51 protein-coding genes, 1 tRNA gene and 2 pseudogenes (1 of these 54 only partly in view) are annotated in these 57,671 nt (G+C 54.6%); 37 read left to right on the top strand and 17 right to left on the bottom strand.

Features of this window, described 5'->3' with window-relative positions:
• From pheT to ADG881_RS05265, 4 genes are all read left to right on the top strand, one after another.
• Positions 1-230, top strand: partial view of a phenylalanine--tRNA ligase subunit beta gene (gene pheT, locus ADG881_RS05280; protein WP_007151498.1) — the 3' end only. Its footprint begins 2,161 nt before the window's first position; only the last 230 of its 2,391 coding nucleotides appear in the window; its start codon lies beyond the left edge, outside the window; the stop codon is at positions 228-230.
• A gap of 25 nt (positions 231-255) precedes the next feature.
• A complete protein-coding gene (gene ihfA / locus ADG881_RS05275; RefSeq protein WP_007151347.1) occupies positions 256-558 on the top strand; it encodes an integration host factor subunit alpha in 303 nt (100 codons plus the stop codon).
• Positions 539-898 (top strand): MerR family transcriptional regulator, encoded by a 360-nt coding sequence (locus ADG881_RS05270; protein ID WP_007149838.1) that lies wholly within the window; start codon positions 539-541, stop codon positions 896-898. Before ihfA ends, ADG881_RS05270 begins: the two co-directional genes overlap by 20 nt.
• Positions 899-1,226: 328 nt before the next feature.
• Positions 1,227-1,303 (top strand) — tRNA-Pro (locus ADG881_RS05265).
• A gap of 346 nt (positions 1,304-1,649) precedes the next feature.
• On the opposite strand, the gene ADG881_RS05260 is transcribed toward ADG881_RS05265, so the two are convergent.
• Positions 1,650-2,348 carry a hypothetical protein gene (locus ADG881_RS05260; protein WP_035249049.1) on the bottom strand — a complete coding sequence of 233 codons (699 nt, stop codon included), beginning with the start codon at positions 2,346-2,348 and terminating at the stop codon, positions 1,650-1,652.
• Between the two features lie 113 nt (positions 2,349-2,461).
• Between ADG881_RS05260 and ADG881_RS05255 the strand changes: the two genes are divergently transcribed.
• The 3 genes from ADG881_RS05255 to ADG881_RS05245 all read left to right on the top strand — a co-directional run bounded on the left by ADG881_RS05255 (position 2,462) and on the right by ADG881_RS05245 (position 5,220).
• Positions 2,462-3,886, top strand: coding sequence for a winged helix-turn-helix domain-containing protein (locus ADG881_RS05255; RefSeq protein ID WP_007150858.1), 1,425 nt, complete (start codon positions 2,462-2,464; stop codon positions 3,884-3,886).
• Positions 3,887-4,262: 376 nt separating this feature from the next.
• Positions 4,263-4,973, top strand: a complete 711-nt coding sequence (locus tag ADG881_RS17870; RefSeq protein ID WP_083787459.1) for an inovirus Gp2 family protein — start codon at positions 4,263-4,265, stop codon at positions 4,971-4,973.
• Positions 4,974-5,022: 49 nt separating this feature from the next.
• Positions 5,023-5,220, top strand: a complete 198-nt coding sequence (locus tag ADG881_RS05245; protein WP_035249040.1) for an AlpA family transcriptional regulator — start codon at positions 5,023-5,025, stop codon at positions 5,218-5,220.
• 232 nt (positions 5,221-5,452) lie between these two features.
• Here ADG881_RS05245 and ADG881_RS05240 read toward each other — a convergent pair whose 3' ends face one another.
• The 3 genes from ADG881_RS05240 to ADG881_RS05230 form a co-directional block, all read right to left on the bottom strand.
• A complete protein-coding gene (locus ADG881_RS05240) occupies positions 5,453-5,809 on the bottom strand; it encodes a hypothetical protein (protein WP_007150100.1) in 357 nt (118 codons plus the stop codon).
• An 84-nt stretch (positions 5,810-5,893) separates the two neighbouring features.
• A complete protein-coding gene (locus tag ADG881_RS05235; protein WP_007150918.1) occupies positions 5,894-6,682 on the bottom strand; it encodes a hypothetical protein in 789 nt (262 codons plus the stop codon).
• 39 nt (positions 6,683-6,721) lie between these two features.
• On the bottom strand, positions 6,722-7,282 hold the full coding sequence (locus tag ADG881_RS05230; RefSeq protein ID WP_007150011.1) for a DUF4339 domain-containing protein: 561 nt from the start codon (positions 7,280-7,282) through the stop codon (positions 6,722-6,724).
• Positions 7,283-7,532: 250 nt separating this feature from the next.
• Between ADG881_RS05230 and ADG881_RS05225 the strand changes: the two genes are divergently transcribed.
• Positions 7,533-7,862 (top strand): helix-turn-helix domain-containing protein, encoded by a 330-nt coding sequence (locus ADG881_RS05225; RefSeq protein ID WP_232211689.1) that lies wholly within the window; start codon positions 7,533-7,535, stop codon positions 7,860-7,862.
• Here ADG881_RS05225 and ADG881_RS05220 read toward each other — a convergent pair.
• From ADG881_RS05220 to ADG881_RS05185, 8 genes are all read right to left on the bottom strand, one after another.
• Positions 7,859-8,740, bottom strand: coding sequence for a hypothetical protein (locus tag ADG881_RS05220; RefSeq protein WP_039926262.1), 882 nt, complete (start codon positions 8,738-8,740; stop codon positions 7,859-7,861). The genes ADG881_RS05225 and ADG881_RS05220 overlap by 4 nt on opposite strands.
• 98 nt (positions 8,741-8,838) lie before the next feature.
• The gene (locus ADG881_RS05215) at positions 8,839-9,846 is read right to left on the bottom strand and encodes a YqaJ viral recombinase family protein (RefSeq protein ID WP_007151632.1); all 1,008 of its coding nucleotides are present in this window, start codon (positions 9,844-9,846) and stop codon (positions 8,839-8,841) included.
• Positions 9,843-10,343: a hypothetical protein gene (locus tag ADG881_RS05210; protein ID WP_232211688.1), complete on the bottom strand. Its 501-nt coding sequence runs from the start codon at positions 10,341-10,343 to the stop codon at positions 9,843-9,845. Before ADG881_RS05210 ends, ADG881_RS05215 begins: the two co-directional genes overlap by 4 nt.
• Before the next feature lie 84 nt (positions 10,344-10,427).
• A complete protein-coding gene (locus ADG881_RS05205; protein WP_039926261.1) occupies positions 10,428-11,396 on the bottom strand; it encodes a DUF932 domain-containing protein in 969 nt (322 codons plus the stop codon).
• 100 nt (positions 11,397-11,496) lie between these two features.
• Positions 11,497-11,991, bottom strand: a complete 495-nt coding sequence (gene radC / locus ADG881_RS05200) for a DNA repair protein RadC (protein WP_007150682.1) — start codon at positions 11,989-11,991, stop codon at positions 11,497-11,499.
• An 80-nt stretch (positions 11,992-12,071) separates the two neighbouring features.
• Positions 12,072-12,266 (bottom strand): hypothetical protein, encoded by a 195-nt coding sequence (locus ADG881_RS17740; RefSeq protein WP_231504753.1) that lies wholly within the window; start codon positions 12,264-12,266, stop codon positions 12,072-12,074.
• 674 nt (positions 12,267-12,940) lie between these two features.
• Positions 12,941-14,188: an ATP-binding protein gene (locus tag ADG881_RS05190; RefSeq protein ID WP_231483467.1), complete on the bottom strand. Its 1,248-nt coding sequence runs from the start codon at positions 14,186-14,188 to the stop codon at positions 12,941-12,943.
• A 106-nt stretch (positions 14,189-14,294) separates the two neighbouring features.
• A complete protein-coding gene (locus tag ADG881_RS05185; RefSeq protein WP_007151491.1) occupies positions 14,295-14,963 on the bottom strand; it encodes a response regulator transcription factor in 669 nt (222 codons plus the stop codon).
• A gap of 203 nt (positions 14,964-15,166) precedes the next feature.
• Here ADG881_RS05185 and ADG881_RS05180 point away from each other — a divergent pair, with 203 nt between their 5' ends.
• From ADG881_RS05180 to ADG881_RS17495, 6 genes and pseudogenes are all read left to right on the top strand, one after another.
• Complete coding sequence (locus ADG881_RS05180) at positions 15,167-15,700, top strand: plastocyanin/azurin family copper-binding protein (RefSeq protein WP_039926258.1); 534 nt, start codon at positions 15,167-15,169, stop codon at positions 15,698-15,700.
• Between the two features lie 88 nt (positions 15,701-15,788).
• On the top strand, positions 15,789-17,546 hold the full coding sequence (locus ADG881_RS05175; RefSeq protein ID WP_007150118.1) for a copper resistance system multicopper oxidase: 1,758 nt from the start codon (positions 15,789-15,791) through the stop codon (positions 17,544-17,546).
• Entirely contained in the window at positions 17,543-18,292 is a 750-nt protein-coding gene (locus tag ADG881_RS05170) for a copper resistance protein B (protein ID WP_039926256.1), read from the top strand. The genes ADG881_RS05175 and ADG881_RS05170 overlap by 4 nt, the downstream gene beginning before the upstream one ends.
• Before the next feature lie 129 nt (positions 18,293-18,421).
• Entirely contained in the window at positions 18,422-19,774 is a 1,353-nt protein-coding gene (locus ADG881_RS05165) for an APC family permease (protein WP_081737601.1), read from the top strand.
• Positions 19,775-19,804: 30 nt separating this feature from the next.
• On the top strand, positions 19,805-22,114 hold the full coding sequence (locus ADG881_RS05160) for a heavy metal translocating P-type ATPase (protein WP_007151136.1): 2,310 nt from the start codon (positions 19,805-19,807) through the stop codon (positions 22,112-22,114).
• A 390-nt stretch (positions 22,115-22,504) separates the two neighbouring features.
• Positions 22,505-22,639 (top strand): annotated as a pseudogene (locus tag ADG881_RS17495) (Cd(II)/Pb(II)-responsive transcriptional regulator); the annotation flags it as partial.
• An 83-nt stretch (positions 22,640-22,722) separates the two neighbouring features.
• Here ADG881_RS17495 and ADG881_RS05150 read toward each other — a convergent pair.
• The 3 genes and pseudogenes from ADG881_RS05150 to ADG881_RS05135 all read right to left on the bottom strand — a co-directional run bounded on the left by ADG881_RS05150 (position 22,723) and on the right by ADG881_RS05135 (position 25,446).
• A pseudogene (locus ADG881_RS05150) lies at positions 22,723-24,012 on the bottom strand (ISL3-like element ISPpu12 family transposase).
• Between the two features lie 21 nt (positions 24,013-24,033).
• A complete protein-coding gene (gene lspA / locus ADG881_RS05140; protein WP_035246372.1) occupies positions 24,034-24,546 on the bottom strand; it encodes a signal peptidase II in 513 nt (170 codons plus the stop codon).
• A 3-nt stretch (positions 24,547-24,549) separates the two neighbouring features.
• On the bottom strand, positions 24,550-25,446 hold the full coding sequence (locus tag ADG881_RS05135) for a cation transporter (protein ID WP_007150338.1): 897 nt from the start codon (positions 25,444-25,446) through the stop codon (positions 24,550-24,552).
• 95 nt (positions 25,447-25,541) lie between these two features.
• Between ADG881_RS05135 and cadR the strand changes: the two genes are divergently transcribed.
• The 12 genes from cadR (at position 25,542) to ADG881_RS05075 (ending at position 41,860) form a co-directional block, all read left to right on the top strand.
• On the top strand, positions 25,542-25,949 hold the full coding sequence (cadR, locus tag ADG881_RS05130) for a Cd(II)/Pb(II)-responsive transcriptional regulator (RefSeq protein WP_007148576.1): 408 nt from the start codon (positions 25,542-25,544) through the stop codon (positions 25,947-25,949).
• Positions 25,950-26,744: 795 nt separating this feature from the next.
• Positions 26,745-28,040 (top strand): TolC family protein, encoded by a 1,296-nt coding sequence (locus ADG881_RS05125; RefSeq protein WP_007150315.1) that lies wholly within the window; start codon positions 26,745-26,747, stop codon positions 28,038-28,040.
• Positions 28,030-29,769: an efflux RND transporter periplasmic adaptor subunit gene (locus ADG881_RS05120; protein WP_035246376.1), complete on the top strand. Its 1,740-nt coding sequence runs from the start codon at positions 28,030-28,032 to the stop codon at positions 29,767-29,769. The genes ADG881_RS05125 and ADG881_RS05120 overlap by 11 nt, the downstream gene beginning before the upstream one ends.
• A complete protein-coding gene (locus tag ADG881_RS05115; protein WP_007150465.1) occupies positions 29,766-32,894 on the top strand; it encodes an efflux RND transporter permease subunit in 3,129 nt (1,042 codons plus the stop codon). The genes ADG881_RS05120 and ADG881_RS05115 overlap by 4 nt, the downstream gene beginning before the upstream one ends.
• A 265-nt stretch (positions 32,895-33,159) precedes the next feature.
• On the top strand, positions 33,160-33,546 hold the full coding sequence (locus tag ADG881_RS05110) for a BlaI/MecI/CopY family transcriptional regulator (protein ID WP_007149039.1): 387 nt from the start codon (positions 33,160-33,162) through the stop codon (positions 33,544-33,546).
• Entirely contained in the window at positions 33,546-34,508 is a 963-nt protein-coding gene (locus ADG881_RS05105; RefSeq protein WP_035246380.1) for a M56 family metallopeptidase, read from the top strand. Before ADG881_RS05110 ends, ADG881_RS05105 begins: the two co-directional genes overlap by 1 nt.
• 10 nt (positions 34,509-34,518) lie before the next feature.
• Positions 34,519-35,829: a TolC family protein gene (locus ADG881_RS05100; RefSeq protein ID WP_039926254.1), complete on the top strand. Its 1,311-nt coding sequence runs from the start codon at positions 34,519-34,521 to the stop codon at positions 35,827-35,829.
• Entirely contained in the window at positions 35,829-37,061 is a 1,233-nt protein-coding gene (locus ADG881_RS05095; RefSeq protein WP_007148997.1) for an efflux RND transporter periplasmic adaptor subunit, read from the top strand. The genes ADG881_RS05100 and ADG881_RS05095 overlap by 1 nt, the downstream gene beginning before the upstream one ends.
• A 12-nt stretch (positions 37,062-37,073) precedes the next feature.
• Positions 37,074-40,202 carry an efflux RND transporter permease subunit gene (locus tag ADG881_RS05090; protein WP_007149917.1) on the top strand — a complete coding sequence of 1,043 codons (3,129 nt, stop codon included), beginning with the start codon at positions 37,074-37,076 and terminating at the stop codon, positions 40,200-40,202.
• 3 nt (positions 40,203-40,205) lie between these two features.
• Positions 40,206-41,099 carry a HupE/UreJ family protein gene (locus tag ADG881_RS05085; protein WP_007148867.1) on the top strand — a complete coding sequence of 298 codons (894 nt, stop codon included), beginning with the start codon at positions 40,206-40,208 and terminating at the stop codon, positions 41,097-41,099.
• Positions 41,100-41,131: 32 nt separating this feature from the next.
• Entirely contained in the window at positions 41,132-41,479 is a 348-nt protein-coding gene (locus tag ADG881_RS05080; protein ID WP_035246386.1) for a DUF6488 family protein, read from the top strand.
• A 30-nt stretch (positions 41,480-41,509) separates the two neighbouring features.
• Positions 41,510-41,860 (top strand): DUF3147 family protein, encoded by a 351-nt coding sequence (locus ADG881_RS05075; RefSeq protein ID WP_035246388.1) that lies wholly within the window; start codon positions 41,510-41,512, stop codon positions 41,858-41,860.
• Positions 41,861-42,065: 205 nt separating this feature from the next.
• Here ADG881_RS05075 and ADG881_RS05070 read toward each other — a convergent pair whose 3' ends face one another.
• Both ADG881_RS05070 and ylqF read right to left on the bottom strand, forming a co-directional pair.
• Complete coding sequence (locus ADG881_RS05070; RefSeq protein WP_007150272.1) at positions 42,066-43,406, bottom strand: site-specific integrase; 1,341 nt, start codon at positions 43,404-43,406, stop codon at positions 42,066-42,068.
• A 326-nt stretch (positions 43,407-43,732) separates the two neighbouring features.
• Entirely contained in the window at positions 43,733-44,671 is a 939-nt protein-coding gene (ylqF, locus tag ADG881_RS05065; protein WP_007149531.1) for a ribosome biogenesis GTPase YlqF, read from the bottom strand.
• Between the two features lie 205 nt (positions 44,672-44,876).
• On the opposite strand from ylqF, the gene ADG881_RS05060 reads away from it, so the two are divergent.
• The 11 genes from ADG881_RS05060 (at position 44,877) to ADG881_RS05010 (ending at position 57,561) form a co-directional block, all read left to right on the top strand.
• Entirely contained in the window at positions 44,877-46,079 is a 1,203-nt protein-coding gene (locus ADG881_RS05060; RefSeq protein WP_007149736.1) for an acyl-CoA dehydrogenase family protein, read from the top strand.
• Between the two features lie 27 nt (positions 46,080-46,106).
• Entirely contained in the window at positions 46,107-47,231 is a 1,125-nt protein-coding gene (locus tag ADG881_RS05055; RefSeq protein ID WP_007151350.1) for an acyl-CoA dehydrogenase family protein, read from the top strand.
• Positions 47,232-47,368: 137 nt separating this feature from the next.
• Entirely contained in the window at positions 47,369-47,995 is a 627-nt protein-coding gene (locus tag ADG881_RS05050) for a TetR/AcrR family transcriptional regulator (RefSeq protein WP_007149012.1), read from the top strand.
• Positions 47,996-48,161: 166 nt separating this feature from the next.
• Positions 48,162-49,052 (top strand): oxygenase MpaB family protein, encoded by an 891-nt coding sequence (locus tag ADG881_RS05045; RefSeq protein WP_039926249.1) that lies wholly within the window; start codon positions 48,162-48,164, stop codon positions 49,050-49,052.
• A gap of 11 nt (positions 49,053-49,063) precedes the next feature.
• Positions 49,064-50,734, top strand: a complete 1,671-nt coding sequence (locus tag ADG881_RS05040) for a class I adenylate-forming enzyme family protein (RefSeq protein ID WP_039926246.1) — start codon at positions 49,064-49,066, stop codon at positions 50,732-50,734.
• A 32-nt stretch (positions 50,735-50,766) separates the two neighbouring features.
• On the top strand, positions 50,767-52,431 hold the full coding sequence (locus tag ADG881_RS05035; RefSeq protein WP_007148523.1) for a lipoprotein insertase outer membrane protein LolB: 1,665 nt from the start codon (positions 50,767-50,769) through the stop codon (positions 52,429-52,431).
• Complete coding sequence (locus ADG881_RS05030; RefSeq protein ID WP_007148386.1) at positions 52,428-52,988, top strand: FMN-binding protein; 561 nt, start codon at positions 52,428-52,430, stop codon at positions 52,986-52,988. Before ADG881_RS05035 ends, ADG881_RS05030 begins: the two co-directional genes overlap by 4 nt.
• 92 nt (positions 52,989-53,080) lie before the next feature.
• On the top strand, positions 53,081-55,726 hold the full coding sequence (locus ADG881_RS05025) for a YdbH domain-containing protein (protein ID WP_007149737.1): 2,646 nt from the start codon (positions 53,081-53,083) through the stop codon (positions 55,724-55,726).
• Complete coding sequence (locus ADG881_RS05020) at positions 55,723-55,917, top strand: YnbE family lipoprotein (RefSeq protein WP_007150851.1); 195 nt, start codon at positions 55,723-55,725, stop codon at positions 55,915-55,917. The genes ADG881_RS05025 and ADG881_RS05020 overlap by 4 nt, the downstream gene beginning before the upstream one ends.
• Positions 55,918-55,926: 9 nt before the next feature.
• Positions 55,927-56,250, top strand: coding sequence for a YdbL family protein (locus ADG881_RS05015; RefSeq protein ID WP_007150870.1), 324 nt, complete (start codon positions 55,927-55,929; stop codon positions 56,248-56,250).
• A 204-nt stretch (positions 56,251-56,454) separates the two neighbouring features.
• The gene (locus tag ADG881_RS05010; protein ID WP_007151236.1) at positions 56,455-57,561 is read left to right on the top strand and encodes an OmpA family protein; all 1,107 of its coding nucleotides are present in this window, start codon (positions 56,455-56,457) and stop codon (positions 57,559-57,561) included.
• Positions 57,562-57,671: the final 110 nt, after the last annotated feature.

Genomic DNA, 57,671 nt, shown 5'->3' with positions numbered 1-57,671 from the left:
CAGGGGATCTGATCGCTGCGGTTCGCTCTGCCTGTGACGACCGTCTCACCGGGGTCAAGATTTTCGATATATATCAAGGCGATAGCATTGGTGAAAATCGTAAAAGCCTTGCTTTGGGCTTGACCTTCCAGGACCGTTCACGCACTCTTAAGGATCAAGAGGTGAATGACCTGGTGGATGCCGTAGTATCCCAGTTAAAACAACAGTTTAACGCCGCCTTAAGGGACTGAATTAAGGAAGGGTAGGGAGCTATTAATGGGAGCGCTGACCAAAGCGGATATGGCCGAGCGTTTGTTCGAAGAGTTAGGCCTGAACAAACGTGAAGCAAAAGAAATGGTGGAAATGTTCTTTGAAGAGATCCGCCATTCACTGGAAAACAATATCCCGGTGAAGCTCTCCGGCTTCGGCAATTTCGATCTCAGGGACAAGAGCGAACGACCAGGACGCAACCCGAAAACCGGTGAGGAAATCCCCATCACCGCCCGTCGGGTTGTTACCTTTCGTCCAGGACAAAAATTAAAACAACGGGTTGAGGCCTATGCTGGAACCAAGTCATAACGACGAATTGCCGGCGATTCCAGGAAAACGCTATTTCACCATTGGTGAAGTCAGCGACCTGTGTGACGTAAAACCGCACGTGCTGCGCTATTGGGAGCAGGAATTTCCCCAGCTCAAGCCCGTGAAACGCCGTGGTAACCGTCGTTACTATCAGCGCCAGGACGTGCTGATGATCCGCCAGATCCGCAGCCTGCTGTACGATCAGGGCTTCACCATCGGCGGTGCCCGTCAGCAGCTATCCGGCGGTGCCAACGCGGAGCAGGCCACCCAGTACCATCAGCTCATCAAGCAGATGATCGTGGAGATGGAAGAGGTGCTCGACGTACTCAAAGCCTCCTGATCCAGCACCAATCGTTCCCCGCCATCTCCAATGGCCAAAAAGCCCCGGCAGCCTCGCTCCCGGGGCTTTTTCATGCCCTGCCTGACCAGCCAATAATCCTGGCCCCTGTGGGAAATCATGCTTGCATGATGAAGAGCCTCTCTACAAAGCAGCCATCCTCTGTAGGAACGCAGCGAGTACGCCTCTCGAGGCGCGAACCTGCCAGCGGCAAACCCGACCATCCCCCATCGCTTAAACCCTGAGCAACCAACACGTTACTGGTTCCATCCCCCAATCAAATCCGCTATTATGCTCGCCGCTTTGGTCGCTCTGTCTGCCAAGCACATCTCGGGGCGTAGCGCAGCCTGGTAGCGCACTTGCATGGGGTGCAAGGGGTCGGAGGTTCGAATCCTCCCGTCCCGACCAAATTAAGGTCGGAAAAACAAAGAGATAGGCCAGTCATGGATGACTGGCCTTTTTGGTTTTTAGGCGTCGCTTATGCTTTTCTGTGTTTCGTCACCGTTCCGTCACCGTTTCTCAATAGCTAATCCCTGTGGCTGGCCTGTCTCCTTTACTTTACGCGCCACTGACCTTTAGTTTTCCCTGATTGGTCAGGCGGTCCGTTTACAAAGGCCTGGCGCGTATTGGATGCCCGGCAAGATGGCTGAAGCTGTGCCGGATCACTCTAGAAAAGGGGTTGAGGGTACTCCATAGCTATGAGGCTGGGTGACGCTTGTAGTTGCAGCGTTGGGTGGATCACTTGGAGGTGGTGTCAGGGCGCTGAGTAGTTAGAAGTGCGAGACGCGTCAATTCGAGCATCCTCAAGGTGTCTTGCTGCCAGCTTTTTGGCTTGAGAGTCCAGGTCGTCCCTTTTGTTCGCATCGAGTTGTATGGGGTCCTGCAATCCCTGCCTTTCTAATTCCTGCCTTACAAGGTCTTTCTCTACTAGCTTTCTTATAAGTTCTTCATATTGCTTGAGAATGCCCGCATGCCTCGTATTTTCTTTCCGCAGGCGACCTAGCTCTTTGGTTTTTCTGTCCTCTACCAGTGAATTGCGCGTTTTTCTGGCGCCTTCGAGTCTTTGTTGATGCTCATTTCTCAGTTTCTCGATATGTGTTCTATCCTGGCAAATCAGAGCTGTCAGGTGGGCGCTTTGTGACACCTTTAGATATTTGGACGTACGTTTCAAAAACAGAGCTTCTTCTACGGGTAGCACAAAACTGAAAGTCCGCTTGTTTTTGTTCTTCCGGTAGCTGTAAGCATTCCATGCTCGTTTGATGCGTGCAAAAGCATCTGCCCCCAATCCGTTATTCCAAATTCTTTCCAGTGTCATCAAGGTCGGCTCGTTCTCTTCGTGGGGAGCTTTTACTGAAAGGGCTGATGGGGGGTTGTTTCGCAAATAGTGCCTGGCCCAATCTGACTTGTCCTTGTCGGAGCCAAGCCACTCTTTCGGTGGGATTGGTTTCTTCACTTTCAATGCTCCTAATGCTTGAGATTTTCATGACAAGTAAATCATACCGTATGAATTGACGTAAATATGATCATAATTGATAATGGGCAAAAATAGATATCATTTGTGCAAATATGTACCTTGGCAATGCTCTAGTATCCAGCTTTAACTGCTTGTCGTCTGAAGAGCTGCAGGCCGCTGAGCGATATTTTTTGACTGCCTTTATCTATCAATTTGGTATAGGCGAATGGGCTCAAACGTCTCTGGACCGTTTGGCGGGGAAGTTGGGAGTTAGTGAGAGATTAGCCCGTCATTCGATAGGGGTACTGGTTGACCAAGGTCTTCTTGATGCCCGGCGCGTTGAAGGTAGGACCGGAAGGCCGTCTTACGATTATCGACTTTCAAAGCTCGTTGCCGATCGGTTGAATCTCCAGGTTGGGCCAGTGAGTGTGGGACATGAGGGGCTGGTAAAGTCACTGCTCAGTATTCCCTCACCTGGAGGGTTGGAGGTCACGAGAAAGAAAGGTCGTACTTTTGGCCCTCCCAACCCTGATGCCCTGAGTGTCGGTAGCAAGCTGGTTCTTATAGTGTTGCTGACTGAGGCGGATTCCTGCGGTGTAGTCAGAAATTGTTCGACTTTTGGCTTGGCCAAGCAGGTGGGGATGTCAGTTCAAAGAGTACGCCGGCATTTGAGGAAGCTTTGGCGCTTAGGGTACATGCGAGATGTGGTTGCTGGGATTGTGAGTGATATAGGAATCGGCAAGTGCCCGAGCATCTATTTTCTCAACCTGGCTCACCCTATTTTTGAGGCTAGCTGGTGTGGTCGGGCGTTTGTCCTTCATATACAAAAAAAAGATCAGTACCACCCGGGCCGAGAGATTCCTCAGTTGATAAGGATTCTCAGTAATGGTTGTGAGGATGATTCCTACGTTGCCATTGAATATGACCGTAGAAACTATTTGTTGCCGGTGAAGTGTGAAGATGACGTTGCTAAAAGACTCAAAGATGCTGTGCTCGATGGGCTTGAAGAATATCTGCAGGCTGTTTTAGACGATTATGTAGGTCAAATATTGACCGATAGATACTTATTCATTGGCAGTCAATTTCTACCAGAACCAAGCATCAATCTGCGCTTAGAAATGGAGGCATTGCTATGTGTAAAGGAGAGAAAGGGTAGCGATGAGGCGGCCTCTAGAGCGGCGATGTTCCTATCTGGCTGGATATGGAGGGCTGCGTGCATGAAATCTGAAGTGCTAAGCAAAAAACTAGGGGTGATGCGTTTGCTTATGCCACCAGATGGTAGGATATCGATATTGCGATCAACAGAGAATGGTAAGTTGTTGATTTTAAAGGCTGTGGTTGCGCCGCCGCCAGGCAGAAATGTTACTCCGGGGATTTACCAAGGGGCTTCAATCGATTATGTAAAATCAACTAAGGAAATCAACCGTGTAGACTTGTCTACAAAAGAGCAGTATGAAATTGGCCTGCTTGTTAAGCCAAGTGTAAAGACCAAAAAGGAGGTTGTAGACACGGAAGTTGGTATTGAGGATGAGGGGTAGTTACATACCGTGGATAGCACTGATTTAAGCTGTGAATTGATGTCAGCCTTCAAGCTCAATAGTGTTATTGGTTTGTGGGCCTTCTGGGTACGATAACCCCGTTCCAGAACTCGTAATCGATTGTTTTAACTGGATAGCGCTATTTGGGCTCCCGTCTGTGGGGTAAAGGCCCTGTTGTGGGCTTTCAGTACTTGATAACCCGCTCTGAGTGTCGGTAATAGATATATATAGTCATAAAGTCACTTAGCCAGCCCACTTGTGAAGGCTGGTAAGTGCAGTTGGTTGAGTAACAGGCAGGCTGGACCAAACCAGCCTGCTCATGAGTAAATTTCAACCAGTGCGCTGGTACCTATGAAGAAACCATAGGTGCCAGACAATGAGAAAACGACATTCAAGCAACACCAACCTCAAACTCCACTATGAACCCGTCTGGGAAGGCTTGCCGGTACTGGCAAGGCCTGACCGTCCACTCGCGGTGAATTACCTCAAATCTATCCGGTCTACTTTGGACCGGGCCTTAAATGAGCATCCACGAACCTGTGTCATCCATTTCGTTGCTAGGCTGCCGTACGGTTGGTCAGGTCCCAAAGGGGGGCAGGCAAGCGGCTTCATCAACTCTCTTCGTTCGCAGATCAGGTGCGATTCGAAGCGTAAGCGCGGCCAGGGAAAACGGGTTCATGACTGCCATGTTCGTATGATCTGGTGTCGCGAGTTCGGTGGGGAAGGGCAGCCCCATTATCATATTGCCATTATGGTCAATAGGGATGCTTACTCCGCGTTGGGGCGTATCTTAGGTCAGCAAGAGCCGGACTTCCCCTGGTGGTTGGCGGAAGAACAAGCAGTTAGCAACATGGCAGAGCGTATTCAGCGAGCTTGGGGTCGCACTCTTGGTCTGACTGGGAGTCAAGGAATCGGTTTAGTCCATTTCCCAGATAGCGCTGTCCAGCTGATTTCAAAAGGGTCTTCTATGTATACCACGCAATATCAGGGGGTGTTCAGGCGCATGAGCTACTTGGCAAAGGTGGATACCAAGCTTTATGACGATGGGTTTAGGAACTTTGGCTGTAGCCAGAGAGGAGGTGAGTAAGTTTTTACGTTGCTGCGCTATCGCATGAACGAATGACGAGGAGAATTTCATGCGATTCATGAGGCTAACAGAAGTGATCAAGGATACCGGTCTTGGCCGTTCTTCTATCTACAAGCGTATTGCTGAGGGGGAATTCCCCAAACCCGTGCCGCTTGGGGGAAGAACGGTTGGCTGGGTATCTGATGAAATCGAGGCCTGGATTCTGGAGAGGATTGAGGAGAGGGATTGCCAGGAAGTGCCTCATTGACCGGCTATTGGACTTTCGTTGTTCATGGATGGCTGCGAGGTTTTGTATCAGATGAAAGCAGGAGGGGGCTCCAATTTGTAATGGTAGACCCCGGTACCAATAGGACCGGGGAGGTTTAATGCCAATTGATCGAGACCTTGGAGCGTAGTAGGCGAGGAAAACGGGGACTATCCGAGAGATGTTCTGCTCGGGTATCCACACACGGCGTGACGGTGCTGTTACCAATAAGGCGCTAATCTTTCTTATACAGCACTGTCACTTTGCCGGCAGGTTTGTTCTTGCCGATCTCGTAATCAGGGTTAAAGGTTGCGAGGTTATGTGCGGCAATACCAATAGCTGAGGCGAAGCCGGTAACCTGGGTAAATCCAGTGGGGATGGCGAAGCTGGCCAGGGAGGCCGCCCGATATTCAGTGTATACCCGGCAACGTAGTCCTTTCTTTTCAATAGCGCCCTCGACTTTGTTTACCACGGAGCTAATATTTTTGACCGCGACAATTTGAAAAGAGGCTTTCTTGGAGATTAGCTCAGAAAGCTTTTCAGTAGTGATGTCTTCGGAGGTGTATTTTTCGATGTCAATATCTTTGCTCATTGAGTTGTCCTTTTTGGAAGAGGTGATAAAACGGGCAGATTCGCCGCCCGTTCAAGTCAGCGACTGGGTTTTATTGAAGTATGATCAAAGCTCCGCTATCTGCTGTAGCGCATCTTCATAAGCAAATAGCGTGTCGAAGTTTTCGTTGTAGATAAGGTAGAGGGCGGACTGTATATTTTCGTGGGGTGTTTCCTCGATGACGCCCTTGAATATGTTGGTGTGATGCATGCTGCCGGAAAGGACCATGAAACTGCCGTCCTCCATTACTACCCAGTCAATGGTTTCAAAGGCCCTGGCTCCTTTGTATTTCTCAAGAGTCTCCTGAGCCAGAGAGAGGGAATCCTGGTTTTCTTTTTCAATCATCGAGATCTGGTTTTTTATGCTCCGGACTCCTCTTTCGTGATTTTCTATATCGGTTATTGATTGCTGTTTCACACGAGGCCAAACCGTATAGCTGGAGCCGTTTTCTGTTTTCCTTTCAGTCCAAGAATTCCCGTTATCGATATGATTTTGGGCTTTCTTTAATAGTTGTTTTTCTCTCGCTATTTCTGATTCGAGTTCGTTTAACCTTTCCTGCAATGTGATCAGCCTGCTGTCGTTTTTTGCAGCATCGATCATTTCATTTGCTGTATCCCTGTAATTCTTTTCTATGTCCTTGAAATCACAGGTGTAACGAACGACATCTCGGCCCCGTTCGTCCTCAATGACAGACCAGTCTGTGCTCTCACAAAGCTTACGGTTATCCAGCGCCTGGCCAACCGTATATTCGGGGAGTAATTCAAGGCGCCCTTCCCGAATGACGTCTATTTCAGAAGAACATCCGGATAGGGCTGCCAGAGAAATGCATGCTAGCGCTACTTTGCGGTTTTTCATGATGGTTCCCTTTTAAAATCGTTCCATGAAGTGATTGGCTTAAGCACCAACCACAATTAAGAGGAAACAGACGACCCAGACGATGAAGTACGCCAGATTCTGCTTCAGGGCTTGGGATCGTTGGTAGAGATAGACGGGCACCAGCCACACCCATCCACCAAATGTGCTGGTATCAGTGCCGGCTTTCTTGAGTCTCTTTTCATCCAGGAAAGACAGGGCGATGTTGAGTATGAGGGTGATGAAAATGAAATGGCCGCTGGCAACGGCTTGCTCGGCACGGTACTCGCTGCTGTGCACCATGTAGGCCACAAAGTATTCCAGGGTGAGACCGATCAGTGGGGCAAACGCCAGAATCCATACAACGGTGTTGTTGACTTTGGCGCCGGTTAGCGGCGGTGGTGTCGTATCATCAAGGTGCTCTCGAAGCTGGGTGTCTTCGATGCTGGTCCAGTCCGCGAACCCCTTCTTCCAGACGGATGATCCGTGGCGCAGTGTGCCGTTCCTGATCAGGGTGATGAGATCGGTTTCAGAGATGCCCCCCTTCCTTTCCCCGTTGAGTTCGTAGAACCAGATCTCGTTCCCTGTGGTGCTGTTTTCCATTGTTCATTCCTTGTAGTGGCTGTCCTTCCATGGTTTTTAGCCAAGCACAGGTCGAGTGCTGTGCCTGGGAAGAGCGGTCTCCCCCAGGCGCTGTGTCCGCTGGTTTGGAAGGTGTGTCTCAGTTTGAGTGTTATGTAATTCAAGACTCACAAAGTATTGCAATGCTATACCTTGAGGGTCAAGTATTCCGGTACGACAGAGGTATGGCAGTGCCGTAGCGTTGCTCTATCAGATTGATGGAGTGGGCGTGATGAGCTTTCCCGAGCGCCTGAAGGCGGCACGGTTGGCGTTGGGTCTGACCCAGGAGCAGTTGGGCGACGAGCTTCATGTGACCAAATCCACGATATCCGCCTGGGAAAATGGCCGTGATTCGCCCGGATTTCGTTTACTGCCGAAGTTGAAGGCGGTCCTCGGTGTATCGCTGGATCATCTGATCTGCGGTGATCCGGTCGAGGGTGCCTCAGAGCTGAATTCCAAGTATGACGCCCAGGTACGCAATGACGCCGAAGCCCAACTGCTCAAGGGCTACCGGCGCCTGTCCGTTAAGCGCCGCCAAGGTCTGCTGGCTATGATTGATTAGCCTGCCTTTTTTCCGGCCAGCTTCTGGCTGAGTCCCTGTGCCGACTGCGGTTGAGCATTGCCCGGTGGGGCAGACCCTTCCGGCACGAACTCCTCCACGACCTGTAACCCTTCCTCCTCCGAGTACTCGAACTGAGTGTTGAGCAGGCCGGCATGGGCCACCTTGTCCAGCTCTGCTTGGTTGATGCCTTGGTTTTCCCTGGCCTTGGCCGTTTCTCTAGCGTAGCTGACGGCGTCCTCCATGGATTGCTCAGCGCGCAGTGTCAGATCCACGTAGTAGATTGGTGCCCGGTGGCTCTGGGTAGTGCTCTTCCCGCGCAGTTTCAATTCCAGGGGCAGGGTGGCTAGGTTGCCGCCAGAGATGGCATGGAAGTAACGCAACCTGGCTGTAAGGGTGCGGATGCTGTTGTAGCCGGTGGTCCGAAACACGAAGCAGCCCAGTTCATCCTCTTCCCCGATCCGCACGTACAGCCGCCCGTAGGGTTTGCACAGATCGTGGGCGCCGAATTCGCATAGGTCGGGTGACGGGCAGGGTAACTGCTCTAGGCCCTGGTCGGTGCGGCGTCGACAGCTCTCACCGTCGCCACTGCACAGCGGGCGGCCACTCTTGCGCTCGAAGAAGGTGTACTCCGCCCGCAGGTTCAGGTCCGGATCATTGAAGGGCAGGGTGACGGGAATGCTGCGTAGCTTCTTGCCCTGACCCTCCTGGCGTAGGGCCTCATCTAGCGGATGCGGTAGCCAGCCCTCCCGGGTCTGGATCTGGGTGGTGATGGTGAATTGGTCGTCTTTCTCCGGCAGACGCTTGCCGTTCTTTTCCACCATGCGGCCAATACTGATACGGCCAATCACGGGGGGCGTAATCGCGAGTCCTTTGATCATGGGAATCTCCTGTTATAAAGAAACCGCACAGCCGCCGGGCAGGGCCCGGCGTTTATGCTGTTAGGCGTGGCGTGTTGAGTGAGGTGATGCGAGAACGATCAGGCGCTGGGCTTCACCAGGAACCGGCGGCTGCCGGCCCGATGCTTGGGGAATTGCTGCAGTAGCGCGGGCTGAGTCTTGAGCAGGGCGTCAGTGTCGAGCACCATACTGTCCTTGCTGCGCTTCCAGCTCACCTGGCCATCTATGAAGTAAGCCCGAGCGGCATCCCCCATGCGTTGCTGGATGCGTTGCTTGAGCCGGGCTTCCCGTTCCGCCAGACGGGCTAGCCGCTCCCGGATATCCAGCATCTCGCTGAAGTCGCCGTTGAGAGCAGTGTCGTCAATGAGATCCAGGGATTCGCCATCGTCATGGGGATAGAGTGCCCGCAGCGCCTGGTCGGCGGAGTCGGAGCCATCGGCGTCGGGTGGCGTATCGGTTTCTACCAAGTGCCAGAAAGCCAGCTCCAGCTCGATCAGTTGCTTGATGACGGCTTCATCCCGCTCGATGCGATGCACCTGTAACTCCTGCCCGCAGATCAGTACCGCCACGTCCGCTGCCTGCTTGCCGGTGACGGCCAGTTGATGCTGAACCTGGCACTGGATGTACTCCGGTACGCCATCGGCCCAGAGCCGGGCACCATTAAGGCCAGTGGTTTTGCACTCCAGGATCTGCACCTCTGGATTGCCCACTACCGAGTAATCCAGATTGGACAGCATCCAGGACTTGTCCGCATCCGGGTGCTGGAGTACGGCATTCACTCGCCGCACCTTGTTGCCTGTCGCCTTGGCATAGGCCTCGGCCACCTTGGGTTCAAGAAGATTGCCCCAGTACAGCGGGGTATGGATGTCGTCCGGGTCGGGGGCCGGTAACAGCCCATCCCGACCGGTCTTTATCATCCACAGCTCCAGGGGCGACTGATACGGGTTGAGCCCCACCGCCGCAGCGGCATCGCTGGCGCCGATACCTTGCTTGCGGACCTTGAGCCACTGTTCCCGGTTCATGCCCTTGGTGGACACCAGGCGTAGGGCAGGACGGGATGAGGGTTTGATAGCGCGGGGCGTGCTCATGAGTGACCTCCTTCCAGTTGGATCAGCCGCTCGGTAAAGCGATCATGAAGATTGATCAGCCGATGGGTCTGGGGCGTCTGATCCGACGGGATCTCATGACTGCCGCCTTGGCTGAAGAAGGTGACCACCAGATCGGTGATCATCTGCTGGATCTCGTCCTTGGGTGGCAAATTGCCATCATTCTCGAGCAGATAGGTGCCCAGCTGTTCGCCCAGAATGGACACCACCTCGTACTCGAATACCCCAGGAAACCCTTGCGGGCCGTACCAATAGGGTTGCACCTGTTTCCAGATATCGGGGATGAAGTCACACAGGGTGCTGATCAGTTCGATACAGCCATTACCCCAGATCTCCAGAAGCCGGGTGCCCCGCTCTTTGTTCAGCATCACCCCTTCATGAAGAAAGGCGCCCCAGATGGCGGCCAGATGGGGAGAGAGGGGTGGCGCAGAGAGGCTGACTTCGGGTGTCGCGCTGCTATCGGGATTACGTTCTGTCATGGTCAGGCTCCAAACAATAAAAAGTCCGACCGGCACAGAGCGGGTCGGGCTTTAGCCGAGGGAAAAGAATGGGTAGGGAATCAGTCAGGACACCAGTTCCAGGGTCTGGCTCAGGGCCCGCTGCTTGATCTGGGCACCCTTGCCGAACCAGGCGGAATCCAGCCGGTTGTCGGTGCTGCGGGCGCGGCGTTCGTGGTCCACGAACTCAGTCACGGCATTGAGCAGGCCGTAGGCCGTGCTCTTGGCAGACGGCAGCTCCGCGCCGCGACCGGCCCCGTCATACAGGGACATGGCCTTCTTCATGGCCTGTTCGTTGGGCTTCACCAGCATGTCACCCGATGAGTAGTTCACATCGGTGAAGACCGAACGCATGACCTTCTCGGCGGTCTTGCGGGTGATCCGTCGTTCGCTCAGCGCTTTCAAGCGATACATGAAGTCATCCCAGGCAGAGACGGAGATACCCAGCTGTTTCTTGACGGCCTGGGCATCGAAGGTGGTGTTGTGGCGGACCTTCACCGCTTGGCCGGCGCCATTGAGAGCTACCGCCAATGTGTTATTGCACACCACCCGGATGCTGGTGAACTGGGCAGTGGTAGCCAGAGTGCCGTCACAGGCGGTGGCCAGCAGCACATAGCCGTTGGTCTGGTCATTACCTGCCAAGGAGCCTGTTTGCCCGGTGCGGGCAAGGGCCCACAGCTTGCGGCCTCCTTTAAGGACGCCAGCGGTTTCCAGCTCAAAGCCAGAACGCTCGGTGAGATCCCGATAAAACTCCAGGATCTGCCGTGGCTGAACCACCTTGAAGCGGTTGCTCACTACGGACAGAGGTGCCTGATTGTCTGAGCGGAACAGAACCTTCTGATCCGGGAAGGATGAGATCTGCCCGAGAGTCCCGGCCTCGCTACTAATGAAGCGGACAGGAGTCTCACGGATCTCCCAGTCCATGCCGGCTTCGCGCATCCAGACATTGAGGGGTTGTTGGGTGGCGAGCTGGTTACCCAACCCGTGCCAGGGGGTGCGGCCTGCATAGGCCATGCTTTCGACAAGATGTGCCATGGTAAATCTCCAGAAATAGCAATGAGCCCGAAACGGGCGGCTTAACGAATGAGAAGAGGGGGTTGAGTCAGGGGTAGAGCAAAAGCAGAAGAGGAAAAGCTCAGAGCCAGCCACGCTCGGCCAGGCTGACCCACTCGGAACGGGACACGACGAAGTGATCCAGGACCCGCACATCGATCAGGGCCAGAGCGTCCTTGAGCCGAGTAGTGATGGTGCGATCAGCCTGGGAGGGCTCACAGCACCCGGAGGGATGGTTGTGGGCGAAGATCACGGCAGCGGCATTGCAGGCCAGAGCCTGCTGTACCACCACACGGGGATACACCGCCGCGCCGTCAATGGTGCCGCTGAACAAGGGCTCGAAACTGAGCACCTTGTGCTTGTTGTTGAGGAAGATAGCGGCGAAGACTTCGTTCTTCTCCTGGGCCAGGGCCATCTGCAGGAACTGGGCAACATCGGTAGGCGCAGTGAGCGCCTCCCGACCGGTCAGCTCATTCAGCAGGATGGTGGCAGCGGTACTGACAATCTCCTCGGATTTAACGCAGCCCTGTACGTGGTACAGGCCCTGCTCGTTCTTTACGAAAGTGGGAATATCCATAAAAACTCCAAAGCGGCATAAAAAAGCCCGCACAAGGCGGGCTCTGGTATGCAGTGAAAGGGGGAAATGCGAAATACGGGTTAATCGGTGTCGAGTCGAAAGGCGTGGCCGCAATCCAGGCATTGCAGATTGTCGAGAAAGGTTTGGTCTAGCTTGTCACCGAGAGCTGCACCGGCCTCTCCGCCGGCAACACCTCCAATCAGACCGCCAATCACGGCTCCGGCGATGCCGCCGAGCAGAGATCCTCCAGGGCCCGCGACATAGCCCAGTGTCATGCCCACACGGGCACCACTGGTGGCTGCAGCTACCCCACTAGCGGCACCTGCAGCTGTGCCGACAGAGCCGCACACTCTGCGTCCGTTGTGGAGTGCCGCTATCCGGATAGATTGGCAGCTGGGACATTGAATGATCATGAAACCTCCATGCGATGGGTCAGGAAGGTCATTCCTTCCTGGCTTCATGGGGGTGATATGTAGGTGAAAAAATCTGGAATCGAGACGTAGACTAGGTAACAGAAATGAAATTACTAAGTGGGAAGTCAGTTCAGGTGTGTGAATCGCCACCGGTTTGCTAGACACCTTTCAGCCATACAAAATGGTGGCCGCCGTACTGATAATCTCCTCAGGATTAACGTAGCCCTGTACGTGGTACAGGCCCAGCTCGCTCGAATATCCATAGAAACTCCAAAACGGCATGAAAAAGCCCGCACAAGGCGGGCTCTGGCATGCAGTGAAAGGGGGGGGGGGTATAAAATTCATGATCAAAAGCATCGGTTTGCTGTTTTGGGTTGCAAGTAGAGCAAGTAGTGTTAGTGGGTGTAGATTCAGTATCCTTCAGGGAAAGCTCATTATAGAGCGGTCGAGATTGAACAGGCTGGACGAGACTCCAAATCATCATCCCAACTATTGATGAATTTGACTTGAAGCATAGAGAATGGAGGGTGAAGGTGTCAGTTGTCTGACCGGTCGCCGAATCGATCAGAACCAGGGATTACAACAACTGCAGTAAGGCCTCCTACCTTACTGGACGTGTAATGAACCTGTCCCTGATAACGCTCAACTATTGCGTGGACAATAGCCAGCCCCAATCCATGACCGGGTGTTTGCTCGTCCAGCCTCAATCCTCGCTTGCCCAATTGTGAGTGGGCTGTTTCTGATACGCCCGCTCCGTCGTCGCTGATGATAATTTTTAACTGCTCTTGATCTTCACTCAGCGTGAGCTCCACCCAGCGGGATGACCATTTGCCTGCGTTATCCAGCAAGTTGCCAAGGATTTCGTTCAGATCATGCTCCTCGACAGGCCAGCGATGGTTTTCAGGCAGATCCGTTGACAATTCAAAAGATTTATCGGGGTAGAGGCGGCCAAGCATCCACAGCAGATCCCGGGCCTGTTTGATCGGACATACACTTTGGCCGACCTGTGGACCCGCAAACCGGCTTCGCCGCATTTCGGCCTCAAGCTGAGCATCTATGTCGTCGAGGCGCGCCGCCATTTCCCATCTCAGCTTCTCATCGAGCGGGCGACTGGTGTCTTCCAGGATCTGTCTGACAGCCGCTATGGGGGTTTTCACGCTGTGGGAAAGGTTGGCAAGTGCGTCACGGGAGCGTTCCAGCCGGTCATCCAGTGAATCCAGCAGTCGATTGAGTTGCCGGACGAGGGGCCGGAACTCCTCCGGGCCGTCTGCGTTAATACGGGAGAGCTCGCCTGACTGAAGTTTTTTCAGGTTCATCTGAAGGCCCGCTATTGACCGCAGGGCCAGAGTGATTCCCAGCCATATGCTCCCGATCATCAGAATGACCAGTAAAACCGAGACGACGGCAGTCCAGATATGGAGTTTGGCCTGGCTCCGATGAAGCGCCTCCATATCCTCGGCAACAATGATCACGAAGGGGTTTCCGTCGACCGTGAAGGCACGGCGATACCCAAGCATTTGGGAAGGCGCAGATGGTACCTCAGCATCCCTGGCTCTCACGGCTCCCTCCTGCCCGGAGGTGAGCAACGGCCTCAGAATCGGAGTCCAGGTCTCCGGTGAGATGGACTGCCCAGACGGAGAAGCGATGGCGATGGCGAAGGCGTGGAGGAGCACTTCCTGAAAATAGTCGCCGGTCTGGAGTGTATCAATCTGGCCACCGGATTGGCGGATCTGGTGTTCCAGAAAAGCTACCTCATCTTTCAAGCGGCGTTCTACTAAGTCCATGGTCATCCTCTCCAGCAAGGCCCCATGGATGATCCAAGCCAGTGCCATCAGACCAATACCGGCCGGAAGTAGCAGAATCAGGAGCATCCCCCTGACTGAGCGAGGTCTAGCGGCTATCGGCATCGAACAGGTACCCTTGACCACGTCGGGTCTTGATGGTGTCCGGTCCCACCAGCTTCCTGAGCCGCCGCACATACGCTTCGATCACGTTCTCGCTGGGTATGTCGTCGATGCTGTATAGCTGGTCGAGAAGCTGTTCTTTCGAGAAAACCTGCCCGGGACGACTCATCAGACATCGGAGCAAACGGAACTCCGTACCGGTCAGGCTATGTTCGGTCTCGTCACCGGCCCTTAACGTCTGGCGATTTTCGTCCAGCTCGAACCGGCCCGCTGTCAGGGTATCCATTATTCTGCCTTCGCTTCGCCGGACGATGGCGTGAAGTCGGGCAATCAGCTCTTCGGTCTGGAAAGGCTTCGCGAGGTAATCATCGGCGCCGGCCTTCAAGCCATTGACCTTGTCCTGCCAGTCTCCCCTGGCGGTCAGGATCAACACCGGGAAACTGACCTTATGCGTCCGCCACTGTTTCAGTACGTCCAGGCCGTTGCCGTCGGGCAGGCCCAGGTCAAGAATACCGGCGCGGTAACTTTCCTGCTGCCCGAGGTGCCGGGCTTCCCGCGCTGTACGGGCGGTATCCACGCTGAAACCGGCCTTTTCCAGTTGGGCGCTTAGCCCATTTGTCAGCAGGTAGTCATCTTCCACCAGAAGTAATCTCATTCCTGAACTGCCTTTCTAAATTGAGCATCAGAGTCCGTCAGTGTCGCTGCCCAAGCTGAATTGTGCCAGAACAAAAAATAATTCCGATTTTCAGCCTGGATTCAGGTTGCTGAGCGATGGTAGCAACCGCTTCTGGATATTGCTCAAGTTTTGAGTGAGACAACCCGGCCCTCAGGGCCAAAGCTGTTCAAAGGAGAAGATATATGACCGTATCAAAATTCCTCGTTGCTGCCGCAACTATCTTATTGTCGGCGACCACCTTTGCCGCTGGAACCCATGGTGGAGGACATGATCACGGCGCTGCGAGTGGTGAGCCCGGCAAAGCCTCAGAGGCCAGCCGAACCATAACAGTCGAAATGTACGACAATTACTATGAACCGGGATCAATCATCGTAAGCCCCGGGGAAACGGTGCGGTTCGTGGTGGAGAACAAGGGGAACCTCGTTCACGAGTTCAACATCGGCACACCTGAGATGCATGAGGGGCATCAGGAGGAAATGATGATGATGGTCGAACATGGCGTCATCCAGGGCGGAAAGCTCAACCACGACATGATGGAAATGGACATGGGGAACGGCCAGTCCATGAAACACGACGACCCTAACAGCGTCCTGCTGGAACCGGGCCAGAGGCAGGAAGTTATTTGGAAGTTTTCCGATAACAGCAATATCGAGTTCGCCTGCAACGTGCCGGGTCATTACCAGGCAGGGATGTACGGTGACGTCAAGGTCCAGTAACTGAGTTCACTAATGGGGCGTTGATCCAGTGGGCTTGTAGGTATTTATTTTGAGGGTTCTTAGTGAAGAGCGATTTGGAGCAAAAAGTATGAACAGCCGCTTAGGTTCAGTGTTGTTAAGCCTGCTGATGTCTGCATCGGTCATGGCTGGCGAATATAATCTCACGGTTGATCGGGTCGAAATTGACACCGGCGATTTCGTGAAAGACGGCATCGGTTATAACGGTGCATCTCCCGGGCCGGTGATGCGCTTCAAGGAAGGCGAAAACGTCAAGATCAACGTGACCAACAACCTGGATGAGATGACTTCCATTCACTGGCACGGCCTGATCCTTCCTTTTGATCAGGACGGTGTGCCTGGTATCAGCTTTCCAGGCATCAAGCCGGGTGAAACCTTCACCTACGAATTTCCCATCCAGCAGGCTGGTACTTATTGGTTTCACAGCCACTCCGGTTTTCAGGAGCCGGATGGCGCCTACGGTTCCATCGTTATCGAACCTGAGGGACGTGAACCGTTCCGCTACGATCGCGAATACGTAGTTCAGCTAACCGATAAGCACCCGCACTCCGGTGATCGCATCATGCGTAACCTGAAGATGATGCCGGACTACTACAACCGCGAGCAGCAGACTGTCGGAGAGTTTTTCTCTGACGTGTCCGAGAACGGCCTGATGAACACCGTTCGGGACCGTATGGCCTGGGGTGGCATGCGGATGATGAAAGCGGATGTCGAGGACTTGCAGGGTTTTACAGGGCTGATCAACGGTAAAGGGCCGGATCAGAACTGGACTGGGCTTTTTGAGCCGGGCGAACGCATTCGGCTGCGTTTCATCAACTCCTCGGCGATGACTTACTTTGATATCCGGATCCCCGGTCTGGACATGACCGTTGTGCAGGCTGATGGCAACAACGTTCAGCCGGTTAGTGTGGACGAGTTCCGGATCGGTGTGGCGGAAACCTACGATGTGATCGTCCGCCCGAAAGGTGAGCAGGCCTACACCATCTTCGCCGAATCCATGGGGCGTTCGGGCTATGCCAGAGCGACACTGGCCCCAGAAGAGGGTATGGAAGCGTTCGTGCCGCAACTGCGTGAACCGGCCCGCCTGACTATGGCTGATATGGGCGGTATGTCCGGTATGGACCATGGCGACATGGATATGAATAGCTCAGAAGGGATGTCCGGAATGGATCATTCTTCGATGGAGGGAATGGATCACGCAAACATGAGCAACATGGACCACTCAAATATGAAAGGAATGGATCATTCGGGCACGTCCGGCATGGACCATGGTTCCATGGCGATGGGAAAAGAAGGTCCAAGCGACCCCTTCTATGCGAAGGGAAGTGGCCTCGTCCCCACGGCAGCCAATGGCGGCAAGTTCCTGTCCTACGCTGACCTCAAGGCCCAAGATCCACTGTATGAAGACCGCGAACCGACTCGAGAAATAGAGCTTCGTTTGACCGGCAATATGGAGCGGTACACCTGGAGTATCAATGGCGTTAAGTACGAAGATGCCGATCCGATCCGCCTGAAATATGGTGAGCGGGTCCGCTTCAAGTTTGTCAACGAAACCATGATGACTCACCCCATGCACTTGCACGGTATGTGGTCCATTCTAGATGTTGGCGCAGACCAGTGGAATCCGATCAAACACACGGTCAGTGTGCAGCCCGGCACCACCGTTTACATGGAAACCGAAGTCGACGAGCCAGGCCAATGGGCGTTCCACTGCCACCTCTCTTACCACGCGGCCGCTGGTATGTTCCGTAAGGTGATTGTTGAAGGTGGGCCAGAGTCGACGCAGGCCAAAACAGACGCGGCTGCTGAAGAAGGAGGTGAGGCATGAGTTGTATTCGATCACTTGTTGCGGTCAGTTTCTTTGCCTCTATCGGATTCTCAACGGCGGTGACAGCTCAGGAAATGATCTCCGACACCACCGCTCGTAAACAGCCGCTCACAACCTGGGGTGTTCAATTCGAGGAGTTTGAATACCGCTACAGCGACGATGACGAGGAACTGGGCGTCTGGAATGCGGATGCTTTCTATGGCACCGACGAGTTCAAAGTCCGGTTGCTCACAACCGGGGAGTACGAGATAGAGGAGCAGGCCTACGAAACACTGGAAAACCAGCTGGTCGGCCAGATCCCCATCTCCAAGTTCTTCGACGCCAAAGCGGGCGTACGTTTCGATACGCCCGAGGGGCCGGACCGTACATATGCCGTTCTCGGTGTAGCCGGGCTGGCTCCCCAATGGTTTGAGATCGATGCAAACCTGTATGTCAGTAAGGATGGCGATACGTCAGCCGAACTGGATGCAGAGTACGAGCTGCTTCTCACCAACTACTGGATTCTGGCGGCAACGCTGGATGCCACGGTTGCGTTTAGCGAGGACCGGGAAATTGGCGTTGGTAAAGGACTGGTTTCTACCGAAACCGGACTCAGGTTGAGCTATGATCTGATCAACCGTGCGTTCTCGCCTTATGTGGGCGTGGTGCATGAGCGCAAATACGGCGATAGTGCCGACTTTGCCGAAGCGGACGGCGGCAGTACAGCAGATTGGTTTGCTGTGATTGGAGCGCGCATCGCACTCTGATCAGGTACTTAGGGGCTAAAGATATTTCTTTGGCCCGTTTTTCTCGACATTGATGCAAGTGAGATCTACCCAAGCCAGCATTGGCTATTTATTGAGTATCAAACGCCGTTCAAAACAACAGGAGGTTGTATGAGCAGCACGCACGACAGAACCACGCGCTATCAGAAAGGCAGTCTTACACTTCCGGGAACTGTTATGCTGGGCACCGGTGTCATGATTGGCGCCGGTATCTTCGCCCTTACCGGGCAGATGGCGCAGATGACTGGCGTTCTTTTCCCGTTGGCGTTTCTGGCCGCGGCGGTAATCGTAAGCTTCAGTGCCTATTCCTACATCAAAATTTCCAATGCCTACCCGTCAGCCGGGGGCATAGGCATGTACCTGCACAAAGCCTATGGCAATCGGTTACCGACGGCTTTCAATGCTTTGCTGATGTATTTCTCGATGGTGATTGCCCAGAGCTTTCTTGCGCGAACCTTCGGTTCTTACACCATGCAACTGTTCGATGGCGATGAAAGTGGCCGCATGGTGCCCATTCTTGGCGTCTCACTAATTCTGGCCGCGTTTCTGATCAATCTGTTGGGCAACCGAATGATTCAGGGCGTGGCTTCCTTTATAGGTATCCTGAAGATCGGAGGCATTCTGGTTTTCGGGCTGGTGGGTATCTGGATTGCCGACAGTGTTTCTGTTGATTTCTCTAGCCCCGGTGAGGCTGGAACCTTTGGCAATTTCCTGGGGGCAACGGCCCTTGGCATTCTGGCCTTCAAAGGTTTTACCACCATCACCAACAGCGGCTCGGAAGTCATAGACCCCAAGAGAAACGTGGGGCGAGCGATTATTATTTCCATCGCAGCCTGCGTGGTGATCTACACCCTGGTCGGTTTCGCCGTTGCCAGTAACCTGTCCCTGGCGGAAATCATCAAAACGCAGGACTACTCTCTGGCGGCCGCTGCGCGTCCCGCATTGGGCGACTACGGCGTCTGGTTTACCGTCGCCATTGCGATGATGGCCACCGCCGGTGGCATTCTGGCCAGTATTTTCGCCGTCTCACGCATGTTGGCCATGCTGACTGAAATGAAGCTGGTCCCCCACAGTCATTTCGGCATGCCCGGTAGCATCCAGAAGCACACGCTGGTTTATACCGTGGTGCTTGGGCTTATCCTCACGGCCTTCTTCGACCTGTCCCGAATTGCAGCGCTGGGCATCATTTTTTACCTGATCATGGACATTGCTATCCATTGGGGCGTTCTGCGCTATTTACGGGAGGATGTGAAGGCCAATGTGTGGGTGCCCACGGTGGCAATTGTTCTGGATTTGCTCGCTCTTGGTGGCTTCGTTTGGGTCAAACTGAATACTGACCTGTTTGTTATTGGCGTGGCGGTTGTCACCATGATTGTTATCGCAGTGGCCGAGCAACTGTTCCTGAAAAAGGCCACAGAAGCCGAAGAAGCGGGACACAAAGAATCTCATGCTCATCATCACTAATCACCAGAACTCGATAGGGAGGGATCGGCCATGACGGCTGAGCACACGGTCAAAGATCCTGTTTGCGGCATGTCGGTGAATCCACACTCGGCGGAACATCGCAGCGAGCATGGCGGGAAAACCTGGTATTTCTGTTCTTCGGGGTGCAAATCGAAGTTTGACGGCGACCCGGGACACTACCTCAGTGGAGAACAGAAACAGGACGAACCCGTGGCTCCGGGCACCATGTACACCTGCCCGATGCATCCGGAAATTCGCCAGCAGGGCCCCGGAGATTGCCCTATCTGTGGTATGGCCCTGGAGCCCGAGCAGGTAAGTCTGGATGACGGGCCCTCGGCAGAGCTCAAAGACATGACCCGTCGATTTTGGATTGGCCTGGTGCTGGCCCTGCCGGTATTGGTGCTGGAAATGGGCGGACATCTCACCGGCCTTGACCAGATCGTTGCCCCACAAATGTCCAACTGGATTCAACTGGTGTTGGCGACGCCAGTAGTGGCCTGGTGTGGCTGGCCTTTCTTTGTCAGAGGCTGGAAGTCCGTCGTCAGCCGCAATCTGAACATGTTCACGCTCATTGCCATTGGTACTGGCGTGGCGCTGATCTACAGCCTGGTGGCGACACTGGCGCCCCAGATTTTCCCCGACGCCTTTCGGCAGGAAGACGGTTCTGTCGCCGTCTACTTCGAGGCGGCTGCGGTCATCGTGGTGCTGGTTCTGTTAGGCCAGGTGCTTGAACTGCGGGCCCGGGAGAAAACCTCGGGCGCGATCAAGGCGCTGCTGGATCTGGCACCGGCGACGGCCCGAAAGCTGGATGACCAGGGCGACGAGTCCGATGTGTCGCTGGATCAGGTCAAGGTGGGTGATCGCCTGCGAGTGCGCCCGGGGGACAAGGTGCCGCTGGACGGTGAGTTACTTGAAGGCAGCTCCAACGTGGATGAGTCCATGGTGACCGGTGAGCCTCTTGCAGTCAGCAAAAAGTCTGGCGACCAAGTGATTGGCGGCAGTATTAACCAACAGGGCAGCTTTATCATGCGGGCCGACAAGGTTGGCCGGGACACCATGCTTTCCCAAATCGTGCAGATGGTGGCCAGCGCCCAACGCAGCCGCGCACCGATCCAGGGGCTTGCCGATAAGGTGGCGAGCTGGTTTGTGCCCACCGTGATCCTAATTGCCATTGTTGCCTTTATAGCCTGGTCATTCCTTGGGCCGACACCGCCCATGGCGTTCGGGCTGATTGCGGCGGTCAGTGTTCTGATCATTGCCTGCCCTTGCGCACTGGGTCTGGCAACGCCGATGTCGATCATGGTAGGTGTTGGCCGCGGCGCCCAAAGTGGTGTGCTGATCCGCGATGCGGAAGCCCTTGAACGCATGGAAAAGGTAGATACGGTGGTAGTGGATAAGACCGGCACGTTGACAGAGGGGCAGCCACAAATCACCCGAATTGTTACAGCGAATGGGTACGATGACGATGCTTTGATGCGTTTTGCGGGCGGACTCGAGAAAGGCAGTGAGCATCCACTGGCCCACGCCATTCTGGACAAAGCCAAGGGCATGGAGCTGAAGCTGCCGGATGCGGAAGACTTCGATTCTCCCAACGGTAAAGGGGTAACAGGAAAAATCGACGGCAAGCGGGTGCTGCTTGGTAATCGTCTTCTCATGGAGTCGGAGAATGTCGACACCACTAGATTTGACAGCGATGCCGACGAGCATCGCAAAGATGGTGCTACCGTGATTTTTGCCGCCGTCGATGGAAAAATCGCTGGGCTGTTGGCCATCTCCGATCCCATCAAGAGAACGACCCACGCTGCTATTGTCGCGCTGCAAAAAGACGGCATTCGAGTGGTCATGCTGACTGGCGATAACTACACCTCGGCCGAGGCGGTTGCTCGCAAATTGCATATCGATGAAGTGGAAGCGGAGGTACTGCCGGAAGATAAGGGCAAGATCGTCCAGCGTCTGAAAGATGAAGGGGGTGTTGTCGTGATGGCGGGTGATGGCGTTAACGACGCGCCTGCATTGGCAACGGCGGACGTGGGGGTGGCCATGGGCACCGGCACAGATGTGGCCATCGAAAGCGCGGGCATTACGCTGCTGCGCGGCGACTTGATGGGTATTGTAGAAGCGCGTCGTCTGTCGCTGGCGACCATGCGCAATATCCGACAGAACCTGTTCTTTGCTTTTGTGTACAACTCCGCGGGCGTTCCGATTGCGGCGGGGGTTTTGTACCCGTTCTTCGGGATACTGCTTTCACCGATCTTCGCGGCTGCTGCAATGTCGCTGTCGTCTTTCAGCGTGATTGTGAATGCATTGCGCCTGCGAGTTATCAAGCTTGGCCCTAAGTAATAATCGCTGGTGCCGTACACTATTGATCGAACCATAGAAGATGCTGATTTTGAGGCGGTTGACAAACGAGCGCGTCAGTCTCTCACGGATAACTGCTTCGGGGTGCTGATCGAAATCGACGTCAAAACCACGATGAAGGAGAAGCTGGGCACGGAAATACCTGCCTACCGGATCTTTGGGCATGCAATCCTAGGCCATCGGCGTGGAGCCTCGAGTAGGGGCTATTTTGCCATAGCTGGCGCCTTAAGCGACTTCATCCGTGATCTGTTGACCGTGATCAAGTTCCACGGGGTTTGCTCAGCCCGTTCAACTTTAATCCAACTCATTGTGATTAACTCTCTAGGTGTGTAAAGCCAACAGGTTGCTTATAACAGGAAGTCTGCTGATGCGCGGTCGCAGATAACGGCTTTGCAATCGCTTGAGAAGCAACTCGTTTCCCTGAGAGCGAGGTGCAACGATGGCCGTGAAGTTGATGCTTGCGGGGTTCTTGCAGGCATCAGCGAAGGCATCGTACAACCGCAATAGATCAAAGTGTCGATTTTATAGTTCTGGGTATACGGATTTAATGGTTGATGGGGCACCTTCACCCCATCAATCTGATACCACCCTCAGATGGTTGATAGATCGACTCCGTAGTTGAGTTCCTCTGCGAAGTCCGGCAGTCCGTAACCGATGGTTTTCTTGTAGAAAGGAGAGACCTTCGCAGTCGGTGCCTTCTTCTTGTGCTTCGTGGTGTAGAGCATTCGTGCCCGCATCACCTCGAAGGAGTAACCGCGCCCTTCACGGTTCTTGTCCTTGGCCAGTCGGTTGATGGACTCCGTGTAAGCGTTGGTGACGGGCATGTCCGTCTCGAAGTAGGTCATGGTCTCTTCGCGCCAGTTTCCCACTGCCCTGACCAGATCGCTCCAGACTTCCTTTTGGCCCTTCGGGATGGTGGCTATCCACTCGTCCAGGGCGGCTTCTGCCTGGAGCCGTGTGGTGGCGTCCCAGATGCCGTAGAAGCGCTCCTTGTGCTCGTAGGCGGCCAGCAGTTGCGGGAACGCGCCTGTCCAGGTCTCCATGATGAGGCGCTCCCGGTCTGAGACTTCGTGAGCGCGTTTCAGCAGGATTTTCCGGTCTCCCTTGAGAGTCCGGCTCTGGGACGGTTTCAGCTCCTTTCTGAGGCCCTTGCGCACTCTCTCTAGGGCATCGTTGGCCATGCGCACCACATGGAACTTATCGACCACGATACGGGCCTGGGGCAGCACAGCCTTGACCGCTGCCCGGTAGGGGTTCCACATGTCCATGCTGACGATCTCGACCTTCTGCCGGTCTTTCAGCTTCATCAGGTAGTTGGTCACCACGTCCTGGCGGCGGGTGGCCAGCAGGTCGAGCAGGGTTCGCTCCTCAATGTTGGTCAGAATGCAGCGGTAGCGCTTGTTCAGGTATAGCTCGTCAATGCCCAGGATGCGGGGCGTCTCGAAGCGGTGCCAGCGCCCCAGGAACTCGGCGCGGGCGTTGAAGATGTCGCGCACCGTCTTCTCGTCCAGGCCGGTCTGTGCCGCCACAAAGGTTTAGGGGTGGTTGAAGGATTCCTTCTCCACGTACTCATGCAGCCGCAGTGTCATACGGAATCCGTCCACCATCTCCGGTAGCTGGGGCCTGAATGTTGTCTTGCAGGCCCGGCAGGTGTATCGGCGGCGGACCACCCAGAGAGTGACCCGCTTGCCGTGGATGGGCAGATCACGATAGGGAACGTCACGCTTGCCGAACCGTACGAACTCACCCTGCACGCCGCATTCCTCGCAGGCGATGGGATCGGGCACGTCCACCTGGAAGTGCATTTCGTCGTCGGTTGATTTGCAGCCCAGTACTTGGTATTGCGGCAGGTGAAGGATGTTGTCGGGAAGTTCGGTCATGGTGTTGTATAGGCGTAGGTGTCAGTCAGATCCATCCGACTCGGCATTGGTGTTTGCTTTTTTACCCAACAAGCTGCTGGAAACGAAAAGTAAGGCACCGAGGACAATTGCAATATCAGCCAGGTTGAAGGCCGGCCAATGCCAGTCTCGCCAATAGAAATCAAAGGAATCCACAACATAGCCGCGAAAGATCCGGTCAATCAGATTGCCCATGGCGCCACCGAGGATAAGACTGTAAGCGATGGCGTCTCCATTATGACCTTTTTCACGAATCAGCTTGATCAGCACGACCGAGACCACTACCGCGATTCCGATAAAAAAATAGCGCTGCCAGCCCCCAGCATTTGCGAACAGACTGAATGCGGCACCGGTGTTCCATACGTGCACCCAGTTAAAGAACGGGGTCACCGCGATCGACTCGCCATAAGCCATTGTTTGTTGAACCAGCCATTTTACAGTTTGGTCCGATGCTGCTATCAGGCCGGATATGGAAAACAGGACATACGGCGAGAGATTGTTGCCAATAAAGGGCATGCTTTAACCCTTGAGCGCCAGAATGCGCCTGGCACCGTTAAGCACGACGAGCCCCGCGATGCTACCGATAACCAGATCCGGATAATTGGAGCCGGTCCACGCGACCAGAACGCCGGCGGTAATGACCCCCAGGTTGATCACCACGTCGTTGGCCGAGAATATCCAGCTTGCCTTCATGTGCGCTCCGCCCTCCCGGTGTTTGGCTATCAGCAGCAGACAACTGGTATTGGCAATCAACGCGACGAATGCGATAGCCATCATCACCAGCGATTCAGGCTCACTACCGAATACAAAGCGTCTCACCACCTCTACGAGCACGCCCACAGCCAAGATCAGTTGCAGTACACCAGCAAGATGCGCGGCACGTACCTGCATTTTCACGCTATGTCCAACCGCATAAAGGGCAAGCCCGTACACCGCCGCATCGGCAAAATTGTCCAGGGATTCTCCAATCAGGCCGGTGGACTGGGCGATCAGACCGGCAGTCATTTCCACCACGAACAGAAGTGCATTGATGCCGAGCAACCAGCGCAGGGTCCCGGATTCTTGCTTAGCAGAAGCTGCCGAAAACTCGGCGGCCTTGATGGTCTCCGGATTTGCAGCGACGGTTTCCTGAAGCGAGGCGCCTAGCCCCAAGGTCTTCAGTTTCGAGGTGACGGGCTCGACCTCGCCGTCATGCACGACCTTCAGCCGGCGGTTCGACAAGTCGAAGGACAGCGCCCGAATCTCCTCAAAGCCGTTCAGGGCTAGGCGAATCATTCGTTCTTCTGATGGACAGTCCATCTTCGGCACGGCATAAACACTGACCCATCTCCCTGGCGCCTCGGAGGAGGCCTGTATATCGGTATCCGCTGCGGACGTTGCATCACCGCCACAGGCGCCACCACAGGATTTGCTCATGATACGACTCCACTTGAACAATGTTGTGGTACCATTTAAAACTATAAAGCTACTATAAGGTCAATAGAGTAAAGAATCCGTTGGGGAGGAGGCTGATGCGCATTGGTCAGTTGGCGCAGTTGGTAGGGGTCGAAACACAGACGATCCGCTTCTATGAACAGCAGGGCTTGTTGCCGCCGCCTGATCGGCAGGACAACGGTTACCGTGTCTATACCGAGAAGCATGGTGAGGGGCTGGCCTTCATCCGTCGCTGCAGAATCCTGGGCCTGTCACTGGCTGAGATTCACGAACTACAGAGCTATCAGGACGACCCTCATCAGCCTTGTACCGCCGTCAACACCTTGCTCGATGATCACATCTCTCATGTGCGGTCGCAGATAACCGCTCTGCAAGCGCTTGAGAAACAACTCGTTTCACTGAGAGCGAGTTGCAACGATGACCGGGAAGTTGAGGCGTGTGGGGTTCTTGCTGGAATTAGCGAAGGAAACATGCACCAGCAGTAGGTGAAGCATCAACCAGATAATCCGATGAGATGCCGGTCTGTCTCACTCTCATGCAAAGGTAAGATCAACCATTTAATCCGCTTACCCATAGTTCTTAACCACGCCGCCACCTGTCGACATAAGCCTCGGTACCCAGCATGCCAACAGGCGCCTGGAATGGCATCGAGAGACACTTTCACGCTTCATCAAGTAATGCTATTGAAGGCTGTGGCGTAGCAGAAGAGCATGCCAGAGGGAGCAGAGCTGGCGATCAATAGTTACATAGCTCAATATTAAACGTTGACATGGGGGCTACCCCAAGGTTTATGTTGTTAATAGCACATTGCTTCGGACTATGCTGACACCATATGTTTATTGCTCGGTTTTTCATTAGTTGCCTATTTCTGCTTAGCATCTCCTTGCAGGGGATGGCAGCGGTGCAATTGGCGCAGCCTTGCCCCATGGAACAAACCATGATGCAGGCAGACATGGATGACCGTTGCAGCATGATGTCCGCCATGCCACAAAACGATTGTTGTCTGGATGGTGAATCCAACACGCACAGCGGCCCGGTTTGCAAGCCTGGCCAGGAGTGCCATGCTGGGCAGCTCTCGATCATGAATACGGCTCCGGCGGTTTCTTTTCAGGCAGCAAATCCGGCTACCCCTCATTTTTCTAACCCTCTCTATCTCCCCCTTGCCTTATCTACCATCTGGCGACCGCCTCTAGCACTTTCTCACTGATCTTTTCGGGGTCCGGCCTGGTCTGGGCCCACTGAGGGCGCGTTGCGCGCCATGATCCGTGTTGGAGTGACACATGTATTGGATATTTCTGAGCGCCGGCCGGTATCGGCGCGCACTCGGCTGGCTAGCGCCCTCCCTGCTGCTAGCTAGTGTCCAGGCGCTTGGGGCAGAAGGCCTGACTTTTAATCAGGCGCTACAGCTCGCCTTACGTCAATCACCGGAATTGCGGGCGGAATCGGCCCGCGTCGAGGCCGCTCAGCAGGCAGAAGGGCCTGCCGATGCTTTGCCCGATCCCACCCTGATTCTTGGCCTCGACAATGTACCTGTGGATGGCGCCGATCGTTACAGCCTGTCGAGTGATTTCATGACCATGCAGCGTATTGGTGTAACCCAGCGTTTCCCCAATCGCAGCAAACGCACAGCAAGGGCAGAAGGTGCCAGACAGCAAATCGGCTTAACGGAGGCCACGAAAGAGGCCACTCGTCTGGCCGTGCTGCGTCAGACCGCTCAAGCCTGGATTGAGCTCCACACTCTGGATCGTCAACTAGTCCTGCTGGAAGAACTCATTGCTGAAAATCGTTTGTTCGACAAGGCAGTGCGTGCCCGGCTTTCATCGGGTCAAGGAAAGGCTATTGATAGCGTGGCACCCAGGCAGGAAGCCGTGACATTACTGGATCGGCGAGATGCTCTTCTGGCCAGGCAACGCCAGGCTAAGGCTCGTTTAATACGCTGGCTGGGGGAAGCCGGCCGGCAATCACCGGCTGGCCAAGCACCTGATTTCGCCATCAATGCTGAACAGTTACTGAATAGCCTGCATAAGCACCCTGAACTTGAGATAGCGTCGCGTCAGGCTTCTGTCGCCCAGGCTAACGCGGACGAGGCTCGTGCCGCCAAGAAGCCGGACTGGGCTTTAACTCTGGCTTATATGAATCGTGAAGAATTCAGTGACATGGCGATGCTACAGGTCAATGTGGACCTGCCATTGTTCAGCCGGTCGCGCCAGGGGCCTCGCATTGCCTCGGCGGAAGCTGAGTGGCAAGCACTGGAATCTCGTGCAGAGGCGGTACGTCGCGAACATGAAGCGATGCTGCAGAGCGATCTGGCCGAATATGAACGCCAGGAACGCACGCTTGCCCGGCAACGGGAGCGACTGGTGCCTCTGGCAAAAGAGAAAGTGGGATTGGCTAGGGCCGCTTGGCGCGGCGGTGATGGCAGTTTGGCCGATCTTGTACGGGCACGTAGCGAATGGCTGGACGCCAAACTGAAGGAGATTGATCTCAGCGGGCAGTATGACCAGCAGGCAGCCGCCCTCCATTTTACCTACGACCACCACGGCATGGTGGGCGAGGAGCAAGATAATGAACATTAAACGCAATGCCTTGATCGGTTTGGCTGCCTCGCTGTTGTTGCTAGCCGGAATATATTTGGGCCGTTACGTCACCCCTTCGCAGAGCAGTATATCGATGGCGATGGACAGCGGTGAAACCAACAGCAAAGCGGATGAAAAGGAAGTGCTGTACTGGTATGACCCTATGTATCCCCAGCAGCACTTTGACGAGCCCGGGCCCTCACCTTTCATGGATATGGAGTTGGTGCCCCGTTATGCCAATGGTGGTGATGATAGCGATCAGCCAACGGTCCGTATTGATGCAGCCATGGTACAAAATCTGGGAATTCGCAGTGCCTCGGTGGTCGTGGCTCAGTCACAATCTCAGCTTGATGTCACGGGGTTGATTGCTTACAACGACCGCGCCCTGACACGCCTGCAAAGCCCCGCGCCTTCCTTCGTAGACAAGGTCTGGCCTCTGGCTGAGGGCGACACTATCTCCAGTGGTCAGCCGCTGATGCAATTGAGAGTTCCGGCCTGGACTGGAGCTCAGCATGAATGGCTGGCCGTGCTCGGCAGCGGCAACAACGAACTGATCGTCGCCGGGCGGGAGCGCCTGTTGTCATTGGGCATGCCTGCATCCCTGATCCGAAGTATTGAACGCCAACGTAAACCGCTGGAAACCTGGACGGTGACAGCTCCGCATGATGGCGTGATACGCAGTCTCAATGCTCGTGCTGGCATGACGCTGTCGGCCGGTGCTCCCGTGGCGGAGATTCAGTCACTCAACCCCGTGTGGGTGGAGATAGCAGTCCCGGAACGCCAATTGGGGCAAGTCAGTAGTGGTAACGCTGTTGACGTGACCGTTCAAGGAGTGAAGCCAGCACTGCGTGAGGGGCAAGTTGCCGACATTCTGCCTCTGGTGGATCAGTCCAGCCGAACTGTGCCGGTGCGAGTGACCTTGTCCAATGACGAGGGTGATCTGCGTCCGGGCATGAGCGCTCAGGTACGCATTCATGGCGAAGCCACACAGAAAGCATTGGCCGTACCAACCGCAGCCTTATTGCATACAGGAAAGCGCAGCCTGGTGATGCTTGATGAGGGGGAGGGTCGATATCGTCCGCAGGCAGTGTTGCCGGGGGGCGAGCTGGGAGACCAAACGCTGATCCTGGCAGGGCTGAAGGAAGACCAGAAGGTGGTTGTCAGTGGTCAGTTCCTGCTCGATTCCGAAGCCAGCCTGCAAGGCATTGCCGTTCAGGAGCTGGCTATGTCAGATGAGACGGAAATGATGAACGCACTGCACTATGCCGAAGGTGTTGTCGAGCAACTGAATGGCAGCAAAATAATGCTGGACCATGGCCCTTTCAAGAGCTTGTCCATGCCTGCCATGACCATGCGTTTTAACCTGGCGAATGAACAAGTAGGCAAAGGGATATCGGTAGGTGATCGCGTGCGCATTGGCATTCGTGATACAGACAAAGGGTTGATTGTGGAGCGCCTAGAAAAGCAGGTGGCGGAACAAAAAGACACCCAAGTGAATTCGTTGCATTACGCCGAGGGGGTTATCGAGGGGCTATCCGACGGCAAGGTCAAGCTTAAACACGGTCCTTTTAAGACGCTCGGTATGCCTGGCATGACCATGCGCTTTCGTCTTGCCAGCGAACAGGTGGCCAGCGATATAGCAGTGGGCGATCGTGTGCGCGTCGGCGTCAAAGATACCGATAATGGCTTGACTGTGGTGTCTCTCGACAAACAGGAGGTTGCACCATGATCGCTACCCTGATTCGCTGGTCGTTGGCTAACCGATTTTTGGTGCTGCTGGCGACGCTGTTCATGAGTGCGTGGGGAATCTGGTCTATCAACAATACCCCCGTAGATGCTTTACCGGATCTGTCCGATGTACAGGTGATTATCCGCACCAGTTACCCAGGTCAGGCACCGCAGCTGGTGGAAAAACAGGTTACCTATCCACTTGCCACCACCATGCTGGCCGTGCCAGGTGCGCGCACAGTACGTGGTTACTCGTTCTTCGGTGATAGTTATGTTTACGTGTTGTTTGAAGATGGTACCGACTTGTATTGGGCACGCTCACGGGTGTTGGAATACCTTAGTCAGGTCCAGTCTGAATTGCCGCGTACAGCACGACCATCACTTGGGCCAGACGCTACCGGTGTCGGCTGGATTTATCAGTATGCATTGATCGATCGCACCGGCCAGCATGATCTATCGCAGCTAACCTCGATACAGGACTGGTTTCTAAAATACGAGCTGCAGACTCTGCCTGACGTTGCAGAAGTGGCAACCATCGGTGGCATGGTACGTGAATATCAGGTAGTCCCTGACCCGGTCAAACTCGCCAGCCATGGGATTAGTCATCAACAAGTACGCAAGGCGATAGAACAAGCTAACCAAGAAACCGGGGGAGCAGTGCTGACGCTGGGCGAAGCGGAGTTCATGGTGCGCTCCAGTGGCTACCTTCAATCACTCGAAGATTTCCGAAAAATCCCACTAAAACTGGTTGATGGGGTGCCAGTACAACTTGGAGATGTAGCGCAGATTCGCCTTGGTCCGGAGATGCGGCGTGGTATTGCCGAGCTGGACGGAGAAGGGGAAGTCGTCGGCGGGGTCGTCATTCTGCGTTCGGGCAAGAACGCCCGCGCTGTGCTATCTGCCGTGCATGAGCGACTTGAGACACTGCGGGAAAGCTTGCCGGAAGGGGTTGAAATCGTCACTACCTATGATCGAAGTGAGCTGATTGATCGAGCAGTCACAAACCTAAGTTACAAATTGATTGAAGAGTTCATTGTAGTCGCACTGGTGTGCGTATTGTTTCTTGGCCATTTGCGTTCGTCACTGGTGGCCATCATTTCCCTACCGCTGGGAATCCTTGCTGCCTTTATTGTGATGCGTTACCAGGGCATCAATGCCAATATCATGTCGCTTGGCGGCATTGCTATCGCTATCGGCGCGATGGTGGATGCAGCAGTGGTGTTAATCGAGAACGCCCACAAGAAAATTGAGATTTGGCATCGGGATAACCCAGGGCAATCTCTGACTGGTAATGCGCATTGGCGAGTCATAGAGCAAGCAGCTGTCGAAGTGGGGCCGGCGCTGTTCTTCTCGTTGCTAATTATTACCTTGTCGTTTATTCCTGTCTTTACCTTGGAAGCACAGGAAGGGCGGCTATTTGGCCCACTGGCATTTACCAAAACCTGGGCTATGGCGGCGGCAGCCGGCCTATCGGTGACATTGGTTCCACTGTTAATGGGGTACTGGATTCGGGGAAAGATACCTTCCGAGGAAAGTAATCCAATCAGTCGCTTTTTGATTAGTTGTTATCAACCCGTACTAGAGCGAGTCTTGGCGTGGCCGAAAACCACCTTGCTGGTTGCCGGTTTAGTTTTTGTTACCGCCTTTTGGCCGCTAAGTCAGCTTGGTGGTGAATTTTTGCCACCGCTGGATGAGGGCGATTTGCTGTATATGCCAAGTGCCTTACCAGGCTTGTCAGCACAAAAAGCTACCGAGCTTCTACAGCAGACCGATCGGTTGATCAAAACGGTGCCTGAGGTGGAGCAGGTGTTCGGCAAGGCGGGGCGTGCGCGGACAGCGACTGACCCTGCACCATTGACGATGTTTGAAACCACCATCCGTTTCAAGCCCAAGGACCAATGGCGTGAAGGCATGACAACGGAGAAGCTTGTCGAAGAGCTGGACCGTATTGTACGCGTGCCTGGACTGGCAAATATCTGGATTCCTCCGATACGCAATCGTATCGACATGCTTGCCACTGGCATCAAGAGCCCAATTGGCATCAAAGTAGCGGGTAATGACCTAGAGATCATTGACCAGGTGAGCCGTCAAATCGAACAGGTAGCCAAACAAGTACCCGGTGTCTCCTCAGCATTGGCTGAACGGTTGACTGGTGGTCGTTATGTGGATATCGATATTCGGCGTGGCATTGCGGCTCAGTATGGCCTCAACATCGCGGATATTCAGTCGGTGGTCAGTGGTTTGATTGGTGGTGAAAACATCGGTGAGACAGTGGAAGGGCTGGAGCGTTACCCGATCAGCCTTCGTTATCCTCGCGAGTGGCGCGACACGGTGCATCGCTTACGCGATTTGCCCATAGTCACTCCCGAAGGAAAACAAATTACCCTAGGAACTGTGGCGGATATCAAGATTACCGATGGGCCACCGATGTTAAAAAGTGAGAATGGCCGACTGTCTGGGTGGGTGTATATCGATGTGCGGGGGCGTGACCTGGCCTCGGTAGTGGATGATCTACGTGTCTCAGTGAATGATGGAGTCAGGCTGCCAGAGGGGGTCAGCTTGTCCTTTGCCGGTCAGTTTGAGTTCCTGGAGCGGGCCAATGCGAGACTGAAAGTGGTGGTGCCGGCGACCTTGCTGATCATTTTCGTACTGTTATTCCTGACCTTTCGCCGTGTAGGTGAAGCCTTGCTGATTATGGCGACGTTACCGTTTGCGGTGACCGGCGGTATCTGGTTCTTGTATCTGCTGGACTACAACTTGTCGGTGGCTACTGGTGTCGGCTTCATCGCCCTGGCGGGTGTCGCTGCCGAGTTTGGCGTAATCATGTTGCTGTACCTAAAGCAGGCGTGGCAGGAGAGACAGGAGCAGGGCCAAAAGGGTGAAGCTGCCTTGATGGGTGCTATCCGTGATGGCGCGGTATTACGTGTTCGACCTAAGGCGATGACTGTAGCTGTTATTATTGCCGGCCTTCTTCCGATTTTCTGGGGGGGAGGCACAGGTAGTGAGATCATGAGCCGCATTGCTGCGCCCATGGTAGGAGGGATGGTAACAGCACCTTTGTTATCACTTTTCGTACTGCCCGCAGCCTATCTGCTGATGCAACGACGCAACAGGAATCCAGGTTAACCAAGCTTAAAGCTTGGGTGGTTGCGATTGTGAATAAGTAAATAGAGCACATAAGGATCGCAATCTTCTGGTCTTGGCACCCTGCTTAGTGTCAGATCAGTGCTGATCTGACACTAATAATCGGCGGGGGGTTACAGGTGCTAAAGACAAAATTTGTCCGTGTGATGGTGGGAGAGGGAGCTAGTCATACAAAAGCCGATTGACGATCGGTTTTAGGTGTGTCAGTCTGATTACCAGATTGATAATCTCTAAGTGGTTAGGATTCATGCAGCTGGGTGAACTAGAAAAGCAAGTCTTGCAATACTTCTGGAAGGGGCGGACGGCAGACGCAAAGTCTGTCTATGCGCATTTCGAGAAGCAGCGCGGAGGTACCTTGAATACTATCCAGAGCACGCTGGATCGATTGTTCAAAAAAGGGCTCCTTTCCCGTGAAAAACAAGGGCATGCCTTTCAATATAGTGCAGCCATGGATCGCCAAGCTTTTATCGCCAAGCTTATCGAAGAAATTGGCGAAGATTACAGTGCGGATCCTGGCAGTACCCTTATTGCAGCTTTCAGCACCTTTTCTGAAAAGCTGTCGGATGATCAGGTTTCGGCCCTGGAAAAGCTGATTGAAGCGCGCCGGGCTGCCGACTCGAAGAGTAGTTGCTGATGATATTCGGCTATCCGGCGTTGTTTCTTCACTTGTTGACGATCCTGATCTTGGGAATGGTCACAGGAACGATGATGGCTAGTCTGCTGGTTCGTCTGGTTGCCAGTCGTCTGCCGCACTATCAATTGGCTATACGAAGAAACCTACTTTGGGCCTTTGCCGTTTTTCCGCTGTTTGCCGGGGTGGCTGCAGCGTTGCTTTCCTACCTCCCTGAGTGGAAGCCTCAAGCGAACCTGTGGCTGGCCGACATTATTCATTGGCATCATGCCTATCTTTTCTCGCCCGCATCCTGGCATGGGGTATTCTTGCTTTTTTGCCTTATTGGGCTGCTGGCCTTGTTTGCTTGGAGGGGCTGGCAAGGGGTGTCCGAAGTTCAGCGTCAGCAACTTCTCGGACTGCTCAGTGAGCGCGACAAAGATGGACTAGCAGAACTAGACACCCCTGTGCCAATGGCGTTTGTGGCCGGTTTGTGGAGTCCCAAGGCCTATATTACTCGAGGCCTTGCCTCCAGAATCAGTGCGAAAGAGCGGCGGGTTATTAGTCTTCATGAGCAGGCTCATATTTGTCGCCGCGATCCGTTGGCCAAGTTCGCCTTCTCCCTGTTGACGTGCCTGTATCCCCCCGGTGTACGCCGTTTCCTGCAGGCCGAGTTTGAGCTGGCGATTGAACAGTTGGCTGATGAGTGGGTTGTGCAGCGCTATCCCCAGCCTGCAATTATCGCTCAGGCGTTACTCCAGGTGGAGAAAATCGCCGTAAACGCTCAAGACAGGCAAGCAGATGATGCATATAGCTATTTTGCCCGCCATGCGGTTGAACGGCGTGTTCATCACCTGCTAGGCGTCAGTGAATATCGTGCTTTGCCTGTGGTGACTGTTGTAGTGCTTGCTATTTCTGCAACATTAAGCAGCGCGGCCGGTGTTGACGTGCTCCATCATTTATTCGAAACCCTTTTCCTTCATTGAGAGAGTTCAGATGAGCTGGATTTCTGTTTTTTTTACGCGTAAAAAACCGATTGCCAATCGGTATTTGTCGCACTTGATGCTGCCCATTTTACTGCTGATAGGTCAGACCGCTTTAGTGGAGGATGCGGCGGCAGCCTCGCTGACTCTACAGCAAGCGATTGAGCGCAGCCTCACTCAGCATCCGCAACTGGAAGCCATGTCATTTCGTGCTGGCGCGTCACAGGCACAAATTAACCAAGCCAAATTAAGAACCGCTACCGAAGTCCAGTTCGAAGTAGAAGATGCGCTCGGTAGCGGTGTCTACGAAGGGGCTGACAGCGCCCAGGCGACCTTGAGTCTGAGCTGGGCTTTGGAAGGTAAACAGATAGATAGTCGGGTCGGCGCCGCTGAAGCGCGCCAGTCTCTGGTTACCATCGAGCTTGAGCGCCAGCGATTTGATGTAGGAGCGCGTACCGCACAAGCATTTCTCACTGCGCTGTCTTACCAGGAACGATTGGCTGTAGCCGAAGGGGCAAGAGACAGTGCGGCCCAATCTCTTGAAGAGATACGTCGCCGTGGTCGGGCAGGGGGGGCATCCCGAGTGGATGTCCTGCGTACAGAGGTGGAATTGCGTCGCCGTGAACTTGATGTGGAAGACCTGGAGCATGAGCTGGCGATAGCCCGTCAGCAGCTTGCAGCGCAATGGGGTAACAGTGATTCAGCGGACTTTGAGCTCCTCGGACAGCTTCAGACAAATCAGACGCTGGTATCCATGGAGGATCTGAAAGTCAGACTCAAAGACAGCCCTAGAGTCAAAATCTTCCTAACCCGAGCCAGGGTGAATGAATCGGAGATGGCGATAGCCAAGTCTGATGCGCTTGCAAGTTGGCGCTTTTCTGCGGGTGTGCGTCGCTATGAGGCGACAGATGATTTTGGCGTAGTGGCCGGTGTTGCGATTCCTCTGGGTAAAAATCGGCGCAATGAAGTGAGGGTCAGCGAATTGCAGGCTAAACGATCAGTCAATCAAGCCATGGCGATCAGCGAGGAATCGCGTTTAAAAGCCAGGCTGTTTGAGTTGTATCAAGCCTTACAGCACAGCCGGCATCAGACAAGCACCTTGCATGAAGAAATTATTCCTCGGCTACAGAAGGCGGTGGCTGAGGCAAATAAAGCATATTCGGTTGGCCGTTTTACTTATCTGGAATGGCAATCCGTTAAGCAGGAATTGCTGGATGCTCGATTGGCGTTGATCAGTGCGCAGTTGAGCTCCCACGTTAATCTCACAGAAATTGAACGTCTCACCGGAATACCTCTCTCTGCAAACAGTAAGGAGAAAAATTAATGAAAGTAGCAATAAAAAATATTGGTCTGCTGTTAGTGGTTTGTCTATTGGCGATTCTCCCTACTGTTGGTATTGCTGCTGGTGCTGTTGAAAATGAAGAGGCCGAGCCTGATAAGGGACCCAATAACGGTCTGATGCTTCGCGAAGGAAGTTTTGTGGTGGAGCTGGCTATCTTTGAGACCGGAGTGCCGCCAGAGTATCGCGCCTGGATAACCGACGATGGTAAGGCAGTGGATCCGGAAGTAGTGGAACTTGAGGTTGTGCTGACACGGCTTGGCGGCGTGCGTGATGAAATCGGTTTTACTGTTCAGGAGTCGTTTTTGCGCGGAGATATGGAAATATATGAGCCTCATTCATTCAAGGTGACGGTAACCGCGCAATATCAGGGGAAGAACTACCAATGGCAGTATGACAGTTTTGAAGGCCGCACAACCATCGATCAAGAAGTCGCTGACTCCATGGGTGTTGTCACGGAGGTCGCTGGTCCCGCTCTCTTGCATGAGACTATTTCTGCCTACGGAAAGCTGAAGCTTCCTCCTTCTGGAAAGCGAGAGCTGCGAGCTCGTTTTACAGGACAGATTGTCCGTGTGCACAAAAAACTTGGTGATACGGTTTCCCGTGGAGATATTCTTTTTACTATCGAAAGTAACGATAGCCTACGGTCTTACTCATTGCGTGCCCCTATGCCCGGTGTGATCGCTTTTATGGATGGGGGGGCTGGTGAGGCGACCGGAGAACGTATCTTGGCCGTCATAGTAGATATCGAGCAAACCCAGGCAGAAGTCGCGGTCTATCCTCTTGACCGCCAGCGGGTAAAAGAGGGTAACCGGGTCATGTTGAAGCAGGCAGGTGGCAAGACGCCGGTGTCTGGCGAGGTGATCTTTATTGAACCTATGGCTGTCTCAGGCCAGTCCCAGAACGTGCTAATAAAACTAGACAAGCTTCCTTTAGGCTGGAAGCCGGGGCAATTTGTGGCTGCTGAAATCGAAGTGGCTAAGCATCCGGTCGACCTTGCTGTGAAACGTATTGGGTTGCAGGGATTCAGGGATTTTACCGTAGTGTTTGCCAAGGTAGGGCAGCAGTATGAGGTGCGCATGCTGGAGCTGGGTCGCCAGGATAAAGAGTGGGTGGAGGTGCTCGGTGGTTTGAAGCCCGGCACCGAATATGTCAGTGAGAACAGCTTCCTTCTCAAGGCCGATGTCGAAAAGTCCGGCGCTTCCCACGATCACTAAAGGCCTGTAGATATGCTAGAAATCATAATTCAACACGCCATCCAGCGCCGCCGTTTGGTGCTGGTGGTTGTCGCTCTTCTGTCTTTTCTTGGATTGTGGAATTTCAGTCGCTTGCCGATTGACGCGGTGCCGGATATCACAAATGTCCAGGTGATGATCAATACTGAGGCGCCGGGATATACCCCGTTGGAAGTTGAGCAGCGGGTTACCTATCCGATTGAAACCACGTTGGCTGGCCTACCTGGGCTCGAATATACCCGCTCGGTCTCCCGTTATGGCTTATCTCAAGTAACAGCAATTTTCAGTGACGACACTGACGTCTACTTTGCTCGACAACTAGTAAGTGAGCGGTTATCAGGTGCCCGTTCGGATCTGCCTATGGGTTTGCAACCAGAGATGGGGCCAATCGCTACCGGGCTGGGTGAGATCTTTATGTTTACGGTGGATGCGGAACCCGGTGCCGTTGATGCACAGGGCAATTCCATTACACCCACGGACCTGCGTTCAGTGCATGATTGGATCATTCGCCCGCAATTGTTGCGTGTGCCCGGTGTTGTTGAGGTGAACCCCATTGGGGGCTATAAGCGGGAAATTTTGGTGGCTCTTGATCCGGGTAGGTTACTTGCAGCCGGTATCAGTCAGCAACAGATCGTAGAGGCTGTGGAGGCCAATAATCAAAATCGTGGTGTGGGATTTGTAGAGCAGAACGGCTCTCAATGGTTGCTGCGGGTGCCGGGTCAAGTTGTCTCACTTGAGGCTCTTTCCAATACCCTTGTGACGGCAGAGGATGGCAGTCGGTTACGACTTAAGGATGTGGCTACGGTAGAAGAGGGGCTGGAGTTACGTTCGGGAGCGGCAACCCAGAATGGCCGCGAAGTAGTAATGAGTACGGTGTTTATGCTGGTCGGTGAAAACAGCCGAACGGTCGCTAGCGCAGTGGGTGAAAAGCTTGAGGAAATCAAGGCTGGCCTACCGGAAGGTATTACCGCCACCGCTGTCTACGACCGCACCGGTCTGGTAGAAAAAACCCTGGAAACTGTACAAAAAAACCTATTGGAAGGGGCGTTGCTGGTCATCGTTATCCTGTTCCTTTTGCTGGGTAATGTTCGTGCAGCGCTTCTAACTGCTGCTGTGATTCCCATTGCCATGTTAATGACCATTACTGGCATGGTACATGCGCGAGTAAGTGCAAATTTGATGAGCCTGGGTGCGCTGGATTTTGGTTTGCTGGTGGATGGTGCAATCATCATCGTGGAGAATTGCCTGCGCCGACTGAGCCAAGCGAAGGGAGCGGGGTCGTCACCAAGTCAGAAAGAGCGTCTGGTTATTGTCTTTACGGCAACCAAAGAGGTGATGCGGCCTGCACTGTTTGGTGTCTTTATCATTACCGCCGTCTATCTTCCGATATTTTCCTTGTCCGGTGTAGAAGGGAAGATGTTTCACCCCATGGCGCTGACAGTGATCATAGCCTTGGCTAGCGCCATGTTGTTGTCAGTAACGTTTGTGCCTGCCTGTGTAGCTTTGCTTTTTCGCAATGGAGTGGAAGAGAAGGAAAATAGAGCCATGATAGGGTTGCGAAATGGCTACCAACGTCTGGTAAAAAAAGCCGTAGATCTGCGTATGGTGGTTGTCTCTTTGGCTGTATTCGTTGTGCTCGGATCAATTTTTATGGCCAGTCGTCTTGGCAGTGAGTTCGTGCCGAATTTGGATGAAGGGGATATTGCTATGCATGCCCTTCGCATCCCTGGAACCTCCCTTGGTCAAGCAATTTCGATGCAGAGAACGCTGGAAGAAAAAATCCGGAAGATGCCTGAAGTGGAGAGAGTTTTCGCCAAAATTGGCACAGCCGATGTGGCAACCGATGCCGTTCCACCCAGTGTTGCGGACAACTTCATTATTCTCAAGCCTAGGGACCAGTGGCCAGATCCAGGGAAATCCAAGGCGCAAGTCGTCGAGGATTTATCTGCCATCGTCGATACTGTTCCGGGTAGTCGTTATGAATTTCTGCAACCGATACAGATGCGCTTTAACGAGCTGCTTGCCGGTGTTCGCGCGGAGCTGGCTATTAAAGTATTCGGTGATGACTTCAAACAGCTTGAGGCAGTGGGAAAACAGATTGAAAGTGTGGTGTCTGAAATAGACGGGGCTGCGGACATTCAGATGGAGCAAGTAACTGGCCTACCTGTTTTGACGATTACACCTAAGGAGCCAGTGTTATCGTCGTATGGCCTAGATAAGTCAACGCTGCAATCCCAGTTGTCTATAGCATTAGGGGGTGAAGTGGCAGGGCGTTTCTATGAGGGTGATCGTCGAGCCGATATCGTCGTTCGACTGGCTGAAAAATATCGAACCGACATGGAAGGCTTGGGATATCTTCCTATTCAGGTTCCTGGTTTCGGTTCGATTCCCTTGCGCGAGCTGGCTAGTATTGACTTGGTTGATGGATTCAACCAAGTCAACCGTGAAAATGGCAAGCGTAGGGTGGTCGTCACCGCTAATGTGCGTGGCCGAGATCTAGGTTCGTTTGTGGAGGAAATTCGCGAAGGCATCAATGAAACCGTACAGGTGCCGGCAGGTTACTGGGTGGAATACGGCGGCACCTATGAAAAACTGCAATCTGCTAGTCAGCGACTGACGCTGGTTGTGCCACTGACATTGTTGATGATTGTGGCGCTGCTGTATTTTGCACTGGGTTCTATCAAGGATTCACTCGTGATCTTTACTGGTGTGCCGCTAGCGTTGACGGGCGGTGTGCTACTGCTGTTTCTCAGAGATATCCCCTTTTCCATTTCTGCAGCTGTGGGTTTCATCGCGCTCTCGGGTATTGCCATCCTCAATGGGTTGGTAATGGTGTCGTTTATCCGTGAGTTGATGCATGAAGGTGTAACGCTGGATGACGCGATTATTGAAGGCGCGGTGACCAGATTACGGCCAATTATAACCACCGCACTGGTGGCATCATTGGGTTTTGTGCCGATGGCGCTGAATACGGGTATCGGGTCTGAGGTTCAGCGACCACTGGCGACTGTCGTTATTGGCGGCATTATTTCTTCTACCTTGCTAACGCTATTTGTCCTGCCAGCCCTGTACCGGCTGGTCAATGGGAAGGCAGCGCAGCAAATCAACAACAAGGGAGTTTAGGTTGTGAAATTGAAATACTGGATTGGTCTTCTATCCATTTTGGCAAGCAGCATCGCCATGGGGCATGGCATGTCAGCAGAGGATAAGGCGAGGGCGCTCAATGCCGGTTTCATGGAGTACATTGAGCTTGGAGCGATGCACATGGTCACAGGCTATGACCATTTACTGTTTCTGTTCGGCGTGGTGTTCTTTCTGACCCGCTTCAGTGACATTGTTCGTTTTATAACCGCGTTTACCATTGGCCACTCGATTACTCTGGTGTTTGCCACCCTCTATAGTATTCAGGCGAATTACTACCTAGTGGATGCGGTTATCGCTCTGACTATCTGCTATAAGGCGTTTGATAACCTTGGCGGTTTCAAGACTTATCTGAAGATGAAGTCACCAAACTTAATGTGGATGGTTTTCGCTTTCGGTCTTATTCACGGGTTTGGACTGTCGACGCGATTGCAGCAATTACCTCTGGCAGAAGATGGTTTGGTTTTTCGCATCCTGGCTTTCAATGTTGGCGTAGAGTTGGGGCAGATTGCTGCGCTGGCCATCATGTTGTTTTTATTGTCTGGTTGGCGCCGCATGGCATCGTTCAAACGCTTCAGTCAAGCGACCAATGGGCTGCTGATGGTGTTGGGGTTGCTGTTGCTGTTGATGCAGCTGCATGGATATCTACACTCAAGCAATCCTGATGAATTTCCGCTGAACAAGGATGATCACCAGCATACTCATGAAGACATGGGGGTTGCTAATTCTCCGCTGTCCGGGTACGAGAAGCGCTTTGATTTGGATGCAGAGGATAGTGTTAACGGTGAGGTTGAAACAGAGGGTCGTGAGCCGGAGGAGTTGCCAAACAGTGCCTCTAATCCTCACGCCCATGGTGACGGCGAAGCCCATGTACATTAATAAATTTGATCTGTTTTTATGAGGAAAATGTTATGAGATGGATGAAAATCTTGATGACGATGATGGCCTTGAGTTTTGCCTCGCCGGTGTTTTCTCACGGCGGAGGGCATGCCACGGTAACCGCCGATCAGGCGGAGGAAGTAGCCAAGTATGTGGCTGTCGAGCTCACCGAGGAAGATCGGGGTATGGGATTTGGCAAACTGGACGAAAGCTGGAGAGAGATCCCCGACGAGAGCGTGGGTATCAGTAAATCTGGCCCCGGATATTACATTGTGGCTATGAATCATGAAGATGAGGAGCGAACGCTTTATATACTTATGTCCAACACGGGTAACGTGTACGACGTAAACTTCACTGGTGAGTTCAAAGGAATTGATTGATATTAGGCTAGGGAATCAGGAGGAAAAATTATGTCAATGCTAGTCATTAAATACCTAGTATCAGCCGCAATTATAGTCTTGGTTTCCGAGCTAGCTAAGCAGAGTGATAGGGTGGGGGCGCTATTGGCGTCACTGCCTGTCGTTACACTAATGGTCTTGGTGTGGCTTTATTTTGAGGGCCAACCCACTGCCAAACTGGCCAATCATGCTTGGTATACCTTTTGGTATGTGCTCCCAACGCTGCCCATGTTCGCCTTATTCCCAGCAATGCTTGAGCGCTGGGGATTTTGGCTGGCTTTATTAGTGTCAGCTTTTTTGACCGTATTTTGTTTTGCTCTGCTTGCTTTCTTGGTAAAACGCTGGGGAATTGATCTATGGTGAGGAAAGCGACTATTTTGCGGAAAATTGCCCAATCCTGTTTAGACTAATGTCGATTGCTGGCTGTCAGAATTCAATAATAGGCGTGTTATTTAGGCGTGGGTCAAATATGTGAGTATATTCTTCATAGAAAGAGTAGGTAGCCTGAATGCTTAGTTGAGCTCTAGATGTCACTTGGAGCGAAAACTCCCATTTAACGCATCAGCTATCATCTTGGTTCTGTCAGATCCTGGAGCCGGGAGCCCAATTTCTCCCAAGCCTCGCTGCATTCCTTGGTATAGCTATGGCGTTGATAGGTCCTTTTAACCCTATTTTCTTCGGTGTGGTTCAGGCAGCGTTCTGCGACTTCAGGAAGTACGCCTAGAGCGGTCATCATGGTTGCGCCGGTTCTGCGAAGGTCGTGAGGTGTCCACTTGCCACCGGGTAAACAAAGAGCTTGCGCGTTGTTAGTGCGATTGCTCATGGTGCCACTATTTGACGGGCGCTGTCGGTCAGAAAGCTGCTTGGTTATGGTTTTTGAGCAGAGAGGGCCGGTTTCCGCTCTGTTCGGGTAGCACCATGGGGACAGGCCTGTCATTTCCTGCAGCTGTTGGAAGAAACTGACAGAAAAGGCTGACAGGTGTACTTGATGAGGCTTGCCGTTCTTGCTGTTTTCGGCAGGAATAAGCCAAGTTCTTTGCTCTAGGTCAATATACTCCCAGCGTGCCGCCAGAAGTTCACCAATGCGGCAACAGGTGGAAAGTGCTATCCAGACAGCCAATTCAGAGGTTTTCAGCAGGTTGGCAGAGGGTAGGGCGTTTGTCAGTTGTCGAATCTCGTCCTCGGATAGCACTCGGTCACGTTCAGTCTCCTTACCTCCGATTTTGGCTTTCCGAATACTGCTGCTGGGGTCGAATTCAATGATGTCTCGGTCCACGGCAAAGCGGAACATCTGTCGCATCAGGCTGAATACGACTTTCACCATGCGGGTGACACCCCGTGCCGCCATGGCATCTGTCACCTGAGTGATGTGCCCTTTACGGATGTCTGCGACAAAGACTTGGCCAATGAGGGGGAGAACGTCCTTCTCGAACATGCGCCGGACTTCTGTACCCTTGTCTTTCCGGTGTGACACGTCAATTTCCATCCATCGCTCAAAGAGCTGGGAAACGGTTTGCCGAGAAGCCAGTGCAGCGGCCTCGGCCTCTTTTTGTGCCGCTTCTTGCTCAAGGCGTGATAGCTCTGCTTGCCTAGCGGCCTCTCGAGCGGCCCGTTCTGAGTTAAGGTGCTCTCCAATGTTCTTGATGCCTGAGACGTAGAGCCGCGATAACTCGCTGGCTTGGGTGCGGGCTTGCTTGAGAGTGAGCCCGGTGGTGCCAGTGCGTGAGTAAACTCCAAGCGGGTGAAACTGGCGTTTACCTGTCTGGTCACTGTAACGGAAGTAGAAGAGATGCTTCCCGTTTGGCTGAAGTCTGACCATGAATCGACCATGCCCACGTGGGCCGTCTTCGGTTAGCCAGGCATCTTTGGGGTCTTTTGGAGTGAGGTGTCTATCTGTGATGATGCCCATGTATGCTCCGAAATCTCGTCACCGTTCCGTCACCGTTTCTCAATCGCTTTCGGTGGATTCTAGTGGACGTTGTTGGACAATGCAAAGATGTATTTTTAACTAACTTACTGATATTTAATGGTTTATAGATTCTGTTGGACGGCGACGGACAAGCTGTAACCTTTATGGGGTGCAAGGGGTAGGAGGTTCGAATCCTCCCGTCCCGACCAATCGAGATACAAAAAAGCCTGACTGGTAACAGTCGGGCTTTTTTGTGCCTGGCGTTTGAGGGCGGAGTGTTTTTCCAGAGGGGTACGCGGTGCGTCCGTCGCTTGAGGGGCACCCGATCAGGGTTTTCCCTTCGCTTTATACGCCGCTTTGCGTGCCTTTTTCTTTGCCTCTTTTTCTTCTTCTTTTTTACGCCGAATCTCCGCCACCTTTACATGCTCTTTCTCCGCCATGGCCGGGCTCTCAAGGGTGATGGGGCCGAGTTTGGCGCTGCGGTATTCGTTTATCAGCAGGGCGGCGGTGCGGTCGAAGTCCACGTGGCCGCCTTTGCCGATACAACCGCGTTGCTTGCCGATGGTTTCCAGGAAAGGTACGCCTTCATCCGGGAGAGCCTCCAGTTTGAAGCGCTCCTTCATTAACTCCGGGTAGGCCTGCATAAAGTATTCGGCGGCGAACAGGGCCACGTCGTCTTCCTGCATGGCGGTGGCCTTGATGGCACCGGAGAGGGCGAGGCGGTAACCACTGTCCGGGTTTTCGATTTTCGGCCAGAGGATGCCTGGGGTGTCGATGAGCACCAGGCCGTTGCGCAGGTCGATACGTTGTTGGCGTTGGGTCACTGCCGGTTCATTCCCCGCTTTGGCGATGATGCGGCTGGCCAGATTGTTGATCAGGGTGGATTTGCCCACGTTGGGAATGCCGGTGATCAGGGCTGTGACGCTGGTGGCGCGATCCGTGCGTTTGCCGGCCATTTTCAGGGCGGTATCCACCAGCTTGCGGATTTGTTCCGGCTTTTCGGTGGTGATGGCCAGGGCGCGTACGCTTGGATCCTGTTCCAGATGGGCGAGCCATTGTTCGGTGACGGCGGGGTCGGCCAGGTCGCTTTTGCTAAGCAGTTTGAGACAGGGCTTGTCGGCCCGGAATTGCTCGATTACCGGGTTGGCGCTGCTATAGGGCAGGCGGGCGTCTACCACTTCGATGATCAGGTCCACCTTGGGAAGAATGTCGCGGATTTCGCGGATGGCCTTGTTCATGTGGCCGGGGAACCAGTTGATGCTCATGGGCGCCGTATCGTGTTCATTGAATGTGGAGGGAGTATAAACCAGGTGGGCGGGAGAATGTTGAGGGTTGGCTGGGGGCATATTGGAAACAGATTTCCCGGGCTTTTGACGGTTTTGGCCAGCCCGGTGACACGAATCGTCATTAGTGTCTCATATGGCCTCCCGTACACTGACCTGATTGAGTCTATAAACAGTGGAGTGCGTCATGGATCTGCAGGTGCCGGAACAGGAAGCATCATTTCGGGATGAGGTGAGAACGTTTCTGGAGGAAAACCTCACCGATGAAATTCGCGAGGCAGGCAAGATGGTGACATCGGTGTTTTCACCGGCGAAAGAGGCCATGGCCTGGCAGACGATCCTGAATGACAAGGGCTGGGCGGCACCGCATTGGCCAAAAGAGTTTGGAGGCACTGGCTGGAGTGTGACCCAGCGGGCCATTTTCGCCGAAGAGCTGGTGCGTGCGGAAACGCCCCCGCTGGTACCCATGGGGCTGCACATGTGCGGGCCCTGCCTGATTGGCTGCGGCACCGAAGAGCAGCAGAAGGAATACCTGCCAAAGATCCTCAGTGGCGAACATTTCTGGTGTCAGGGGTACTCCGAGCCCGGAGCCGGTTCCGATCTGGCATCACTGAAAACCTTTGCCGAGAAAGACGGTGATGACTACATCATCAATGGCACCAAGATCTGGACCACCTACGCGCACCATGCCAACAAGATGTTCGCGTTGGTGCGCACCCGCAAAGACGGCAAACCGCAACAGGGCATCACGTTTCTGTTGCTGGATATGGATCTGCCGGGCATTTCCATTGAGCCCATCGTGGGGCTGGATGAAGTCCCGGAGCAGTGCCAGGTATTCTTCGACAATGTCCGCGTCCCGCAGAAGAACCGGGTCGGTGAAGAAAACGATGGCTGGACTGTGGCCAAATATCTGCTGACGTTCGAGCGTGGAGGTCAGGAGTATGCTCCCAGCCTTCATGTGCAGCTGGAGAAGATCAAGATGATGGCCTCCAGACAACAGACAGTATTCGGTTCGTTGCAGGATGACCCGGTGTGGCAGTACAAGCTGGCTCAGCTGGAAGCGGATGTGCTGGCTCTGGAATTTACGGAAATGCGTATCAAGTCGGCACTGTCAGCCGGCAAGGACCCTGGCGCACTGTCATCCATGACCAAGATCCTGGGCACGGAATTGCTGCAGGCCATCACGGAGCTGCGAATTGAAACTCTGGGGGCTCAGGCGACGATCTGGCAGCCCCAGGCGCTGGTGCCCGGTGACGAGCAGCCGATTATCGGGCCGGAATATGCGCTCACGGCGATGCCTCATTATCTCAATTCTCGGGCCTGCTCCATTTACGGCGGCTCCAACGAAGTCCAGCGTGGCATTATCGCCAAAGCTGTGCTGGGTTTGTAAACGTCCGCCAATAAAGGAGAGATCGTCATGAATTTTCAATTGAGTGAAGAGCAGCAGATGTTGGCGGACAGTGCCAAACGTTTTGTCCGTGACAACAGTAATGTGGAAAGCCATCGGCAGAATAAAAAACTGATGCCCCTGAATGAAGCCACCTGGCAGCAGCTTGCAGAGCTGGGCTGGCTGGCGGTGCCGTTTGAGGAAGAACACGGCGGCATGGGCATGGGGCCGTTGGAAACCATGGTGCTGTTAGAAGCCTTGGGCGAAGGTTTGATTATGTCGCCGTATATCGCAACCGTGGTGTTGGGCGGCGGGTTTCTGCGCCGGGCGGATGCTGCGACGCAAGCGAAAACCATTCCCGCCTTGATCGAAGGCCGTTTGCAGTTGGCGTTTGCCGCTGAAGAATACGAACGGGTTTTTAGCCTGGAAAACACGACCCTTCAGGGCGCAGTGAAAGGCAATGATGTAGTGCTGAATGGCACCAAGGCATCGGTCATGAATGGTGATCAGGCCGATTTGTTGGTGGTACTGGTCCGCACCGCGGGGCAGCCGGGTGACAAGGAGGGCTTGTCCCTGTTCCTGGTGGATGCCAATGCCGAAGGGATTGAGCGTGCGCCGCATCGCATGGTGGATGGTCGTCAGGGTGCGGAAATCCGCTTCGCTGACGTGAGCGTGTCTCAAGACGCATGCATTGGTGAATTGAACAAGGGCTACCACGTGGCCAAGGCGGTTCTGCAGGAAGGCTTGCTGGCCTTGTCGGCGGAGAGCGTGGGCAGCATGTCGGTATTACTTGATGATACGGTGGAATACACCAAGACCCGCAAACAGTTCGGCGTGCCGATCAGTAAGTTTCAGGTATTGCAGTTCCGTATGACGGATATGTTCATCGCCATGGAGCAGACCCGCTCCCTGTTGCTGGCGTCGACACTGAAATACGTGGAAGGTCACGCTGATGCGGATAAGGCCGTGCATGCCATGAAGGCCCAGTTGGGCCGCGCCGGGCGCAAGATTGGTCAGGAAGCGATCCAGATCCATGGCGGTATGGGCATGACCGATGAACTGGGTGTGGGCCATTTCGTGAAGCGTCTGACCGCAGCGGATGGGCTGTTTGGTAACGCCGATGTGCATTTAAGGGGGATGGTAAAGCCTGCCTGAATCGATGCCGGGGCGGGGGCCTGGCCGCCCCCGCCGTGTGTGATGATTGCGGGCCGGGAAGCCATAAGGTATATACCCCTGATGAGGGCGTTCGCTTGGGGTGCTCGTGTATCCGGTTTGAATCACAGGGAGTTGGAATGTCGCGCAAACATATCGCATCGGAGGCACTGCTCAAGAATATTCAGGTTCCCCAGGGCGACAAAACCTACGAGAAAATTCTCGATGCCGGGTTGGCGCTGTTTGTGGAATTCGGCCTGCGGCGTACCACCATGGAGGATGTGGCGACCCGGGCGGGCATTGGTCGGGCGACGGCCTATCGCCGCTTTGCGGACAAGGACCAGTTGATTCAGGTGGTGATTTTGCGCGAATGCCAGCAGCAACTGGCGATGATAGAGAGCGACCTGGAGAAAGTGGACGATGGTCTTGAACGCGTTCTAGAGTCCTTTGTACTGGCGGTAACCCGAGCCCATCGGCACCCGTTGCTGAAGCGGTTGCTGACCTCGGAACCGGAAACCATTTTGCCGTTACTGACGCAACGGCTGTGGCAAATGATGGGATTCTTTCGCATCTATCTGGCCGGGCTGTTGCAAGTGGAGCAAGACAACGGCGCCATACGGCAGCAGCCCATGGAGCCCATGGCTGAGCTGATGCTACGGCTTATGCAATCCATGGTGCTGTCCCCTGATGGCATATTGAACCCGGCCGATGCGGCCAGCGTTCGTCAGGTAGCAGAAGACTACCTGCGCCCGCTTCTGGCTCCTTGATAGCTTTCCTGACCCTCTTACTAACCCAATTCTTCCTGACTCAAAGTAACGGGTAATTGATCCTTTTGTTCTAAACATAATGCGGAAAGCTGTATGCATGGGTTGCTTTTCGGTCTGAGTGAGACGTATTTTTTAATTTGTCTCACAGCCAGTGATCGAATGTTTCATGACACAGACCGCCGAACAAACAGAACGACGCCTGGACCTTCAACCTTTAGGGCCTGATTCCCTGACCTGGCAGGATTTCGGTTCCTGGCGTTTTCATTTGATGCTGCCACAGGCTTTTGTGTTGCAGGTGGCGCACCCGATTATTGATGCGGGTGTGGGGGAACACTCCGTCTATAAAACGGACCCCTGGGGCCGCGCCAAACGGTCCACGGAATTGTTGTGGCCCATCGTGTATGCGAGCCCCCAGCGTGCGATCGAGATGGGTGTGAAACTGTACGACCTGCATCGCTCCATCAAGGGCGTCGACAAGCACGGCAAAAAGTACTTTGCGCTGGACCCGGAGGCCTACAGCTGGGTGCACATCACCGGTTACGACGCCACCCTTCGCATGCATGAGCTTTACGGCACGTCGCCCACCACCCGGCAGCGCCATGCGATGTTTGCCGAATGGCGGCAACTGGGAAAACTGATGGGCATCCGTGACAAGGACCTGCCCGCCACGGAGAGCGAATACTGGGATTACTTCCACGGCATGATCCGCGACAAGCTTGAGTGGGGAGCGGTGGTGCAGGATCTCATGCGCCCCGAGCATTATCTGGAAATCCCCAAGCCCCCAAACAGCAAGATACCCGATACCGCCTGGCGCATGATCCTCGCCGTGATGGGGCGCTTTATGCGATTCAATTTGCGCGCAACGCTGCCCGATGCGTTCCGCGAAACCTTCCATATTCCCTGGATGACTAATGACGAGCGCCTTTTCCGTCTGTGGTGTGGCACTTATCGCACCATGCATGCCCTGACACCGAAAAAGTGGCGATTGATTCCACTGGCCCGCAAAGCCTACACGGATGCGCAGCGCCACCCTGAAGCCTATAACAGCAATAACTGAAGGTGCTTTTTATGAAGTCGGATACTCGCCCCTGGTTGTCTACCTATGAATCGATGGGCCATGACTGGCACACCCTGCCAGAGCTGCCCGAGAAAACCCTGTCGGACTATGTGCGAGGGTATGCGGAGCAGTTTCCGAATCGCGAAGCGCTGGTGTTTCTGGGGCATGCCATGAGCTACCGGCAACTGGATGAGATGGCTGATCGCATGGTGGCGTTGTTTGTGGCACAGGGCGCCAAAGCGGGCGACGTTCTGGGCCTGCAGATGCCAAATACCCCGCAATATGTGGTGGCCTTTATTGCGGCGGCGCGTCTGGGCATGGTCAGTACCAGCATCTCGCCTTTAATGACTCCGCCGGAAATTATTCACCAGGCCAGCGATGCCAGAGTGAAAATCCTGATGACACTGATGTCGTTCTGGCAGACCTCCATTCCACCGGTATTGGGCAAGGTGGAGAGCCTGAGCACGGTAATCGTGTCCGGGCCCATGGATCTGGTTACTGGCCAGGGAGAAAGCGTGGAGGAATCCCGGGACGGTGTGAATGTCATGTCGTTGCATGATCACCTGCCGTCCAGTGCGGATCCGGTCAACACGAAGGTAGCGATGGATGACGTGCTGTATCTGCAGTACACCGGTGGCACCACTGGTATGCCGAAAGGGGCCCGGCTCAGTTCGTTCAACCTGTTCATGAATAACCTGCAAGCCAACGTGTTCTATGGCTACCGCACCGGTGAAGAAACCGTCGCCTCGGCGTTCCCGCTGTTTCATATCGGCGGGGCGGCCGTGTTGTTCAATGCCCTGCGTACAGCGTCCACGTTCCTGCTGATCCCGGATCCCCGGGACATTGATCATTTTGTTGGCGAAATGCAGAAGCGGACACCGACGGTGCTGGCGGCGGTGCCGGCGTTGTACCAAATGCTGTGCGCTAACGACACCTTCAAATCACTGGATTTCAGCGGCTTGCGCATGGCCATTTCCGGTGCCGCACCGTTTGCCAAGGAAGAAGTACAGAAACTGGAAAGCGTGGTCGGTGCCGGCAAGTTTTGCGAAGTGTACGGCATGACGGAGACCAGCCCGGTGATCACGCTGAATCCGGCATCACACTTCAAGGAAGCCCACGTGGGGATTCCGCTGCCGGGCACGGATGTGCGCATCGTGGATGCTGAAGACGGCAATATCCCGATGCCCCTGGGCGAAGCCGGAGAAATCATCGCAGCGGGTCCACAGATCATGCAGGGCTATCTGGCCATGCCGGAAGCCTCTGAAAAGGCACTGCGGGTGATGGATGGTCAGACGTGGATGCACACCGGTGACATTGGCGTCATGGATGAAGACGGTTTTATTCGCGTCTGTGACCGCAGCAAGGACATGCTGATTGTCGGCGGCTACAAGGTGTTTTCCGTGGAAGTGGAAAGCAAGGTGCAGAGCCTGCCATGGGTCGCCATGTGCGCAGTTGTCGGCCGCCCGGATCATGACCGGCCGGGTAACGATGTGGTGCAGCTGTATATTCAGCGCATGCCGGACAATCAGGCGTCCGAGTCAGACCTTAAAGCAGAGTTGTCCACGTTCTGCAAAGCCAATATGTCGCCTTACAAGGTACCCAGAGAGGTTTTCTTCATTGATGCCATCCCTCTTACCTCCGTGGGCAAGATCGACAAGAAAGCCTTGCGAAAAACCGCATAAAAGCAGCCCGAATACCAACAACAATCAGGTGAATGATGATGATCTCCTTGCTGCCTCAACAGGGTAAAAAAATGCTGTTGGTCCTGCTGCTTGGCCTGCAGGGCTGCTCTTCCCTACAAGAGTCGAGCTATGTGCCTACCTCTCCGGAAACACTGAATGAGTGGATGGTGGAAGGTCAGTTTGTGCTGCGTGCGGATGGCATAAAAAGCAAAAGCTATTTTTACTTCAAGCAGCTGGGAGAAAATTACCAGCTGGCCGTGTTGATGGATGATCCAGTGGGTGCCCCCAAGGCGGTGATCAGCGGCAATGTCTATGCGCCGCAAGAGGAAACGCTGGATGTGATCGGTGGGGCGAGCGCCAAGAAAGTGGCTGAGCACCTGCATGCCCAGCTCCAGGCGGGAGATCTGTCCTATTGGGTGCGGGGGCTGCCTGCCACCGCCAATGCGGTGATCTATCAGGAGAATCTATACCTGCCGGAGTCCATCGAAGAAAACGGGTGGAAGATTGCTTACCAGGATTACATGTCCGTGCAGGGGGGCTATCGCTTGCCTGCAGATATGGAAATGAAATCTGAGGGCGCGTCTCTGGATCTGGAACTGGTGCGAGCGGAAACCGGGTTTCTCACCAGCCCCTGTGATCAGGGCATAGCCGATGATCAGAAAACGGACAACCCTGACGGTGCTTATGACTATGCCAGCGATGATGCGGTGAAGCGGTTGGTGCCCGAAGATGGCAGCGCGCCGTTGCCGCTGTGGATTGATGAAGCCAACTTCTGTAAACAGCTGGCCAAGGTCCATAACAACAAAATGCCCAATCCCCGCGAGGGGCTTTTTGGCCCGGATTCCATGATGTGGAAACTGGATGGTTTGAGCGCGCCACCCGCCTTTGGTGCCGGTCGTGCACTGTTGTTGCAGGTAGCACACCCCTGGGTAACCGCAGGTATTGATCAGCACTCGGAAGTGCGCAATGACCCCATGGGGCGGGCCCGTCGTACTTTCTATCATATCTCCAGCATGGTGTTTGGCAGTATGCCCCAGGCGATGGCCTCGGCGAACCAGGTGCGGGATATCCATGAGGAAATTGACGGTGAAATGACTGAAGAGGCCGGTGCTTTCCACCGGGGTTCCGAATACCGGGCCAACGAAATCAACGCCATGATCTGGGTGCATGCAACACTGTGGGAAACCATCGTCCACATGTACGAAAAGCTGGAAGATGATCTGACTCCGGAAGAGAAGAACCAGTTCTACGAAGAAACCAAATTGTTTGCCATGTTGTTCGGGATTCCGGAAAGCGCCTTGCCTAAAGACTGGGACGCGTTTATGGACTATAACCGCGCCATGTGGGAAAGCCCGCAGCTGACGGTGACTCCCAATGCCATGCAATTGAAGGAAGACCTGTTTGACGCCAAATCCATCTGGATGATCGCGCCACTCTGGGGGCAGAAAATCATCACCGCTGCTGAATTGCCACCGCGTATTCGGGATCAGTACGACATGAAGTATGGCTGGTGGCAGAAATTCAACTATGGCTGGATTCGTGGCGCCACCTGGACCGCCCAGGTGTTGATGCCGAAGAGCATGGAGCATCACCCGATTTATCATGAGGCACAGGCGCGTCTGGAAGGTGAGCGGCTGGGCGGTTATAACCAGTGGTTGATTGAAGCCTTCTTCGATAAGGAGCGGCTGGTCAATTGAAGAGGCGCGGCATCAATCTGGTGATGACGGCGCTGTGGCTTGTCATGAGTGCGCAGGCATTGGCGATCAGCGGCTATGATGAAACCGAGTTTATGACGGTGGATGCGTTTTTGTCCCAAGTCTATGGCGAGCCATTGCCGGGGATGTCTCTGTTGCCGTTACGTGGCGACCTGCGTGACCAGGTAGAGACGGCACTGGGGCATCGGTATCGCGGCCTGCGTTTGCGTTACTGGCAGCAGGGGAACGTGACGACCTGGATCATCGACGAGAAAAGCAAGGACATGCCGATGACCCTGGCCGTGGCCGTGGGGCCGGCCGGCATTACTCACCTGAACGTGTTGGTATACCGCGAACCCCGGGGCGGGGAAGTGCACCAGGCGTTTTTTCGTCAGCAATTTGTCGGGATCACCCTGCAGGATGACCTGAGCCTGTCCCGTGAGGTGGATGGTATTACCGGCGCCACCCTGTCGGTGGATGCCGTCAGCCGCGTGGCGGCCATGGCTCTGCTGCTCCATCAACACGTCATAGCCTCACAGGCAGAACCGGCCACAGACTGAACCCCGGCCTTTCCAAACCCGCCCTGACGTCTCACTATCGAACCATTGACGCTGCCGACCCTCTAACGTTTATGGTTCGATTATCCTCGCGCATGCTTCGCCGCTGGGCATATGGCTTGTTGTTACTGCTGGCCACCGTGCTGCTACTGATTCTGGTGGCGGTGGGCTGGGCCTATGGTGCAGGCGTGCGCGTCAGTGAACCGGGTTGGCAGCAAGGCCTGACACTGGGGCAGTGGCGCCTGATACGCGACGATTGTGTGGCCGCCCGTGGCACGGACCTGACGTTCGAGGACGTCTGGCCGCTCAAGATCAAGCAGCGGGTGCTTGCCGTCTACGATTGCAGTGCCGGGAGCGCCTCGGGGGCTTCCAGTGAGAGATTCCCCGACGGGCTTCCCTGGACGCCGCCCTTTGATCTGCAGGTTGCCGAGCTGGACCTGTCTGCATTGATTGATACCCCCCTTCCCGTCATGGCGATGCAGCTTAATCAACAGGAGCAGCGCTGGCAGCTGCAAGCGTCTGCACCGCAGGTGGCGCTACAGGCGCAATACCAACGCGCCGAGGGGCAATGGACAATCAACAGTGAAGGGGCGCTAAGCGCGCTGTTGCCGGATTGGCAGGGCCACTGGCAACTGCATGGCGAAGGGCGTTGGCAAGGAGAGCCAGACGGGGAGATACAGCTGGAGATGCGCTCGGCCGGACCGGTCACGCAATCGCAACGGGCGGACCTGATCGCGCAAGCCCATTTTCAGGGAGTCGACTGGCAGCTGCAGGCGGATCTGGCCCAGCCATTGGCGCTGAACAATGACTGGCAACTGACCGCCGCAGAGCCCCTTGAGGTGGCGGGCAACGGCCTCGCGTTGACGAACGCCAGGGGCAAGCTGCAACTGGCAGGCCCGCCGGGCACGGTGACATTGCAGGCTCATAATGATCCCGACGCAACCAACCCGGCGGGGCTTGAACAGGGCCGGGGGATGTTGCTGTTGCAGGGCGACAGCCTGGGCGGTCAGCTGGACTTTCATTGGCAGGATCGCGTGCTGGTGCTTGAGCCGGCGTCGCTGACCTTGCCGCAAAATCTTACCGCGCAGTGGCAGGAGCCACTGCAGATACCCATGGCCCGTTCCGGCCGGGCCGATCTGCCGTTGCGGTTGGGTTACGACGGCTTGAACGTGAAAACCGGTTCCAGCCAGATTCAGTGGCAACGGGCAGGGGCTGAAGACGCGAGTCAGCTCGATTGGCAGTGGGCGGGCGATCTGTCGCTGCAGGGCCAGTGGCAGGGCTACCAATGGCAAGGAGAGTGGCAGGGCGCTGTCGGCAGTAATGGGCTGGAGGGTGAGCCCGTCAAGCTCACGGCGCGGCAAGGGAGCGATCGTCTGAGCTTTCTGATGCCGGTAAATACCTTGCAGCAGGCCCCGTATGGTGCCGAGGCCAAGGTGAGCGGCAACATGTCCGGTTACCCGCTGGACGGCACCCTGGCTTTTGCCCAGTCCGGGGCCGGCTGGGCCGGTACGCTCCAGGCCAGTACCACCTTGCCGCAGTTTGAGCGTGGCGGGCAGGTGACGGTAAAGGCCCCCTGGTCGTTGGCGGATGGCACGGTCAGCGTGGCGGCAGGGAGTCAGGCGTCAATTTCCGAAGGGCTTATCGGGCAGGCCTTGATCCGGCCGGTATCGCTGCGTGCAACGGGGCCGTTGCAGATCAATGGACAGGGCATCACCGGCACCGTGGCCATTCATGGCGGTGGCTTACTGGCCGCCCGCTGGCGCCTGCCGCCGATATCAGGAACGGCGACGATGAAAGGCAAGCGGGTGCAGAGCCGGTTAACCGTGAGTGAGTGGCAAAGCGAATTGCGGGCCAAGGGTGCGCTTGAGAATAATGGTGGTGCGAGCGGCACCTTGACCATGCGCAGCGCGCTGGTGCCAGCCATGGGGGTGGGCCTGGCCGCTACTCCACGGCAAGGTCAGCTGGAAGGCAGCGGCCGCTGGCAATGGCGGCAGACGCTGAAAGCTTCCGGGGATATCACGCTCACCGGTGCGGATCTGGACTGGGGCAGCGTGACGGTCCGTGGCGCTGCCGGGGTGCTTCATGGTGAATACGATAACGGCCAAGTGCAGCTTAGCAGCGCCGGCCCCGTGACGGTGGACACCCTGGATATCGGCACGCCGATCACTGATCTGGCTCTCACCGTGGATAGCGACCTGTCTCAATGGCAATTTACTGATATCCGGGCCGATCTGTTGGGCGGTTATTTGCGATCCCCGGCACTGGACTGGCCCTCCGCCCGCCCGCAACCGGTGGTGATCAGCCGTATTGATCTCGCCGAAGTGGCCGCATTGCAAAACCCGCCACCGGTGTCCCTGTCCGGGCGAATCGGCGGCTATGTCCCCTTGCAGTTGGGAGCGGATTTTCTGGTCATCGAACAGGGGCGATTAGCCAACGAAGAGCCTCTGTCGTTGATCATTCCTGCTTCGTCCAGCGTGCAAGCCATGGCCGACTCCAATCAGGCGGTGAAGTTGGCGCTGGACAGCCTTAGCACCCTGTTGATCAGCGACTTCCAGGCGCGTATGGCCATGGATAAAGTGGGTTGGCTGGATGCGGCGATCACCATTAAAGGGATAAACCCGCAAAGAAAAAGTCTGCCGGTAGTGTTTAACTACACACACCGGGAAAACGTGTTGGCGTTGATGCGCAGCTTGCGCATTGGCGATGAAATCACTGAACAACTGCGCACGGAGAATCGATGATGAAAAAACTCGGGCTGGGCACGGTGTTGCTGGCCGGCTGGCTGTTGGCGGCTTGTACGCCCACGGTGGCCCTGAAAGCACCGGAAGATCCCATCACTATTAACCTGAATGTGAAAATTGATCATGAAATCCGTTTGAAAGTGGAAAAGGATATCGATCAGTTGTTCAGTGAAGACAGCGACCTGTTTTAAGGAGTGGGTATGAAAATGTTGAAATCTGCATTGGCCATGGTGGCCTTGCTGCTGAGTATGGCCGCGTTTGCGCTGGATCTGGACGCAGCGAAAAGCCAGGGTCTGGTCGGTGAGCAGACGGATGGTTACCTGGGCGTTGTGAAAGCGACACCGGCGGCGGTGGAGCTGGCGGCGGATATTAATCAGAAACGTCGGGCCGCTTACGAACGCATTGCCAAACAAAACGGCATCACGCTGGAGCAGGTGGCCAGGCTGGCGGGCCAAAAAGCGATTGATAAAACCGAAGCCGGGCAGTACGTGAAGACGCCGGGTGGTCAGTGGGTTGAAAAATAATTGTATAAAAAAAGTTTTTCTACCAAAGCATTGGGATGAAAGTTCCAGGTAATGTTTTCGTACTAGTTTAGTGTAAACCGTTGATAGTAGAGGGGTTAAATTTCGGTAAATTCAGGGGCCTGGCGCCTCTTTGTGGCTGCTTGTTTTCCTTTCCAGTGTTTAAATTCCCTAAGAAATTCGGGAACAACTGGAAAGGAATCTGCCATGAAAACCTTTTTGCGTATGACCGCTGCGGTGCCTCTGCTGATCAGCCCCTTTGCATTCGCTGGGGAAAATGTGCCTGACAAATACGGGTACATCGGTGGGCATGCCAGCTACTATACTTTTTATGACAATGACGTCATCGGTAATGGTGGTGATGGCCTGGACGATGTGCCGTTTTATGGCGCTCAGCTGGGTTGGCGTTTCGCTCCAAACTGGTCCGTGCAGGGTTGGTACGAAGAAGTAGACGGTGACGCGGAGAGTAAATACAACTCCGGTCGTCGTCTGGACATGAAAAATTATTACGTCAGTGGCCGTTACCACTTTGATGACCATGGCCTGCTGGGTTTCGAACCCTATGCTGGTATCAATGTGGGCGAGCAGCTGATTGAAAGCCTGAATAACCCCAACAGTGACGATAACGACGAGCTGATGACCGGTGTGGAACTGGGTGTGCAGCGCGCGTTCTTCAAACACGTGATTCTGGATCTGGGTACCCGTCAGGCATACAGCCAGGACCGTGAATACTGGGAAGGCCAGGTTTATGCCGGTATTAATCTGGCGTTTGGCATCAGCGATGACGACGGTGGCAGCAGTGACGATGAAGTGGTTGCTGCAACCCCCGCGGAAGTGGTGACTGGCGACAGTGATGGCGATGGTGTCAATGACGACAAGGACCGCTGCCCGAACACCGCTTCCGGTGCGGTGGTGGATGCGGACGGCTGTCAGGTCTACGAGTCCATGCAGAATCGTGAAACCTCGGTGATCTACTTCGGCTTTGACCGCGACACCATTCAGGGTCAGTTCAGCGATGAAATCAAAGGTGTGGCAGATCGTCTGAATGCGGGCGAGCAAGGGCGCATCCGTGTGGAAGGCCATGCTGACAGCACTGGTCCGGCCGATTACAACCAGGGCCTGTCCGAGCGTCGTGCCCAGTCAGTGAAAGACCGCCTCATGAAGGACTTCTCCGTCGGGGCTGACAAGATCACCACGGAAGGTTTCGGTGAGAGCAAACCGGTGGCCGACAACAGCACTGCTGACGGTCGTGCGAAGAACCGCCGCGCGGACATCATCGTGGAAACTGAAGAGAAAGAAGCGCAGTTCAAATAAACGCGTGATGTAGAAACAAAAAACGGGATGCTTCGGCATCCCGTTTTTTTATGCCAGCAGCCCATGTTATTTCCGCGGTATTTATTGAGCGGGCCACTCAAACCGTGCGA

The organism is Alcanivorax sp. DG881, from assembly GCF_000155615.1.
Taxonomy (GTDB): domain Bacteria; phylum Pseudomonadota; class Gammaproteobacteria; order Pseudomonadales; family Alcanivoracaceae; genus Alcanivorax.
The sequence above is the reverse complement of the archived record's forward strand: the minus strand, read 5'-3'. Positions and strand labels throughout refer to the sequence as shown.

What these genes read in the sequence shown, in the direction of transcription:
- ADG881_RS17740 (WP_231504753.1), bottom strand. Translation starts at nt 12,266, where the DNA reads ATGACACTGGGCTATGTCGCGGGCCCTGGAGGATCTCTGCTCGGCGGC.
- ADG881_RS05080 (WP_035246386.1), top strand. Translation starts at nt 41,132, where the DNA reads ATGAGATGGATGAAAATCTTGATGACGATGATGGCCTTGAGTTTTGCC.
- ADG881_RS05115 (WP_007150465.1), top strand. Translation starts at nt 29,766, where the DNA reads ATGATCGCTACCCTGATTCGCTGGTCGTTGGCTAACCGATTTTTGGTG.
- cadR (WP_007148576.1), top strand. Translation starts at nt 25,542, where the DNA reads ATGCGCATTGGTCAGTTGGCGCAGTTGGTAGGGGTCGAAACACAGACG.
- ADG881_RS05025 (WP_007149737.1), top strand. Translation starts at nt 53,081, where the DNA reads ATGCTTCGCCGCTGGGCATATGGCTTGTTGTTACTGCTGGCCACCGTG.
- ADG881_RS05075 (WP_035246388.1), top strand. Translation starts at nt 41,510, where the DNA reads ATGTCAATGCTAGTCATTAAATACCTAGTATCAGCCGCAATTATAGTC.
- ADG881_RS05050 (WP_007149012.1), top strand. Translation starts at nt 47,369, where the DNA reads ATGTCGCGCAAACATATCGCATCGGAGGCACTGCTCAAGAATATTCAG.
- ADG881_RS05185 (WP_007151491.1), bottom strand. Translation starts at nt 14,963, where the DNA reads ATGAGATTACTTCTGGTGGAAGATGACTACCTGCTGACAAATGGGCTA.
- ADG881_RS05190 (WP_231483467.1), bottom strand. Translation starts at nt 14,188, where the DNA reads ATGGACTTAGTAGAACGCCGCTTGAAAGATGAGGTAGCTTTTCTGGAA.
- ADG881_RS05045 (WP_039926249.1), top strand. Translation starts at nt 48,162, where the DNA reads ATGACACAGACCGCCGAACAAACAGAACGACGCCTGGACCTTCAACCT.
- ihfA (WP_007151347.1), top strand. Translation starts at nt 256, where the DNA reads ATGGGAGCGCTGACCAAAGCGGATATGGCCGAGCGTTTGTTCGAAGAG.
- radC (WP_007150682.1), bottom strand. Translation starts at nt 11,991, where the DNA reads ATGGATATTCCCACTTTCGTAAAGAACGAGCAGGGCCTGTACCACGTA.
- ADG881_RS05020 (WP_007150851.1), top strand. Translation starts at nt 55,723, where the DNA reads ATGATGAAAAAACTCGGGCTGGGCACGGTGTTGCTGGCCGGCTGGCTG.
- ADG881_RS05220 (WP_039926262.1), bottom strand. Translation starts at nt 8,740, where the DNA reads ATGATCAAAGGACTCGCGATTACGCCCCCCGTGATTGGCCGTATCAGT.
- ADG881_RS05090 (WP_007149917.1), top strand. Translation starts at nt 37,074, where the DNA reads ATGCTAGAAATCATAATTCAACACGCCATCCAGCGCCGCCGTTTGGTG.
- ADG881_RS17870 (WP_083787459.1), top strand. Translation starts at nt 4,263, where the DNA reads ATGAGAAAACGACATTCAAGCAACACCAACCTCAAACTCCACTATGAA.
- ADG881_RS05135 (WP_007150338.1), bottom strand. Translation starts at nt 25,446, where the DNA reads ATGAGCAAATCCTGTGGTGGCGCCTGTGGCGGTGATGCAACGTCCGCA.
- ADG881_RS05210 (WP_232211688.1), bottom strand. Translation starts at nt 10,343, where the DNA reads ATGACAGAACGTAATCCCGATAGCAGCGCGACACCCGAAGTCAGCCTC.
- ADG881_RS05255 (WP_007150858.1), top strand. Translation starts at nt 2,462, where the DNA reads ATGTACCTTGGCAATGCTCTAGTATCCAGCTTTAACTGCTTGTCGTCT.
- ADG881_RS05205 (WP_039926261.1), bottom strand. Translation starts at nt 11,396, where the DNA reads ATGGCACATCTTGTCGAAAGCATGGCCTATGCAGGCCGCACCCCCTGG.
- ADG881_RS05120 (WP_035246376.1), top strand. Translation starts at nt 28,030, where the DNA reads ATGAACATTAAACGCAATGCCTTGATCGGTTTGGCTGCCTCGCTGTTG.
- ADG881_RS05270 (WP_007149838.1), top strand. Translation starts at nt 539, where the DNA reads ATGCTGGAACCAAGTCATAACGACGAATTGCCGGCGATTCCAGGAAAA.
- ylqF (WP_007149531.1), bottom strand. Translation starts at nt 44,671, where the DNA reads ATGAGCATCAACTGGTTCCCCGGCCACATGAACAAGGCCATCCGCGAA.
- ADG881_RS05165 (WP_081737601.1), top strand. Translation starts at nt 18,422, where the DNA reads ATGAGCAGCACGCACGACAGAACCACGCGCTATCAGAAAGGCAGTCTT.
- ADG881_RS05175 (WP_007150118.1), top strand. Translation starts at nt 15,789, where the DNA reads ATGAACAGCCGCTTAGGTTCAGTGTTGTTAAGCCTGCTGATGTCTGCA.
- ADG881_RS05100 (WP_039926254.1), top strand. Translation starts at nt 34,519, where the DNA reads ATGAGCTGGATTTCTGTTTTTTTTACGCGTAAAAAACCGATTGCCAAT.
- ADG881_RS05125 (WP_007150315.1), top strand. Translation starts at nt 26,745, where the DNA reads ATGTATTGGATATTTCTGAGCGCCGGCCGGTATCGGCGCGCACTCGGC.
- ADG881_RS05035 (WP_007148523.1), top strand. Translation starts at nt 50,767, where the DNA reads ATGATGATGATCTCCTTGCTGCCTCAACAGGGTAAAAAAATGCTGTTG.
- ADG881_RS05010 (WP_007151236.1), top strand. Translation starts at nt 56,455, where the DNA reads ATGAAAACCTTTTTGCGTATGACCGCTGCGGTGCCTCTGCTGATCAGC.
- ADG881_RS05215 (WP_007151632.1), bottom strand. Translation starts at nt 9,846, where the DNA reads ATGAGCACGCCCCGCGCTATCAAACCCTCATCCCGTCCTGCCCTACGC.
- ADG881_RS05015 (WP_007150870.1), top strand. Translation starts at nt 55,927, where the DNA reads ATGAAAATGTTGAAATCTGCATTGGCCATGGTGGCCTTGCTGCTGAGT.
- ADG881_RS05235 (WP_007150918.1), bottom strand. Translation starts at nt 6,682, where the DNA reads ATGAAAAACCGCAAAGTAGCGCTAGCATGCATTTCTCTGGCAGCCCTA.
- ADG881_RS05095 (WP_007148997.1), top strand. Translation starts at nt 35,829, where the DNA reads ATGAAAGTAGCAATAAAAAATATTGGTCTGCTGTTAGTGGTTTGTCTA.
- ADG881_RS05055 (WP_007151350.1), top strand. Translation starts at nt 46,107, where the DNA reads ATGAATTTTCAATTGAGTGAAGAGCAGCAGATGTTGGCGGACAGTGCC.
- ADG881_RS05225 (WP_232211689.1), top strand. Translation starts at nt 7,533, where the DNA reads ATGAGCTTTCCCGAGCGCCTGAAGGCGGCACGGTTGGCGTTGGGTCTG.
- ADG881_RS05040 (WP_039926246.1), top strand. Translation starts at nt 49,064, where the DNA reads ATGAAGTCGGATACTCGCCCCTGGTTGTCTACCTATGAATCGATGGGC.
- ADG881_RS05245 (WP_035249040.1), top strand. Translation starts at nt 5,023, where the DNA reads ATGCGATTCATGAGGCTAACAGAAGTGATCAAGGATACCGGTCTTGGC.
- ADG881_RS05160 (WP_007151136.1), top strand. Translation starts at nt 19,805, where the DNA reads ATGACGGCTGAGCACACGGTCAAAGATCCTGTTTGCGGCATGTCGGTG.
- ADG881_RS05060 (WP_007149736.1), top strand. Translation starts at nt 44,877, where the DNA reads ATGGATCTGCAGGTGCCGGAACAGGAAGCATCATTTCGGGATGAGGTG.
- ADG881_RS05240 (WP_007150100.1), bottom strand. Translation starts at nt 5,809, where the DNA reads ATGAGCAAAGATATTGACATCGAAAAATACACCTCCGAAGACATCACT.
- ADG881_RS05110 (WP_007149039.1), top strand. Translation starts at nt 33,160, where the DNA reads ATGCAGCTGGGTGAACTAGAAAAGCAAGTCTTGCAATACTTCTGGAAG.
- ADG881_RS05170 (WP_039926256.1), top strand. Translation starts at nt 17,543, where the DNA reads ATGAGTTGTATTCGATCACTTGTTGCGGTCAGTTTCTTTGCCTCTATC.
- ADG881_RS05070 (WP_007150272.1), bottom strand. Translation starts at nt 43,406, where the DNA reads ATGGGCATCATCACAGATAGACACCTCACTCCAAAAGACCCCAAAGAT.
- ADG881_RS05105 (WP_035246380.1), top strand. Translation starts at nt 33,546, where the DNA reads ATGATATTCGGCTATCCGGCGTTGTTTCTTCACTTGTTGACGATCCTG.
- ADG881_RS05230 (WP_007150011.1), bottom strand. Translation starts at nt 7,282, where the DNA reads ATGGAAAACAGCACCACAGGGAACGAGATCTGGTTCTACGAACTCAAC.
- ADG881_RS05180 (WP_039926258.1), top strand. Translation starts at nt 15,167, where the DNA reads ATGACCGTATCAAAATTCCTCGTTGCTGCCGCAACTATCTTATTGTCG.
- lspA (WP_035246372.1), bottom strand. Translation starts at nt 24,546, where the DNA reads ATGCCCTTTATTGGCAACAATCTCTCGCCGTATGTCCTGTTTTCCATA.